Raw genomic sequence first — 50,429 nt, 5'->3', positions numbered from 1 at the left:
TCGATGTCGGTGGTGTTCTCCCGGCCGACGGTGATGTAGGGCATGGTGGTGTCCTTTCGGGTGTGGGGGCGGTGCGAGGGTCTCGCACCGCCGGCGACGCACCCACCGTCCCCCGGACACACACCTGCGCGTATCCGTCTAATGACTTACGCCGTGAACTTTTCGGTGTCCCGGGACGCCCTGCCTGCCGGCGAGGGCGGCGGTCCCGGTACGCATCGGGCAGGCGGTCGTCCGGGGCGCCGGCCCCGCGCCGGGTCGGCGGTGTGGCGTCGGCCCGCCTCAAGGCAGCAGTATCGCGCGAACGTCACGCCGATGAGACAGGCACCCGCGGAGCTCACGCGCTCGTCCAGGTGTGCCCCGCCCAGCACCTGGCGGTCTCTCGGACATGCGGCGTACGTATGCCCGGGCCACCCGTGCGGGGGGTGAGCCGGGGTCTCCCGTGATCCCGGCCGTCGGATTGCGGGAACTGGGGACGGCCGCGAGGAAGAGCCGCTGCCGGGTGCGCTTCGCGGGCGGCGCGGTGAACCGGCCGGCGGACGCCACGTCCCGCAGGGTGGAATCCGGCTCGCGTACGTGGACATGAGGGACGGCGCGGGAGTACGGTTGCTAGTGACCAGATGGTCATTAGTGAGTCGGGTGCCGGGCCGTGAGCGGGGCAGAACCCTTTCCCGGTCGCGCGCATCGCGGAGAGGGGAGCGTGCCCGATGAGCCAGACCTCTGAGGAACCGCTGCTGGAAGGCCGTACCGTACTGGTGGCCGGGGCCACCGGCGGAATTGGCGAAGGTGTGACCCGGGCCCTGCTCGGCCAGGGGGCGAGGGTGGTGGCCGCGGGCCGCGACGCCGAGCGGCTGGCCCGCCTCGCCGCATACGTCGGGGAAACCGGTCCCGGCACCCTGGTGACCGAGGTACTGGACGTCGGTGACGCCGACGGTTCAGGTGTGCGGGACCGGCTGGCCGCCCTCGGGGACCTGGACGGGGTCGTGATCACGATCGGCGACTGGGGGAGCCCGGAACGCACGGGCATCCTGGACACGTCGTCAGAGGAGTGGGAGCGGATGATCGCCGCCAACCTGACGAGTCACTTCCACGCGCTGCGGACCCTCACCCCGTTGTTGGGGAAGGACGGGGCCCTGGTGCACCTCAGCGGCTTCAGCGCCGAAATCCCCTATCCGTTCGCCGCGCTCGTCGGCGCCACCAACGCGGCGAAGAAGTCCCTGGTGCGTTCCCTCACCGCCGAGCTGGACGGCTCGGGCCCGAGGGTCTACGAACTCGTCATCGGTCCCATTCGCACCCGTCCGAGGGCGGCCATCGGGGCGGACGACCCCGGCTGGTTCAGTGCCGAGGACCTGGGTGGGCACGCGGCCCGTCTGATCGCCGGTGACGGCCCGTACGCCGAAGCACCGCTCCAGTACCTGATCACCCGCGCGCACGGAGTACGGACCTCGCCGCCCAAGTGACCTCGGCGACCGCCCTGGCGTGCGCGCCACGGCCCTTGCGCCGCCCCGCCCATGACACACCGGGCGTAAGGCCGGGGACGGTGCCGCGGTCGCACCGGCGGACTGCGTCAGGCCGAAGCATGGCCGCATGTGCCGCACACATGCCGGGGCGTGGCCTCCTCGGGCACGGCCAGCACGAAGTGGACGATGTCACTGCCGTCTTCCGTGCCGTCCCGCGTGCCGCCCAGGGCTTCCGCGGGCTCGACGTGTGCGCCGAGCGCAGTGCAGATGGCGGTCATACGGCGGTTGTCACGCGTCGTCACGACCACCGCCTCCCGGACGCCGAAGAACGGCGCCTGGGACAGCGTCCAACACGCCAGCGCCGTGCCGAGCCCCACGTCCTGCCAGCCGTCCTCCACGAGTAAGGCCAGCTCACCGCGGCCTTCGGCACCGTCGTGCACCAGGTGGGTGGTGGCGACGACCACGTCGGGACGGTTCACCGGGCTCGTCACCCAGCTCACACCCTGCCGGGTCAGACGGGCCCACTCGTGCTGCCGCAGGGCGGAACGCCCCGTCTGGTAACGGCTGAAGAGTGTCTGCGGGGAACAGCGGCCGTGCATGGCGTTCACCGCCGCGAGGTCCGCCGCCTCGGCTCGCCGGGTCACGGTCATCCGGCCCGAACGGGTGCGGATCCGGTGGCCCGCGGGTCCGGCCGTACCGGTGGAAGGGGCTGTCAGCGCATCAGGTGTCACGGTGAGGTCCTGTATCGGGCGCAGGGGCAGCGAAGCGTGAGGTCCCGCGTCCGCGCCGGGGTCGACATATGAGGACAGTCCAGCGCGGAAGGGAGCTGCCCGCTTCCGTCGAACGACTGCCGGCGGGCGAGGAATGACTGACACCTCGGACGGTGCAGTGAGGGATGTGTGCCCTATCGGGCACCGTTGGCGTCCGGCACCGCGCCCGGCACGCCGACGGCCGTAATGTCATGGTCAGTCGACCGGTCTTCTGCGACAGGGCCGGTGTGCCATTTCTCGCGTGCACTCTACGAACCGGGACTTCTCCATGTCGAACACCGCGATCTCCTCCACGCATGCCCCTGTGCGTGCCGAACAGCAGAGCCCTGGATACTGGAGGGTCACCTTCGACAATCCTCCCCTGAACCTCTACGAGCCCGAGGTGGAGTCCGCTCTCGGGAAGATCGTCGACCGGCTGGAGGCGGACGACGACGTCAAGGTGGTCGTCTTCGACAGCGCCGTTCCCGACTTCTTCATGGCACACCTGAACCTGGGCAGAGTCGCGGAGTTCGGGGAGGGCATGCCGGCCTGGTTCGACATCATCGGCCGCCTCGGCAACGCCCCCTTCATCACGGTGGGTTCCCTGCGGGGCCGTGCGCGTGGCATCGGCAACGAGTTCCTGACCACGCTCGACGTGCGGTTCGCCAGCCGGGAGAAGGCCGTGCTCGGCCAGCTGGAGATCGGTACGGGGATCATTCCCGGCTGCGGCGGCATCCAGCGCCTGGTGCAGCTCACCGGGCGGTCCCGGGCCCTGGAGATCATCACCTCCGGTGAGGACTACGACGCCGACACGGCCGCGCTGTACGGCTGGGTCAACCGTGCCGTCCCCGACGCCGAACTGGACGCGGTCGTCGACCGGTTCGCGCGGCGGATCGCCTCCTTCGACACCGACGCCCTCCGAGCGGTCAAGGAGATCGTCAACGAGGAGGCCCCGCTGCACAGCCCCGACGATCTGGCGGCCACCCACCAGCGCTTCGCCGGGCTGCTCGCCCGGGACTTCGTCCAGCAGCGCCTGCAACTGTCGGCGAAGGCGAGCCCCGAGGCCATCTACGACCTGGAACTGAACATGGGCGAGCGCCTCGGTCCCCGCGGCTAGCCCGGACAGCTTCGCCGCTATGCCGTAGGACCGCATGTCGGCGGGCCACATACCCGCGGGCCACGTACCCAAGGTGCGTACGCAGCGCCCTGCGAACCAACGGGCCCGCGCGGTCCCGCCCGACCTCCCCAGTCCGCCCACCCGTGCTGAAAGGCGCTCACCATGGCCACCGAATCCACCCACAGCCAGATCACGACGCCCAACCTCCATGTCGAGGCCGCCGACGGTGTCACCTACCGCTACCGCCGCTTCGGCCGCCCCAACGCGAGCGGTCTGCCGGTGGTCTGCCTGGTGCACTTCCGCGCCAACCTCGACAACTGGGATCCCGAACTCGTCGACGCTCTCGCCTCCGAGAGGGAGGTCATCCTGGTGGATCTCGCCGGGGTCGGCGGTTCCACCGGGACCACTCCGAACACCGTCGAGGAGATGGCGCACAACGCGATCGCCTTCCTGGACGCCATCGAACTGCGCCGCTTCGACCTGCTCGGCTTCTCCCTCGGCGGCTTCATCGCGCAGGAGATCACCCTCTTCCGCCCGTGGCAGGTACGCCGGCTGGTCCTGGCCGGTACGGCGCCCCGGGGCGGCCGGGACATCCACCAGTACACGGCGGGCGTCATTCGTGAGGCGGCCTTCGACGACGCCCCCTCCGCCGCGAACCTGCTCACCCTCTTCTTCGAGAAGAGCGCGTCCAGCCAGGCCAAGGGCGTGGAGTTCCTCAAGCGGCTGGGCCTGCGCACCGCCGAGCGGGACACCGCGACCGACCTGGCCGTCCGTGACGCGCAGTTGACCGCCATCTCCGCGTGGGGTGTGCGGGACGACTCGCGTTTGCAGCGTCTGGAGTCCATCCAGCAGCCGGTCCTGGTGGCCAACGGCGACAACGACGAGATGGTCCCCACCAAGAACACCTACCTGCTGGCCGAACACCTGCCCAACGCGAAGCTGAGCATCTACCCGGACGCCGGTCACGGGTTCCTCTTCCAGTACCCGGCCGAGTTCGCCGCAGAGGTGAACGCCTTCCTCGGCCGCTGACGGCCCTCGCCCAGCGGGCGATCCGGGCCTGTCACGCGGCCCACGCCCGCCTGGGCGACCCATCCGTACCGCACACGTCCAGAATCGGGAACACCCCCATGCGCAGCCAGCCCCACGTCCACCCCCGCGGCGGCGCCGCCGCCCGTCACGGCGAGCACACGACATCCTTCGAGGTCACCCCCGTGCCGTCGGCCGTATCGAGCCGGAGGGCCGGCTGACCATGGGCGCACACTACGACGTCGTCGTCCTGGGGGCCGGTCCGGGCGGATACACGGCCGCTGTCCGGTCGGCCCAACTGGGTCTGCGTACCGCGGTCGTCGAGGAGCGCTACTGGGGCGGGGTGTGCCTGAACGTGGGCTGCATCCCGGCCAAGGCGCTGCTGCGCAACGCCGAACTCGCGCACATCTTCACCCGCGAGGCCAAGACCTTCGGCATCGAGGTCGACGGCCGGGTGCGGTTCGACTACGGCGAGGCGTTCCGGCGCAGCCGGAAGGTCGCCGACGGCCGCGCCAAGGGCGTCAACTTCCTGATGCGGAAGAACAAGATCACGCAGTACGACGGGCGCGGTCACTTCACCGACGCGCACACCCTGAGGGTGACGAGCGCCGACGGCAGCGCGGAGACGGTCACCTTCGACCACTGCGTCATCGCCACCGGCGCCACCGCGAAGCTGCTGCCCGGCACCCGGCTGAGCGAGCGCGTGGTGACCTTCGAGGAGCAGATCCTCGCCGAGGAGCTGCCGGACAGCGTGATCATCGCGGGCGCCGGCGCGATCGGCGTCGAGTTCGCGTACGTGCTGCACAACTACGGCGTCCGCGTGACCATCGTGGAGTTCGCGGACCGCCCGGTCCCGCTGGAGGACGAGGAGATCTCCGCCGAGCTGGCACGGTGGTACCGGCGGCTCGGCATCGAGGTGCTCACCTCCACGCGGGTGGACGCCATCGCGGAGGAGGCCGGCAGGGTACGGGTCACCGTCACCCGCGGCGGGCAGCGGCAGGTCCTGGAAGCCGACAAGGTGCTCCAGGCCCTCGGTTTCCAGCCGAACGTGACCGGCTACGGCCTGGAGAACACGGGGGTACGGCTCACCGAACGGGGCGCCATCGACGTGGACGGCCGGCTGCGCACCAACGTCCCCCACATCTTCGCGATCGGTGACGTCACGGCCAGGCTGATGCTGGCGCACGCCGCCGAGTCGATGGGCATCGTGGCGGCGGAGACCATCGGCGGGGCGGAGACGATGGAACTCGACTACGTCATGATCCCGCGCGTCACGTTCTGCAAGCCCCAGATCGCGAGCTTCGGGTGGACGGAGGCGCAGGCGCGGGAGCGCGGCTTCGACGTGCGGGTGGCGAAGTTCCCGTTCACCGCCAACGGCAAGGCACAGGGCCTCGGAGACCCCGCGGGCTTCGTGAAGATCATCAGCGATGGCACGCACGGCGAGCTGCTGGGCGCGCACCTCATCGGCGGGGAAGTGGCCGAACTGCTGCCGGAGCTGACGCTGGCCCAGCAGTGGGACCTGACCGTCCACGAGGTCGCCCGCAACGTGCACGCGCACCCCACGCTCGGCGAGTCGGTCAAGGAGGCCGTCCACGGCCTGGCCGGCCACATGATCAACATGTGAGGCCGCGACCGGCCGGGGTGGACCCGCCCCGTCGCTCTCGCGAAGACCGCGGTGATCTACGATCTGCCTCTCGTGGTGACCAACGGCGCCGACACCGATCCCTCGGGGCCGCTGTTCGACCGGCTCAAGCAGGTGCTGGGCGACAGGGAAGTCGTCGTGAGGCGAGGCAACTTCGACGCCTTCGCCACCGAGCGCTTCGCCGACGCCGTGGCCGCGACCGGGCGCCGCAAGCTGCTGCTGTCGGGTCTGATGACGGAAGGGTGTGTGCTGCAGACCGCCATGTCGGGGCTGGATCGGGGGTACGACGTCCATGTCGTGGTCGACGCCGTCGCCGGTGAGACCCGGGAGATCCACGACGCGGCCGTCCAGCGTCTGGTGCAGGTCGGAGCAGTGCCGGTGACGTGGCTGTCCGTGGCGTCCGAGCTCCAGGGCACCTATGAGAACCTGGCGACCGTCGAAGGGTTCACGGGGCTCATGGCGGAACACTCGCCCACCCTCGGCATGTATCTCCAGCACTACAGCACCCTCCAGTCCGGCGGCGCCGTGGCCGCGTGAGGCAGCCGGCAACGTCGCCGGCCGCCGGCCAGGACGGTTCCTGGCCGGCGGCCGGCCGGCCGTCGGCGGTGCCGCGGTCACCATGCCGGCTACGTGCCGAGTGGTGGCATCCGTGCCGAGCGGTGGCGTCAGCGGCGGGAAGTCGGGGGCACGGGTGGGTCGAGGGTGCGCAGCAGGCTACGGGCGGGCGGCCCCGGTGGCAGCGGTTCGTCGTCCGTCATGGCGCAGGCGCGCAGGACGAACGCGACCAGCCGGCGGGACGCCTTCTCCGCGTTGGACCCGCTGCCCATGACGACGCCGGCGTTGGCGAGCAGCAGCAGCGGAAGATCGTGCGGGGAGAAGTCGGGGCGCAGGACCCCGGCCTCCTTGGCACGCCGGACCAGACGGGTGAATCCGCGCATCGCACGGCGCCGGTGGGCTTCGAGTTCCGCCGAGGTCGGGAACGTCGTGTTCAGTACGACGGCCAGTCCCTGGTCCTCGCACTGGAGAGCGGCGACGTGCTCGACGTACCCGCGGAAGCCCGCCCAGGGATCGGGCTCTTCCAGGGCCCGGTCCACGGCGTCGGCGTATGCGCGGACCCGGGGCGTGAAGACCGCGGCGACGAGTTCCTCGCGCCCGGCGAAGTTGCGTTGCAGGGTGGCGATGCCCACTCCGGCACGCCGCGCGATCTCGTTGAGCGAGACGTCCAGGCCGCGCGTCGTGTACAGCTCGGCCGCGGCTGCGAGGATCTTGGCACGGTTGGCCTGTGCGTCGGCGCGGCGCTGCCGGAGTGGTGAGGTGTTGTCGGTGGGTGGCACGGTCCGACAGCTTACGGTTGTCCGCCAGGTGGGGAACGGGTCCGGTCCGCCCGGTCCCCGTGCACGGCCGTCATCCTCGTGCCGCACCGGGCTGTGACCGGGCTGCCGGAACCGCGAGCCGGCGCAGTGCGGGCGCGACCGTGGTGGCCAGTTGCCCGACGGACGAGGCGACCGCGTCGCCGGGCAGGCCGCCCCAGTCCACGAGGGCCTGGAGACGGTCGAAACGGACCGCCTCATAGAGGGCGGTCGCCTTCTCGGTGATGCTTTCGGGTGTGCCGATCAGGAGGTGCCCGGCCGGGCCCACGCCCGCCCGGAACTGTTCCGGTGAGACGGTGAAGCCGCTTCCCCCGGGACGCTTGGGCCGCAGGAAGTCCCGGTAGTACGGGTAGGTGTCGAGGGCGGTGGCGGTGTCGTCGGCACTGAAGAAGTGCACCCCCACGCCGAGGCGCAGCCGGTGGCCGTGCCCTTCCGCCTCGCCCGCCGCCCGGTAGACGGCGGCGAGGTGGGCCAGGCGCTCCAGGGGGCCGCCGATGTACCCGAGCATCATGGGCAGCCCGAGTCGTCCGGCGCGCTCGGCGCTGGCGGGAGTTCCCCCGACTCCGATCCACACCGGCAGGGGGTCCTGCCGTGCCCGGGGCACGACGGCGGCCTCGGTCAGCGGGGACCGGAACCGTCCGTGCCAGGTCACCCGCGGTTCACCGCGGACGCGCAGCAGGAGTCCCAGCTTCTCCGCGAAGGCCTGGTCGTAATGGCTCAGGGGCACGCCGAACAGTTCGAACGGCTCCGGGTGCGCGCTGCGCCCCACGGTGATCTCCGCACGGCCCGAGCTGACGAGGTCGAGCGTGGCGAAGTCCTCGTACAGCCGCACGGGGTCGAGTGCGCTGAGGGTGCTCACCGAACTGGTGAGCCTGATGCGGGAGGTCCGGGCGGCGACGGCGGCCAGCACCACGGCCGGTGAGGAGACGGCGAAGTCCTCGCTGTGGTGCTCGCCGACGCCGAAGTGGTCGAGTCCGAGCCGGTCGGCGGTGACGCCGAGGTCGACCAGCCCGCCGTGCCGGTCGCCGGCGGTCACGGAACGGCCGTCGACCGTACGGGGCTGGAAGTCGGCCAGTGACGCGATGCCGACGTCCATCCCCGGGTCCTGCGCGCTCATGCCTCTCCTTCCGGGGCGGTGTCCACGGTTCAGGAGGCGGACGGGGTGAGCCTGGTCGCCGTCTCCTCGTCCACCGGTATCCAGCCCTGGCCGAGGTCGATCTCGCCGATGTGGTGATACGTGTCGGACCCCAGTCGGGTGAAGGTGTCGCGCAGCGGAACGGTCGCACCGTTCATCGTCATGGTGCCCTCGAACACCAGGATGTCGCCCTTCCAGCCCGAGGACCGCTGCCGGGCCCGGCCGCCGTTGCTGTCGAACCAGTCCGCGACGAACTCGTCGGAAGCGGCGTCGAACCCCCACACGTATGTGGCGCGCAGCGGGTTCGGGTTGTCCGCGGTCGGCTGCTCCTCGGTGCTGAGCCGCAGATAGTGCGGGGTGAGTTCGCCGGAACCGGTCACCTTCATCTCGATCGGTTTGCGCGGGCCGAAGGGGGTGGCGTGGAACTGCCCCGGCGCGTCCCAGACGCCCAGGAAGAAAGCGAGTTCGTCCATCCGCGAGCCACTCATGGCTGTCTGCCTCTCTCAGGGGCCCGGGCGGCCGTCCGCCGTCCCGGTGCCGGTCAGCATAACCATAAGTGGTGTGGGTGCACCACTTAGCGGGATGGTGCGAATGAGATACCCGCCGTGGACGGCCGCTGCCGGCAGGTGCGAGCGTGTGTGCCACGCAGGCGTCCGCGACCATGCGCGCCTTCAGTCAGGACACACTCGGTGATCTTGAGGTCCTCAAACCCGTGAACGTATCCCGCCCCGCTCCAGGTCTGGGGCGGATCCTTGTGCGCGTGCACGCCGCGCGTGGGAGCCCGGTCGCGTCGGCATGCTGCCGTCCCCGCACGGCCTGGGCTCCTGCGCCGAGTACGCGGTGGCCCCGGCCCATCGGTGGGGTTCCGGAGGAGACGGCCCGGGTGGCGCGGGCCGCGTTCCCGGGGGGCAGCCTGGCGATACGCATCCGTGACGAGCTGGGCGAGCTGTTCTCGGACGCGGACTTCGTCGGGCCCGAGTAGGGGAAAGCGAGGGCTCGACCACTCGGTTCTCAAGGCACGAGCCCGGGAAGACACCCAGGGCTGGAAAGAGCAGTACGCAGACCGGGCCGGTGTCGAAGGCGCGATCTCTCGGGGCGTCCGATGCTTCGGCCTGCGACGATGTCGCCATCACGGCCTGGCCGAAGGCCGGCTACAGCACCAGCTCACCGCGACAGCGTCGAACTCGCACCGCCTCAACGCCTGGTGGGCCGGCATCCCACGAGCCCGCACACGCCAATCTCACCTGGCAGCCCTCGGCCCTCCGAGCAGAACTCGGCGGATGAGCCGAAGCCCGATGGCTGTCACTGCCGAAGACCGTCCAGCCGCCTGGTAACTGTGTCGAGTGTCGGCCAAGGAGGACCCTCTCGCAGCAAGCGCAGGAGTTCCTCTCCGAATCGCCTCCCGTTCGGAAACTGGTCGCCAAGCTCCCAACGCCACGCGGCGACCATCGCGATAACGAGCTGGCGACACGCGTCCAGCAGCCCTTGGTCAACGCTTGGATAGCGCTCGCAGACCGCCTCGGGAACATGGGCGAGATCGAACTCGACGGGTCCACGGCAGCACGTCTCAAGGTCGATGAACAACGGGCCGTGCGTCGTGCTGAGCACATTGCCTGGATGCGGCTCGCCGTGGAGCAACTGCTCCACGGCGCCGCGGTCGTCGATCGCTCGCCGCAGGCTTGCGAGCCTGCCGCTGAGGAACCCGCGGTCCGCGTCGGCGAGCTCCGGCGAGCGATCCGGGTCGGCGACGACTGCTTCCGCCTGCGTGATCCGGTCCGTGAACCTCGGGCTCGGCACGTCGACCTTGCGCATGCCGGCGTGCAGCCGCTCCAGCGCCTTGGCGTAGTCGACTGGTGAGGTGTGAGGTGTCACGGGCTCGTAGTAGGTCCACAGCGTCACCGCGAAGCCATCGCGCGTGTACACACGCGGGTCCGTCCGAGGCTCCAAGGGACACACCGGGCATCCGGCTTCGGCGAGCCTCTGAGCGAGCTCGACTTCGAACTGTGCAACCTCTTGTCCCACAGGGGCGACACGGGCAAAGACGTCGCATGGCCTCAGCCGCAGTGCCAGCTTGTTCGAGTTGTGGAGAACGATTGCGTCGTTGGCTGGCAGGTCGAGCGATGCAGCGATCGAAGTCGCAGTCGCGATCGCACGCGTGACGTCGGTCATCTCCACCCTCGCATCTTGGCATAGATGGCGTGACGGCTATCGTGCCTCGGCTCAGCGGACCGGATTCGCCAACGGTGTCGCCGGTCCGGCGGGGGCGCGCGGCGGGCGTGGGAGAGGGGTCTCTCGGCAGGGGATCGGCGGCGGAGGGGCCGCCGCGGGGCCCTCTTGGTCAGGAGCCGAGGAGCCGCCGGAGTGCGCGGCGGGCGCGGGCGGGCGCGGCCTCGTCGTGCTGGAGCTGCAAGAAGTGGTTGAGGGCCAGCATGACGCCCATCAGCTCGTACACCAACTGGTCCGGATCGGTGTCCGAGGGCAGGTCCCCCGCGGTGACCGCGCGCCGGACGTGCACACGCAGATCGCGCTGCCACAGCGCGTTCAGCGCGGTGACGGCGTCGTGGACCGGTCCGCTGCGGCCGTCGAACTCCGCCGCCGCCGCCGTGAAGAAGCAGCCACCGGGCAGGGATCGCCGTTCCAGGTACGACACCCACGCCTCGCACACCGCGCGCAGGTACGGCAACCCCGGCCGCATGTCCCCTGCGCGGCGCGGCACCTCCTCGGTGAACGAGGTCGCGGCGGCGTCGACGACGGCGAGTTGGAGACTCACCTTGGTGCCGAAGTGCCCGAGGACGCCAGCCTTGCTCATGCCCAGTTCGCTCGCGAGCCGGCCGATGGTCAGCCCCTCCAGTCCCTCGACGGAAGCGATGGCCAGACTGCGCTCGACGATGCGCTGCCGGGTGTGCCGGGTCTCGGCGACGGACTTGCGGGGGCTCATGACCGCCCATCGTAGCCGTACCGCCATTTAGCTTCCGACCGATCGGTTGCTATATTCCACCCGGTCCGCCGGACCCACCGCGCAGCCCGTACGAGGGAGAGCCTCTTGCCCGCATCCCGTGTCGTCGCCCTGGGGCACCACCAGCCGTCCCGAGTGCTGACCAACACCGATATGGAACGCCTCGTCGACACGAGCGATGCCTGGATACGGCAGCGCACCGGGATCGTCACCCGCCGGATCGCGGCCGAGGACGAGTCCGTCACCGACATGGCGGCTGCGGCGGCGGGCAAGGCGCTCGTCGCCTCCGGGCTCGACGCCGCCGAGATCGGCATGGTCACGGTCGCGACCTGCTCGGCCATCGACCGCAGCCCGTCCATCGCCGCGCAGGTCGCCGCCCGCCTGGACATCCCGTCGCCCGTCTGCTTCGACCTCAACAACGCCTGCGCGGGCTTCTGCACGGCCCTCGCCTGCGCCGATCACGCGATCCGGGCCGGCGCCGCCCGGCACGCCCTCGTCATCGGCGCCGAGAAGATGTCGGACCTCATGGACTGGACCGACCGCAGCACCTGCATCCTGCTGGGTGACGGTGCCGGCGCCGCCGTGGTCAGCCGGACGGACCAGGCCGGCGGGGGCATCGGCCCGGTCGCCTGGGGGTCCGATCCGGCGCGAGGCGACGCGGTGCGGCTGGTGGACTCCTGGCAGCCCCGGTTCGCCCAGGAAGGCCAGACCGTCTTCCGCTGGGCCACCAGCGAGTTGCCCGCACTCGCCCGGGAAGCGTGCGAGCGAGCCGGGATCGCCACCACCGACCTCGCCGGCGTGGTCACCCACCAGGCCAACCTGCGGATCATCGAGTCGCTGGCCCGGCAGCTCGGCCTGCGCGACGACGTCGTGCTCGCCCGCGACGTCGTCGATTCCGGCAACACCTCCGCCGCGTCCGTCCCGCTCGCGTTGTCGAAGCTGGTCGAACGCGGCGAACTGCCGCCCGGCGCACCGGTTCTGCTCTTCGCCTTCGGGGGCGGTCTGTCCTGGGCGGGGCAGGTCGTCACCGCACCCTGAGCGCCGGCTAGGACCCGGACGTGAGCGCGTCGTTGCCCGCGGTGAGTTCTCCGAAGAGGCGCCGCTCCGTCGTGATCGCCTCGCCGAACGCAAGGCGCGAACCGGCCACGACGGAGTGCTTCGCCGCGTGCAGCGCGGGCCCCGGGTTCCCGGCGATGGACCCGGCCCAGCCCAACGCCTCCTGCGGGAAGTCGGTGCCCGTCAGGACGGTGTTCACCCACCCGACCCTCAGCGCCTCCTCGGCGAAGACCAGCCGTCCCGTGAGGATCGCCTCGGCCGCGCGGCCGGGGCCGATCAGCCGGGGCAGCCGGACACTTCCCCCACCACCCGGGATGATGCCGACGGCCACTTCCGGCTGCTGGAAGCGGGAGCGCGGGGAGGCGACCCGCAGGGTGCACGCCAGGGCGATCTCGTTGCCCCCGCCGGAGGCCAGACCGTCGACGGCCGCGATGGTGGGCTGGGGGATCTCCTCCAGCAGGCGCAGCGCACGCGACCACGAGCCAAGTTCCTCCTCGCTCGCCTGTCCCGCACCCGCCCGGGCCAGATCGGACAGCTCGGCGTGGTCGATGAACCTGTCGTCCAGCCCGCTCGTCAGCATGACGACCTTCACCTCGTCGGTACGCCGGCCCAAGTCCTCCAGCAGGGAGCCGAGTTGCACCATGGAAGCGAAGTCCATGAAGTTGCCGGGTTCCCTGGTGAACGTCAGGACGGCCACGGGGCCGAACCGGTCCGAGGTCCATGTGGACATAGCCCGCTCCAAATACGTGTGCGGACCGGCGAGGGTCTGAGCGCCCTGCTCGGTCCTGCCGTTGGTGTCCTGACCAACCCTGTCCGATCGTCCCGGCGCCGCCATCAGTCATGTGACCAGTCATCTCCCAAGGAGCCGACATGCCCGTACTCGACCGGCAGAACGACGTGTTCGTCCTCGACCTCGGTGGCGGCGAGAACCGCGTCGACCGTGACTGGGTCACCGCCGTGGACGCCGCCCTGGAGGAGGTGGAAGAGGCTGAGGGCCCGCGCGCCCTCGTCACCACCGGGACGGGCAGGTTCTACAGCAACGGCCTGGACCTGGACCGGCTGTCCGCCCACGAGGAGGAGCGCCACGAGTTCACCGCGCGCGTCCACGGCCTCTTCGCGCGCCTGCTCTGCCTGCCGGTGATCACCGTGGCCGCCGTACAGGGACACGCCTTCGGTGCCGGAGCGATCTTCTCCCTCGCGCACGACTTCCGCGTGATGCGCGCCGACCGCGGTTACTGGTGCCTGCCCGAAGCGGACATGGGCATGGCGTTCCCCCGTGGCATGGCCGCCCTGGTCCAGGCCCGTCTGTCCCCGCGGATCGCCCGAGAGGCCATGCTCACCAGCCGCCGGTACGGCGGTGCGGAGGCCGAAGCCGCTCACATCGCAGACCGCGCGGTCGCCGAGGACGCCGTGCGCGGCACAGCGCTGGAGATCGCCGCGGCGCACGCGGCCAAGGCCGGTGACGCCCTCGGTACCACCAAGGCTCGTATGTTCACCGGAGTCCTGGCCGCGCTCCGGGACGTGGGCACCGCGCAGGGCTGAGCCGGCCCACAGGCGCCCACGATGCCGGGCCGGGGCGTGCCTGACGCCTCAGCCCGTCCCGGTCAGGAGGCGTGGACGGGGGTGGGAGACGCCTTGACCAGTCCGGCCCGCTGCCAGTCGGTCACCTGCTTCCGGAGGAGCCGGCCGACCGCCGAGACATCGGCGTTCCAGGCGCTCCCGAGCACCGCGGCGGCGGCCCGGACGTTCCCACCGTGCTGCCGCAGGGCGATCCACATGGCGCTGGCCTCGGGCGCGTAGAAGTGGGGAGCGCCCTGGGGCGACAGCAACGTGAGCGCCCCGTCCTCTGCGATGCCCGCCGTCACCCCAGCTTCGATCACGATGTTCACGTCGTCACGAGTCCCTTTCCGGCGGCGCTTGCGGAAAGCACGCCCCATGTGTCCGAAGCCGCTTCGCTCACGTTCCCCCATATGACCTCATGACACCCGGGTCCGCCGTGGACGAGGCACCAACGTGCAACTCTCCTGCCCGAACCGTCAGCACCGGGGCCCGAGGCGCCCCGTCCTCCGGCTGTTTCAGAAGCCGGTGAGGGTGATCTTGCCGATGGCCGTGCCGGATTCCATGATGCCGTGGGCCTCCCGCAGGTTCGCCGCGTTGACGGGGCCCAGGTCTCTGGTCGCGGTGCTGACCATGACGCCGGCGTCCACCAGGCGCGCCACCTGGGTGAGGATCTTGCCCTGCCGGTCCATGTCCGCCGTCCGGAACAGGGAACGGGTGAACATGAACTCCCAGTGGAAGCCGATGCTCTTCGGCATCAGCAGGCCGATGGGCAGGTCCTCGACGTCGTCGATCGCGACGATCTGCCCGAACGGGTTGAGGGCCTCGGCGTAGGCGGCCAGGTTGCGGTGGGTCCCGGCGGTGCTGAAGACGTGGTCGATGCCGTTCGGGGCCACCTCGGCGAGCTGCGGCAGCAGTGCCTGGTGATGGTCCACGATGTGGTGGGCGCCCATGCGGCGGGCGAAGTCGACCGTCTCCGGGCGGGACGCCGTCCCGATCACCGTCAGGTCGGTGAGCGCGCGGGCCAGTTGGCTGACGACGGCTCCGACACCGCCGCCGGCCGCCGTCACCAGCAGTGAGCCCGTCTCGTCGATCAGGTCGTGGTGCAGCCCGATCCGCTCGAACAGGCCCTCCCAGGCGGTGAGCGAGGTCAGGGGCAGCGACGCCGCCTCGCTGAAGGTCAGCGTCGTCGGCTTCAGGGCGACGAGACGCTCGTCGACCGCGTGGTACTCGGAGTTGGCGCCCGGCCGGTCGAGCGCTCCGGCGTAGAAGACCTCGTCGCCGGGCCGGAAGTTCTCCACCTGGGAACCGGTCGCGACGACCGTGCCGGCGGCGTCCCAGCCCAGCACCCGCTCACGGCCCTTCGGGTCCTGGTTCTTGCGGACCTTGTGGTCGACCGGGTTGACGGCGACGGCCTCGACCTGGACGAGCAGGTCCCGGGGGCCGGGTTCGGGCACGGGCAGCTTGACGTCGAGGAGGCTCTCGTCGTCGGTCACCGGCAGGGACGCGCGGTAGGCGACGGCGCGCATGGTGGTGGTCATGTCGCAGGGTTCTCCTGGTCGGACGGGTCGTGATGAGGACGGGGCCGCTCGGGCGGCCGGACGGCTGTGCGGTCTCGGGGGCTGTGCCCTCGGTACCCGGTGAGGCCGCCGTGCACCGGTCCGCCGCGGTGGCGCCCGTCTCGGCCGGGGCCACCGCGGCGCGGGTGCGCCGTGCGGGTCAGGACACCGCGACGTTTTCGAGCCGGACCGAGACGACGAGCGGCTCGGGGATCTTGTGGCCCTCGTCGTCGCGGCTGTAGATCATCCGTGTGGTGGGGATGACCAGGCCGGAGACTTCCTGGTGGCCGGAGACGTAGTGCGCGGCGGGGGTGTTGCCGGCGATCTCCACGCTGTAGTCGCGCCGGCGGATCAGACCCTGCGCGTCGACGTACACGGTCTGCTCGGTGCTGAGGGTGGCGATGCTGTCGGGGAAGGTGATGTGCAGGCGCCGGAACTTCTCCCCGTCCTCCGTCCACGGACCGATCTCCTCCGTCCGCACGCCGGGGTAGGTGAGCGAGAGCGGCTCGGCGAGGTACGTCCACATGGCGCTGCCGGAGAAGTAGGCGAGCTGGAGCCTCGTCCACGGCGTCATCAGGTCGTGGCCCGCGAAGGAGGCGCGGGGATCGGTCAGTTCCTCGATCACGTTGCCGTCCGAGTCCTCCACCGCCACGCGGTCGGCGGAGAACGCCGTGTGGTGGTCGGGGTGGAAGAACGGCTTCTGGGTGACGTACTCGCGGCGCAGGTCGACGGTGACGTCGACGTCGTTGAGGGCGCCGGGGTGGCCCTTCATGCCCCACAGGGCGCCGCCGAAGAACTGGCGGGCGGTGATCCGGCTGGCCTCTTCCCAGCGGGAGCGCCCGCCGTAGGCGTCGAAGATGGTGCTGAGCAGGTCGGACATGGTGTTCTCCTGATGATGGGGCGGGGATCAGCCGAGGAAGGCGTTGACGTCCTTGGCGGCTTCGGCGGGGTACTGGAACAGCGAGGCGTGGGCGGCGTCGGGGTAGATCCGGATCTGCGCGTCCGGGATCAGACCGGCCATCAGGTAGCTGTTCTTCGTGGGGATCATCAGGTCGTCGTCGCCCTGGATGATGAGCGTGGGGCACTGGATGCCGGTGAGGCGCTGCAAGGCGGAGTGGTCCGGGATGCCCCACTCCAGTACGGCGTCGTACTGGGCATCACGCGAGGCGAGGCTGCTGGGCACGTCCCGGCCCTCGGTGCGGGCCGTGAACCGGCCGAGGAACTCCACGCCCTTGGCCTGGCTGGTCTCGGTGTGGGCGAAGAAGATGTAGAGCAGGTCCTCGCCGGTGGGCACCTCGGCGCGGGCGTGCGTCTCGATGTCCTTGCGCCAGCCGTGCATGCCCGGGGCACCCTTGGGGCCGGTCCCGGCGAGCACGAGACGGCGGACCAGGCGGGGCCTGACCAGCGCGATGTCCTGGGCGGCGAAGCCGCCGATGGAGAAGCCGAGCAGGTCGATCCGCTCCAGGCCGAGGGCGGCGGTGAAGGTGATGATCTGCTGCGCCATCTGCGCGATGGTCGTGGCGAAGGGGCCGGTGGAGGAGGCGACGCCGGGGTAGTCGACCAGGATGACCTCGCGTTCGGCGGCGAGTGCGTCGACGAGCGCGGGGTCCCAGTTGTCGAGGTTGCCGGTGAAGTGCTGGAGCATGACGAGGGGGACCTCGCCGCCGGAGCCGAGCCGGCGGTAGGCGTAGCGGACACCGTCGGCCTCGACGAACTGCGTAGGAGCCGTGTGGTGGGTAACAGCGGACATGTCTCTCCCTGCCGGAACGGGATAGGAATCTGGGGGTGTGCAGCCGGGGCGGCCTTCCGCGGGCTCGCCGTCCGTTTCGGATCGGGCCACGCGCTGACTCCGGAACAGCATGCGGAATGGGGAGTGGAAACTTTGTGGTGCGTGTCTTGACCGGACGGTGGGGTGCCTTGACCGGACGGTTGGTGTCCTCACCCGACCGTGCGGGGCGGCCGGGTGGGGTGCGGGCAGCGGACGCCGTACGGGGGAGGGGGCAGGCGGCAGCCGGCCCGGTGCTCACCCCACCGGGCGGGTGTGCCGAGGGCGGCCCTCTCCGCGGCGGGAGGGCGCCCGGCGGGCCGGTCCCGGCGCGGGGAACGGGTCAGACGGCGGGGGGCGCTTCCGGGCCGCTCCCCGCGCGCCGGACGAGGGGGCCGGTCGCCTCCGGGAGCCGCCAGACGTCCCCGTGCGCGGCGGCCAGGGACCGAGCGGCGTCGCGACAGGCCGCCACGAAGCCGGCCACGGCCCGGGAGTCGTCGTCGCGCCGCCAGACCACGCTCATCGTGCCGGACAGCCGCTCCAGCGGCACGAACGTCACACCCGGATACCCGGCGAACCGGAACGACCCCGGTACGGCGGAGACCCCCAGGCCGGCCGCCACCAGGTCGGCGACCGCCGAGGGCGCCGTGGGCACCGGGGTGATGCCCACCCCCTCGGCCGCTGCCGCGGCGTCCAGCTGGGCCCAGCAGTGGCTGCGCTCGCGCACCGGGAACAGCACGGCTTGCGCGCCCAGCGCCGCGAGCGACATCGGCTCAGTCGCAGCACCGGGATGCCCCTGGGCCAGGAGCGCGCTGGTGCGCTCCTCCACCAGTGCCTCGCAGGCCAGCCCGTCCGCCACCGGCGGATCCCAGGTGAGGACGGCGTCGACCCGCCCGTCGGAGAGAGCTGCCGCCTGCTGCCCGTCCCGCAGCTCCACGACCGACACCCGCGTACGGCCGGACCACAGACGGCGTACCGCTTCGGCGAGCAGCCCGCCCGGTGGGCTGGGCAGGGGGGCCGAGACCGTCAGGAGGGCGGGTCCGGCGTCGGCCGTGGACCGGGCGGCCCGTACGAGGCGCCGGTTGTACGCCAGGGCGCGTTCCGCCTCCGGTACGACCGTCCGGCCGGCCTCGGTGAGTTCGGCACCCCGAGGTGTGCGGACCAGCAGGTCGGTCCCCAGCAGACGTTCCAGCCGGCGCACCTGCCTGCTGAGTGCGGGCTGGGCGATGCCCAGGCCGGCGGCGGCATGCCCGAAGTGCCCCTCCCTGGCCACGGCGAGAAAGGCGCGCAGCAGCCTCGGGTCGATGTCCGGCTCGGTGACGCCCGGCAACGCGTCCACCTCATACGTGTTCACAGCGGGCTGCCCTTTCTGACAGGGGCCGTGGGCTCGGCAACCGACGTGCTTGTGCCGCCGCGGGGGTCCGGCGCACCGGGAAGGCATGCCGTACCGCATCGTCCGAGGACGAATCCGTCTTGGACGCGCCGGTCAGGCTCTGCATGCAACAGGGGTCGTGGCCGGCCGGGCGCCGTCAGGACGGGCTGCCACGGCCGGTGAGCCCGCGGAGCTTCCCCACGGCGAACGCCGCCTGGACGGTACCAGGTTGGCCCGTGGCGGCCCGCGCGGGCCCGTCGGTGAGACGGGCTCACGCCAGGCGCTCCCTCCCCCCGGGCGCCCCTGGCTCGTCGCCCGTGCCGGCGAGCCGGCGGGTGTGGGCCGTCTCCGGCCGCGCGCCGCGCCGTACGGCCGACGGGGCGGTACGGCGACCGACCCGTCCGCACACCCTCGCCGCACGAAGTGTGTTCAGAAGGCCCATTGCTCCAGGTGTACGTCGGCCCGGCCGGGCACCGGCCGCGCCACGGGCCGCGCGGACCGACGGGAGTGGACGTACGAGCGCCGCGGAGCGGCCGGACGGTCCGCTTCCGCGGCACGACCGAGCTCGGCCGCGTAGGCCAGCACCAGGTCGTGCGCGCCGTACCGGTCACGACCCCGGACGTCCAGCAGGCGGGCGCGCACCAGTTCCCCGACAGCCGTGGCCGCCGCGTCCCGCGAGATACCGGCCGCGCTCGCCAGGCCGGCCGTGCCGACGTCGCAGGCCCGGTGCCGGGGCAGCAGGCGGAAGACCCGCTTGGCCTCGGCACCGAGCGTCCGGTAGGACCAGGAGAAGACACCGCGCAGGGCGTTCGCGCTGTCCTCCTCGTCGAAGCCGCCGAGGCTGCCCTGCGCGGCGGCCAGTTCGGCGGCCAGCCGGGTCAGCGACTGCTCGGGGCGGCTCGCCGCGCGGGCGGCCACGAGGGCCAGGGCGAGCGGCAGCCGGCCGCAGCGCGCCACGATCTCCTCGACGACGGCTACGCCGACGTCGGTCCGCGCGGGGCCGACACGGCGGAGGAAGCACGCCGTCGCCTCGGCCACCGAGGGCAGGTCCAGGGAGAGCAGCCGTGCTCCGTGTGCGGCGGCCAGACCGATCAGCCGGCTCCGGCCGGTCACCACGACCATGCACTCGGAGGTTCCGGGCAGCAGCGGTCGTACCTGGTCCGCGTCGAGCGCGTTGTCGAGCACCACGAGCACGCGACGCCCGGACAGGACGCTGCGGTAGAGGGCCGACCTGGCCTCCAGGGAAGCGGGGATGCGGTGCCGTTCCACGCCCAGGGCCTCCAGGAACCCGTACAGCACCTCACCCGGATCCGCGGGGTCGCCGTGTGCCGCGAAGCCGCCCAGATCCGTGTAGAGCTGCCCGTCGGGGAAGTCCCCCGCCACGCGGTGGGCGAAGTGGACCGCCAGCGCCGTCTTGCCGACCCCGGGAATGCCGTCGACGGCCAGGACGCGCAGGCCGGCGCCGACCCGGTGCGCGGTGTCCAGCGCCTGGTTGAGGGCAAGCTCCCGTCCGGTGAAGAAGGGCAGGTCCGGCGGTAGCTGGGCCGGCTCGATCCACGGCGGCCGGGAGCGCGGGAGCGGTGCCGCGGGCGGTGCCGCGGACCCGGTGGACGCCGGCACCCGGGGCTCCGCCGGGCTGCCGCGCAGCACGCTCTGGTGGGCGGCCCGCAGCTCGGGCCCGGGGTCGACCCCCAGTTCCTCCGACAACCGGGCCCTGATGGTCTGGTACAGCATGATCGCTTCCGCCTGCTTGCCGTCCGCTGCCAGCACGAGCAGCAGGGACGCCTGGAGCGCCTCGTCGAGCGGGCAGCGGTCGGCGGCCTGCCGCACGGTCAGCAGGACGGAGCCGGCCCGGCCGCAGCGCAGGGCCGCGGTGGCCGCCTCGCACACGGCCGGAGCGTATTCGTGTTCCACCATGGCGAAGGCCGGATGCACCGCGGCGACGGCGCCCAGGTCCTCCGCGCAGTTGCCCTGCCACAGGTCCAGCGCCTCCAGATACAGGTCGACGGCCGCCGGGAGGTCGCCCGTGGCGGCCGTGGCGCGGGCCCGCCGGACGAGGTCGCGGAACCGGAGCAGGTCCAGGCCGTCCGCGTCGACACGCAGCAGGTAGCTCCCCGCCTGCCGGACGAGCCACCGGCCCGGCGACCTGATCGGCAGGCCCGGTTCGAGCAGCCGCCGCAGTGAGCCGACGTACCGGTGCACCGCGTTCACCGCGCTGACCGGTGGGTCACCGTCCCACAGCAGGCCGATGAGTTCCGTCAGCGGGACGGGCCGTCCCGCACCCGCCAGCAGCGCGGCGAGGAGCAGGCGTTGCTGGCGCGGGCCGAGCGGGAGTTCCTCCCCGGCCCGCCAGGCCCGCACCGGACCCAGCAGCGTGAAACGCACCGCCTGTGCCGGCCCCTGTTCTTCGCCGATGCGTCGACGCGGTGTCACGGGCATCGAGGCGTCCTCCTTTCACCGTCCGGACGGCGTTCCGGCAGCGGGTCCGCCGCCTGCGCGCCGCCGTACCCCTCCACCGAGGTGGTGCTCCGTCCGGCGGCCACGCCGAAACGCTAGGTCCGGGCCGCTCGACGGTCATCAGTCGGTTGACTCACCGTGGTGAACGGAACCCGGCCGCCCGCCGCCAAAGCCGCCGCACCGCCCGTGACGACCCCCGCGACCTGTGTCCGGGGACGGTCCTGCGGGCGTGTCGCCCCGCCCCCGGTGTCCGCCGTTCCGCGCCCCGTCACGGCCGGGCGGCGAGGATTTCCCGCATCGCGCCACGGTGTGGCTAGTCATTCGACTGATGCGTCCACCTGTCAGAGCGGCGAACCTGGACCCGGGCGGCCGGTGTGTGACGCGCCGGCCGCCCCGCCCACCACTTGTGCACGGCCGAGGAGGACGGAGAGGGAATGAACGCTGCGGAGGAACTCGTGGAAGACGTGGACCTGCTGGTGGTGGGTGGCGGCAAGGCCGGCAAGACGCTCGCCATGGACACCGCGCGGGCCGGCCGCAGGGTGGTCATGGTGGAACGGGGCATGATCGGCGGCACCTGTATCAACGTCGCCTGTATCCCCACCAAGACGCTGGTGACCAGCGCCCGGCTGGCCCGTAGGGCCGGCAGCGCCGAGTCGCTGGGGCTGCGGCTGGGCACGCCTCAGGTGGACCTGGAGCTGCTGCGCGCGCACAAGGACGGTGTCGTCTCCGACATGGTCGAGCTCAACCACCGGCAGTTCCTGGACAGCGGCATGGACTTCGTCCTGGGCACCGCGCGCTTCGTGGCGGAGCGCACGGTGGAGATCCACCTCAACGACGGAGGCCGCCGGGTCGTACGCGGCACCGACGCGGTGATCAACACGGGGACGACGCCGCACATCGCGGCCATCCCCGGACTCGCCGAGGCGGAACCGCTGACCAGCGAGAGCATCATGGACCTGCGCCGCGTCCCGGACCGGCTCCTGGTCCTCGGCGGCGGTTACGTGGGACTGGAGTTCGCCCACATGTTCGCCGCGTTCGGCAGCCGGGTGACGGTCCTGGAACGCGGCCCCCACCTGCTGCGCGGCGAGGACCGGGACATCGCCACGGCACTGGCGGACTACCTCCGGGAAGACGGCGTCGAACTGATCACCGACGTCGCGGTGAAGGAAGTGGCCCGGGAACGGGAGACGGTGCGGGTGCTGCTGGAGGACGGGCGGACCCTGACCGCCGACGACATCCTCGCGGCGACCGGCCGGGACCCCGTCACGCGCGACCTCGGGCTGGAGGCGGCGGGGGTGCGGACCGACGAGCGCGGGTTCGTACGGGTGGACGACAGGCTCGCGACCGACGCCCCGCACACCTGGGCGGTGGGCGACGTGGCCGGCAGCCCGCAGTTCACCCACGTGTCGCTGGACGACTACCGCATCGTCAAGGCCAACATCGACGGCGGTTCCCGCAGCACGGCCGGCCGGCTGGTGCCCTGGAACCTGTTCACCGACCCGGAACTCGCCCGCGTCGGTCTCACCGAGGAGCAGGCCCGCGCCACGGGCCGTTCCATCAGGGTCGCGAAGCTGCCGGTCAAGGCCATCCCGCGGGCGCGCACCCTGCGGGAGACGCGGGGCCTGTGGAAGGCGGTGGTCGACCGGGACACCGAGCAGATCCTCGGTGCCGCCCTGCTCGGCCCGGAATCGGCGGAGGTGCTGTCCGTGGTGCAGACGGCCATGTGGGCCGAGATGCCGTTCACCCGTCTGCGGGACGGTCTGATCGCGCACCCGACCATGGCGGAGGGACTCAACGCGCTGTTCGCCTCCTGGGTGGACTGAGCAGCCGCACCGCTCCCGGCCTCGCCTCGCCGACAGCGACCGGAACTCTTCGGTCGCTGTCGGCGTGCTCGGCGATCGTGCACGTCACAGGCGTCCGGACGGAGCGTCAGGGACTCAAGCGACCCAACTTCCGGATACACCGCGTGGCCCGCGCCGGCCTCGCGCGTCCCGCCGTGTGCCACGGCCCGGTCAGGACTGGTAGTTCTCCACCTGGGACTGCGGCCGCACCTGGGCCCCGTCGGGGTCCTCGCCGAACTCGGCCCTGGCCCGCCGCTGCCGCAGCAGGTCCCAGCACTGGTCCAACTCCCGTTCGAGCACGCCGAGTCGGTCGCGCTCCACGGCGCGGTCCGCGCCGGCCGTGGCGAGGGCGTCCCGGAGTCTGCGTTCCTCGTCCGCCATCTCGGTGATCCGGTGCAGGATGCGCTGGTCGGTTCCCATGGGTGTGGTCTCCTGGTTCATCGGGGGTGTGGCGGCCTGGCCGTAGCGCGCCGGACGCGGCCGGGTGACGACGGACGTCACCTGACGCGGGCCCGACGCGGCAACGGGACGCCTCGACCCCGATTCTTCCCTTCCCCCCGTCCTGGGTGATCCGTCGATCGACTTACCGGCTCGTCCGGAAGCCGTCGGTGAGGTGACCCGGGACCGTCCATGACGCATGGCCGTTGACCTGCGCCACCTCCGCCTGGGTCAGCTCCTTGTAGCCACGCGCGATCTTCTCGGCACTACCGCCGGCTCACCAGCCGTGACGGGGTCTCGTCGGGACCGGCGACGGGGCGCGCAGCCGGCCTGCTCACGGTGCCGGACGCGTGGTCCGGTGTCCCCTCCCGCGGGCTCTGGGCGCGGCTGAGCGCGTCGCGGAGCTGTGTCCGGCTGCTGACCCCCAGCTTGGGGAACACCTGGTACAGGTGGAAGCCCACGGTCCGGGCGGACAGCAGCAGCCGCTCGCCGATCTGCCGATTGGTGAGCCCCGCCGCCGCCAGCCGCGCGATCTGCAACTGCTGAGGGGTCAGGCGCTCCACCGCCCCCGGATGCCCCTCCGCGTCCCGCACGGGTACCCCGCAGGCGCGCAGCTCCCCGGCCGTCCGCTCCACCCACGGATGCGCTTTGAGCCGCTCGAACACGGTCAGCGCCCGCGCCAGTTCGGCCCGCGCCTCGCTCATCCGGCGCCTGCGGCGCAGCCACTCACCGAACTCCAGCGACACCACCGCCCGCTCGAACGGCCACTGCTCCCCGACCGGGTCCCCCAGGACCGTACGGAACAGCTCCTCCGCCTCCTCCCCCTCGCACAGCAACGCCCGCGCCCGTCCGACGATCAGCCGCAGCCGCGGCGACATCCCCTCGCCGACCCACCGCTCGACCGCGTCGACCGCGTCGACCGCTTCTTCCGGCCGCCCCACCCGGACGGCAGCGGCCGCCAGGTCCCCCACGCCGTAGAGGGAGCAGTGGTAGTGCACCGGCCGCGGATCGGGCCCCGCCGTGAACAGCCCCCGCAACAACTCGAACTCCAGCGCGTGGTCACCCTCGGCGGCGGCCACCGCCGCACGCACCATCGCCATGCGCACACCCAGCGCCCGGCTCTCCGACATGTCGAGCCCCCGCACGGCCCGCGCCATCAGCCCCCGGGCGTCCTCCCCGCGCTGGGCCAGCACCATCGCGCTGACGTACACGGCCACCCAGGCCGCCGCCTCCAGCCCGTTCTCCTCCGCCACCCGCCGCGCGTCCTCAGCGGACTCGCACGCCGCCTCCCAGGCACCGGCGTCGAACTGTGCCAGCGCCAGCGTCTGTCCCACCATGGAGCTGGAGCCCGCGGTCGTCACCGTCCGGAGACGTTCCATCACCGCACTCAGCAACCGCACCCCGAGCGCCGTCTCGTCCAGGATCCACGCCGCGCCGCCCAGCACGCTCAGCCGTCCGGGCACGCCGTCCGCCTCGGCCGCGGCGCGATGCAGCGCCGCCAGCGCACCGCGACGGTCGCCGAAGGGATCGCAGCAGGCGCGTGCCCACACCTGTTCGTACGCGCTGCCCACCTCGCCCGGGACACGTGCCAGCAACTCCTGCGCCTGGCGGCGGAAGACCTCGTCACCGCTGCAGTACAGCACCACCGCGCTGTGACTGACCGCGTCCAGCGCCGTCACCGGCGAGGCGTCCATCATGTCGGCGGCCAGCGGCAGCAGTTGGGAGAGCGCGGCCTTCTGCCGGCCGGTCGCCGCCAGCGCCCAGCCCCTCCGCAACGCCGCCTCGGTCAGCATCCCGGGGTCGTCCGTCGCCGCGGCCACCTCGCCCGTCAGCGCCTCGACCCACCACGGCTCGCCCGCGTGCACGGCGAGATCGGACGCGTCCAGCAGCCGCCGCGCCCGCGACCATCCCCGTTCGCTCAACTGCGCCGCGCGCTCCAACGCCGCGGCCGCCACGCGATAGCCGCCCCGCCGGCGTGCCCGGTCCGCCGTCTCCACCAGCGCGCCCGCGACGGACTCGTCCGGCGCCAGGGACGCCGCGGCCCGGTGCCAGGCCCGCCGGTCGGGATCTCCGTCCAGCCCGTCGGCCAGCCGCAGGTGCACCTCGCGACGCTCCGCGAACGACGCGGTCGCGTACACCGCGGAGCGCATGAGCGGCTGCCGGAACTCGACCCTCCCGCTCACCAGACGCACCAGCCCCGCGTCCTCCGCGGCCGCCCACGCCTCGGCCCCGCCACCCGGCACCGACGCCGCCGACGACAGCGCCGCCCTCATGTCCGGTCCGTCCGCGGCCGCTGCGAACAACAGCACCCGGCGTGTGGCCTCCGGCAATCCGTCCAACCGTTCCGCGAACGCCTTCTCCAGCCGGGCCGGCAGCGAGAATCCCGCCCCCACCGCCGTGTCCCACCCCGGGAATCCCCGCTCATCGGCGTCCCGCGCCAACTCCATAAGGGCCAGCGGATTCCCCGCCGCCAGCCGCAGCACCTGCCCGCGCACGCGGCCCCGGGGAACCACGGGCTGCGCGTCCAGCAGGCGTCCGGCCGCTTCCCCGGACAAGGGACCGAGCGGCACCGGCTCGAAGTCGGGCCACCCGGGTCCGGACACGCCGTCGCCGCGTACCGCCGCCAGCAGACCCACCGGTTCGCCGGCTGTGCGCCGCGCGACGAACAGCAGGGTCTCCAGGGAGGCGTCGTCCAGCCACTGGAGGTCGTCCACGACGATCGTGACCGGGCGGTGGCTCGCCGACGCCAGCAGCAGGTTCAGGGACGCGAGTCCGACGATCAGCCGCTCGTCACCGCCTTCCCCGTCGGCGGTACGGGCAGCCGCGTGCCGCATGCCGAGGGCGCGGGAGAGGGCGGCGCCCTGCGGAGCCGGCAGCTCGGGCAGGTGGTTCAGGACGGGTCTCAGCAGCTGGTGCAGTGCGCCGTACGCGAGCGTTCGCTCCGCCTGGCTGCCCGCGCAGCGGAGGACGGTCCCGCGTTGGCCCGCCTCCGCGGCCACGGCGTGCAGCAGTGTGGTCTTGCCCATGCCGGGCTCACCGACGAGGAGGAGGGCGCCCGCGTCCTCGGCCCGATTCGGGAAAAGGCCTCGCAGGACACGCGATATCTCCGGCTCGCGCCCGATGATCCCGTCCAGTGGGTCCTCTTCCACGCGTCCACGGATCATTTTTCCTCCCCGGCTCCTCACAATTGTTCGGAAGCTATCACGGAATACCCGAGGGTCCGGGTTCTTCCTTTTCATCGGGAAGTCAACAACGATCCAAAGGTCGCCCTTCCAGAGAAAATCAAGAATTTCCGCAGAAAAAGGGGATGCATTCCAGATTCATTCCACAACCCGTCCGCGCGGACCGCCGCCCTGCCGTGGACACGATCCGCGATGTCCCGCGTCGGCGCAAACCCGGGCTCCCGTCACCGTGGCCGGAACACTGCGGGTTGTCTCCAGATCCCGGGGTGCGCGGCGCTCAGCCCGGCGGCCGCGGACCGGCAGGACGCCACGAAGGCCTCGGCGACGGCGGAGCCGTCGCCGCCGTGCCGCACGACGCTCATCCGGTGGTGCAGACCGGGCAGCGGCACGAAGGCCACGTCCGTGTAGCCGGCGAAGCCGAAGGACGCCGGTACGACGGACACCCCCAGGCCCGCCGCCACCAGGTCCAAAACGGCGGAGGGGGCCGTGGGCACGGGAGTCAGCCGAACCTGTGCGGCGGCGGCCAGCTCGTTCAGCGAGTCCCAGCAGTGCCCGCGTTCTCGCACCGGGAAGAGGAACGGGTCCTCGGTCAGCACGGCCAGGGGCATCTCCGTCGCCCCGGCCCAGGCGTGGTGCCGGCTCACGAGTGCGCTGGCGCCCTCTTCGAGCAGTACCTGCCCGTGATCGGCGTACGGGTCCCCGCCCCAGGTGAGAGCCGCGTCGATGCGGCCGTCCCGCAGTGCGGCGGCGACATCTCCGTCGTCCAGTCCCACGACCGCGACCTGCACGTCCGGGTGCGTGGCACGGAAATGACGCACCGCCTCGGCCAGCAGGCCGCCGGGAGGACTGGGCAGGGGAGCGGAGATCGTCAACGTGCGCGCTCCGTACCGACCTGCCGCCGATCTCGCCATGCGGACGAGGCGGCGGTTCTGGGCGACGGCCCGTTCGGCGTGCGGCAGCACGAGCCGTCCCACACCGGTCAGCCGGGCGCCCCGGGACGTACGGGTGAACAGGGTCGCCCCCAGCAGGCGTTCGAGTTGCTGCACCTGCCTGCTCAAAGCCGACTGCGCGACCATGAGACGGTCCGCGGCACGACCGAAGTGACCTTCCCCGGCGACGGCCAGGAACGCCCGCAGCAGTCGTAGGTCGATGTCGGGCTCGGAACGCGTCACCTGGAGATCCGCCAGGGTGACGGGAGAGGAGTCTGTCACTTCCGACCTGCCTCGGTCTGTTGTGTACGGAACCACTTGGGACACGGATACGCGCACGGGCGGCCGTCGAACGGTCAGTGGCCGCGGCCTCGTTCAGGCTAGGAGCCCTCACCCCGCGATCCATCAGTCGACTGACTGTGCCTTCCGAGAGAGCGGCACGCCGACGTCCGGGTCACGGGACGCCCGCACGTCCCGCCTTCCGGGCACCGGTGCCGGCACCCGGCGCAACGCCAGGGCACCGCTGTGCGCCAAGCGGTCAGTCACACGACGGATGCCCGCCACGCGCCGGTCCGAAAGGCTGGTGGGAACACAGGCTCGTCGCGGAGGTGGCGATGGACGCGTTCGACGGGGCACGGTCGTGGCCCGCCCCCACGGCACTCCCGTCGTGGGGTCCGCCCGGCCCCGGGAGCCGGCGTGCCCTTCCGGCTCCGGACCGGTGGGCGCGGTCCGGGGGAACCTCTGCGGCCTGGCAGCGGTACGCGATGTGCCGGTTCGAGGACCCGGAGCTGTTCTTCCCGGTCGGCGAGGCAGGACCGGCGCTCGGGCAGATCGAGGAGGCCAAGGCCGTCTGCCGGCGATGCCCGGTCGTCCGCACGTGCCGGGCCTGGGCCCTCGACCACCACGAGGAGGCGGGCGTATGGGGCGGCCTCAGCGAGCAGGAACGGCGGGCCATCAGGACACGCGCGGCCCGCGCGGCACCTCGACGCGTGCCCCCGGAGCCGCCGCCGTCGAACAGGACCCGAGACCGACAGAGAGGACGCTGACCAGATGACCGAGCACGCGCACCCTTCCGATCGCGCCCACGGCAACCCCCTGGGCACCCTCGAACTCCTCACCACCCTCCAGTTCCGGCCGGTGCCCCCGGGACACGCCGGCATCGACTGCCGGTTCAGCTACAGCGTCGACGACCCGTTCGCGGTGCGCATGGACCTCCTCGTGACCGCGGAGACCCGCGTGACCTGGGTGGTCGGCCGGGACCTGCTGAGCGCCGGCACCGACCGGCCCAGCGGCGAGGGCGACTGCAAGGTGTGGCCCTCCACGGGGCCGGGCGGGCGGCCGTCGCTCCACCTGAGGCTGGAGAGCCCGCACGGGCACGCGACGTTCGCGGCCGACCTGACCGCGCTGCGCCGATGGCTGGAAGACACCTATGCCATGGTCCCCTCCGGCAGCGAGGGCGCGCTCCTGGACTGGGCCACCCTCACCGAGAGCCTGCTGCCGCCCGTCTGAACCCGGGATCTCGTTCCGGTCACGCCTTCCCGCATGGTCAAATGCCCGATGCCCCGGACCCGGCCCGTGGTCACACTCGACGGCATGCGTTGCTCCCATCCGAGCGGGAAGCAGGACCCCGGCGAAGGACCCGACATGTACATCGACGCACCGAACCACGTCGTCGACGCCGCCAACGGCGTCAGATACGCCTATCGGCGCTGCGGCCCCTCCGGCTCACAGCCGCCTTTGCTCATGCTCCACCACTTCCGCGGCACCCTGGACAGCTGGGACCCGGCACTGGTCAACGCCCTGGCGACGGAACGCGACGTGATCGCCTTCGACAACGCCGGGGTCGGCCTGAGCACCGGCCGCACTCCCCGCACCATCGCGGAGACGGCCGAGGACACCCTGGCCTTCATGACCGCCATCGGGGTACGGCAGGCGGACCTGCTGGGATTCTCGATGGGGGGTTACACGGCCCAGGAACTGGCCCTGCTGCGCCCCGCCGCCGTCCGCCGCCTGGTGCTGGCGGCCACCGCCCCGCGCGGCGGCCCGGGCGTCCTCGGCCGGCCGGACGACGTCTTCGCCCGCGCGGACGTCGACCAGCCGAGCCTGGAGGACTACCTGTATGCCTTCTTCAACCACACCGAGTCCAGTCAGCGCAGCGGGCTGGAGTTCCTGGGCAGGTACATCGAGCGGGAGCACGACCGGGACCTGCCGGCCGGCCGAGCGGCCAGGCAGGCGCAGTACCAGGCGATGACCGAGTGGGGCGTCCCGGAACACGGCGCTCTGCGAAGGCTCTCCGCGATCAGGCAACCCGCGCTCGTGGTGCACGGGGACAACGACCTCGTCATCCCGCCCGGCGCGTCCCGTCTGCTCGCGGGCCTGCTGCCCGACGCACGGGTGAGAACGTATCCCGACTCCGGCCACGGCTTCCTGTTCCAGCACCACGAGGAGGTCGCGCGGGACGTGCTGGCCTTCCTGGCCGAAGCGCCCTGAAACCCGGCCGATACCAGTCGACCGACAGATGCGTCCCCGGCCCGCCGGCAGCCACCATATGAGCGCCGACAGGGGCAACCGCCCTCCGGCGTGGGAGGAACGTTGTCGTTGGTGGGCCGTACGTCCGAGTTGCATGCCCTGGAAGCACTGCTGGTCGAGGCGGAGAGAGAAGGAGCGGCGCTGCTGTTGCAGGGCGACCCCGGGGTGGGGAAGACCGCGCTGCTGGACGCCGCGACCGCCCAGGCCCGGGCGGGCGGGCTGCGCGTGCTCCAGGTCGTCGGGGTCGAGAGCGAACAGGAACTCGCGTTCTCCGCGCTGCACCAGCTCCTCTATCCGCTGTTCGACCACATCGCGGGGCTCCCGGCCTTCCAGAGCGCCGTGCTGGAACAGGCGCTCTCCATCCGCGAGGGCTCGGCGCCGGGACGCTTCGCCATCTCGGCGGCGGCGCTGGCGCTCCTCCAGGCCGCGTCCAAGCTGCGGCCACTGTGCGTGGTGGTGGACGACGTGCACTGGATCGACCGCTCCAGCGCCGAGGTGCTGACGTTCATCACCCGCAGGCTCAGCAGTTGCCGCGCGGCCTTCGTCATGGCCGCGCGCAGCGGAGCGCACGGCTTCCTCGACCCCACGGGCCTGCGCGTACTCGACGTGGGTCCGCTGCCCGTCCCCGACGCGCTGGTGCTGCTCGACAGCAGTCACCCGGGGCTGGCCGAGACGACCAGGCGGCGCCTGCTGGACGAGTCCGAAGGCAACCCGCTCGCCCTGGTGGAGCTGCCGAGCCAGCTCACCGACGCCCAGCGGGACGGTGTCGAAGCCCTGCCGGCGAACCTGCCGCTGAACAGCCGGCTGGAGAGCGTGTTCGCCGACCGCGTCCGGCGGCTCGGCTCCGTGACACGGTTCGCCCTGCTGCTGACGGCCCTGGACGGAGAGCGCCCCGGCAATCTGGGGGACATCCGGGCGGCCTTCGGCGCAGGGAGCGAGGAGTGGGACGACGGCCTGCTGGAGACGGGCGAGCGCACCGGACTGGTCCGCGTCGACCACGTCGCGGAGCAGGTCACCTTCCGGCATCCCCTGGTCCGCTCCTGTGTGGTGCACATGTCCCCGGCCGGACGTCGCAGGGCCGCGCACCGGGCCCTCGCCGAGGTCCTGAAGACGGAGCCGGAGCGGCGCGCCCTGCACCTCGCCCACGCGGCGGACGACCCCGACGAGGCGGTCGCCGTCGAACTCACCCGCGCCGCGGAGCGGGCCATGGCCCGTGGCGGCGCCGCGGAGGCCGCCACGGCGTACCGCCGTGCCGCCGAACTCAGCCAGGACCCCACCGAACGCGTCCGCCGTCTGGAGCAGGCCGCGTTCGCCGCCGGTATCGCCGGCCTCCTGGGCACGGCTCACGAACTGGCCGGCCAGACCACGGAATCACTGCGGGGCGCGGCGGCCGCCGGCTACGTGCAGTTCCACCGGGAGGGAGACATCGACGCGGTCTACCGCATCCTGCCCTCTGCCATGGAGGCGGCGCGCGCAAGCACCGTCCCGACGGACGTGGACGCGTTCGACGACGCGTTCTACGTCCTGCTCAACGCGGCGGTGTGGGGAGGCCGTGCGGAACTGTGGCCACCCGTGTACCGCGCGCTCGACCAGATCTCCGAGCCCGCGCGCATGTGCTTCGACTGCGTCGCCGATCCGGCGCGGACCGCTCATGACGTGCGGGAGCGGCTGGACAGGGCGACGGCCGCGCTGTCTCCCGACACGCCCCTGTGGCGCGTCAACTGGCTGATCTACACGGCCATGTACCTCGACTGCTTCACGTACTACGACGGCGTGTGGCGGGAGGCCGTCGGGCACAGCGCGTACGACAGCCTGCGCTTCGGCGTGGTGGCCAGGACCCACGAGGCGTTCATGCGGGGTGAGTGGGACAAGGTCCAGGCGATCGCGTCACAGGGCTTCGCGGACGCCACCGAGCACGAGTACCACCTCATCCACATCATCTTCACGTACGGACTGGCCATGGTCGCGTCCGGCCGCGGGGACGAGGAAGCGTTGCGCCGGCACTGCGACACGATCACCGCGTGGGCCCAGCCGCGACGCATGCAGCTGCTGATGTCCACGGTGAACGAGACCTGGGCCCGCGCCGCGGTCGGCCGCAGGGACTTCGAGGAGGCCTACCTGCTGACCTCCACGCTGACCCCGCCGGGAGAACTGCCCTCACACTTCCCGCACTTCTCGCGCGTGTTCCTGGACCTGGTGGAGTCGGCGATGCGCACCGGCCGGACCGAGGCGGCCCGCGCACACGTCGAGGCGGGCCGGCAGGCGCGTCTGGACGCCATCTCGCCGCACCACGAGCTCATCCTCGCCGCGGCTGCCGCCGTCGCCGCGCCCGACGAGGAGGCGGGTGCGCTGTACGAGGCGGCCCTCGCGGTGCCGGACGCCTCCCTGTGGCCCTTCGAACACGCCCGGGTCCGGCTCTGGTACGGCGAGTGGCTCCGCCGGCGCCGGGAGTACACGGCCGCGCGCGTCCAGTTGAGCCTGGCACTGGACCTGTTCGAGCAGCAGTTGAAGGCCCCGCTCTGGGCTCAGCGCGCGCGGGACGAGCTCCGCGCGGCCGGCGTGGGCGTCGGGATCGCCGACGCCAGGACCGGCGTGAAGATGAGCGCGCAGGAGCGTCGTATCGCGGAACTCGCGGCGAGCGGCCTGTCCAACAAGGAGATCGGCCGGCAGCTCAACATCTCGCCCCGCACCGCCGGCGCCCACCTCTACCGGGTGTTCCCCAAGCTGGGCATCACCTCCCGCGCCGCCCTGCGCGACGCGCTCAAGGCCTTCGACGAGGCCGGCGGCACGTGACGGCCGTGCCGCCGGTGGTCCCGGACCAGGGCGGGGGCGCGTGACACCGTGCTCGCGACCACGGGCACGCCGGGGCAGGGCATCACCGCGAGACCGAGTACGCGCGGGTCCAGGGCCTCCACCCAGCCGTGCCGCACGCTCCAGCCGCACACCCGGGTACCGGCCGCCACGGTCCTGGCCACCAGAACGGCACAGCGGATCTCCCTGCCCGCCAACGCCGACACGAGCAGGGCCCGCACCTCCGCCAGCTCTCCGGCCGGCTCCGGACCGGCGGCACCGGGCCGGCCGGCGGAGCCTTCGTCCACGGCGCCCTCGGCACGGTCGAGGGTGCCGTCGCTCCACTCGACCACCAGGTCGAAGCGGTGCCGCCCGGGGCCGAGGGCCGTCGGCAGTGCCGCGCAGATCGCCCCCGCGTCCGCCGTCGCACGTGCGAGCAAGGCGGACCGGTAGGCCGACCGGACGAACCTCCGCAGGAACATGTCCATCCCCTCCGCACGACGGTCGTTGACATCGGTGGACTGCCCCCAGGGTGAGCGGCACTTGTGGATTTTGTGTGGGCCGGTTGCCCGATGGGGCAGCAACAGGTCACTGGACCGCTCGTTGAATACGTGTGCGCCGTGCGTCGACGGCTTGCGCCGTTATGGTCGAGTCGATCGCACCGCGCACCAGCCAGGAGGCGAAATGAGTACGTTCCCCGTGCGGCGTCTGGACATGGCCGTGCCGTCCGTGTCCGACTTCCGGCAGAGCTACGAGGTGGCCGTGCCGCCGGTGCCGGAGGAGGAGTTGGAGTCCCTGATCCGCCGGGAAGCCTCCTGGCCGGAGATCACCGGGCTCATCGACTCGGCGACCCCGCACGGCTTCATGATCTTCGAGAGGAACGCGGCGCACCCCCTCTTCCGCCGCGCCGGACACCAGGCGGTCTGCTTCTGGTACCTGATGGGCAACCACACCATCGCCGAGCGCATGTACCGCCACGACCCGCGGACCATGCTCTACGCGCCGCTGCGCACCGTGATCTGGCAGGACGAGGCCGGAGCGGCCTGGTTCAGCGTGGACCAGCCCAGCACCCACTTCGCCGGGCTCGGCATCCCGGAGGTGACCGAGGTCGGCGTCGAACTCGACCGGAAGCTCGCCGCCCTCCTCGACTTCCTCGGCACGGACGTACCGGACGAACTGCTGCGGAGCTGACCGGCCCGGCGCCTTCGGAACACAGGCCTCGGACTCCGTCCCGCACACGTCCAGGCACCCCGCCCCGGACACACGTATCTGTGCTGCGGCCGTCTTGGGCATGCTGTCCACCGTTCCCGGCCGTGTACATGCCCTTCTCTGTGAATCGCCGGCACACCGCGACGGCACGGTGCCGGGCCGCGGCCCCCGGCGCGTACCGGCCGGCCTCTTCTCCCGCGTGATCGCCACGACGCCTTCGGCGCTGTCGTCATCCGCGGCGATCCCACCCCTCGAAAGGAGCCCCCGTGGCCACTCTCACCGTCTGGAAGTTCCCCACCCCCGACGGCGCCGACCGGGTCGAGGAGACCCTGCTGTCCCTTCGGAAGCAGGGTCTCGTCCAGGTCCACGACGCGGCGGTCGTCACCTGGCCGGAGGGTCGCAAGCAGCCCAGGACCAAGCAGCTGTACAACCTCACCGCGGCGGGCGCGCTGTCGGGCACCTTCTGGGGCCTGCTGTTCGGCCTGATCTTCTTCGTGCCGTTGCTGGGTGCCGCCGTAGGCGCCCTCAGCGGTGCGCTGGGCGGCTCGCTGGCCGACGTCGGCATCGACGACGACTTCATCGAGAGCGTCCGGGGTGAGGTCAAGCAGGGCACGTCCGCCCTGTTCCTGCTCACCTCCGACGCGGTCGTGGACCGCGTGCACGAGGCGCTGCCCCACGGCACCGCCCGGTTGATCCACAGCAACCTGTCCGAGCAGGACGAGGCCAGGCTGCGCGAGGTGTTCGAGGCGTAGCGCGGCATCGGGAGGCCGGGGATCTCAAGCCCCGGCCTCCCGCCGCGTCGCGGCCGGGCGTCGGTTCATCCGCGACGCCGGCCTCTCGCACGACCGGCCTCCTGCACACCCCCGGGGCTTCCCCTCCCCCCTCACGCGACATCAGGAAGAGATGTGAGAAGGACTCTCGTTTCATCGGCGATCGGCGTGGTCATGGTGGGTGCCACCCTCACACCCGCTGCCGCGGCCGACCCCACCGCCCACCCGCCGTCGACCCTTCAGGCCGGCGAGCCGCAGCAGCGGCGGCTCGGGACGGCCCCGCCCGGCACGGAGACCGCGCGCCGTTGCCAGGACGCCTCCGTCCTCCCTACGACACCCGCGGACGGGAAGAGGGGGCGTGCCGCCCATGTCACCGGCACGCTGCCGTCGACCGTCCGCTTTGTCAGCCTGCCCGCCGGCGCGGAGGACGACGGGTCCCTGGCCAAGGCCACGGACACGGGCATCGGAACCGGGCGGTCCGGCATCCACGTGACGGGCACGGTCGGCGACGGGCCCCACGGCGGCAAGGGCGACGGGACGGGCGACTTCGACTTCTACCGTCTGCGGGCGCGTGCCGGACAGACGATCACGGCCAAGATCACCAAGGGCTCCGTGGACGCGGCGCTGACCCTGTACGACGCCTCCGGGCAGGTCCTCGCCGGGGCGGACGACTCCGCCGGCACCCTCGCCCCGACCCTCATCAGCAAGGCCGCCGGGACGGGCACGTACTACCTGATGGTCGCAGGCTCGGGCACACGGCCGCAGGACCCGTCCGACTCCGGCAGCGGAAACGGCGTCACGAGCGAGGGTGTGTACACGCTCAGCCTGAGCGCGGCCGTCCCGCACACTCGGTACCACGCCGTCCACCTGCGGGCCGGAGACGTCGTCGGCGCGGCGGTGGACGGCAGCCCGGACAAGGTCGCGATCTACGGGCCGGACGGGACCGAGGACGAGGGCTCCACCGGCGACGTGACCCACGATCACCCCGCGTCCAGCCCCCTGCCCTCGGGCAGGATCTCCCTCGACGACGTGGCGGCCGAGGACGGGTGGTACTGCGTCGCGGTGTCCGGCGACACCCGGGGTCCCTACCGGCTGAGGCTGCTCGCCACGCGCCCCCGTCTGGAAGGCACCGGTGACGAGCAGACGATCTTCCTGGACTTCGACGGCGCCCGCATCGATCCCTCCGTCTTCGCGTCCTCCGGGCTGCCGGTGACCCCCGGGCTGCGCACGACGAGCCCGCTGAGCGCCTTCCTCGACGCCTGGGGACTGCCGGCGAGTGCGGAGAAGCCCCTGGCCGACGCGATCACCGCCGACGTGCGCCGGCGACTCCAGACCGATCTGGCGGCCGGCGGCATCAACAAGCGGTTCGGTGTCCGCGTCCTCAGCAGTGAGCACGACGCCGACCCCGGCGCCGCGAAGAACGTCGACCGCGTCGTCATCGGCGGGACCATCGAGGAGACGGACCTGCCCACGCTGGGCGTGACCAGTTCCATCGACCCCGGCGACTTCGACACCTCGGACACGTCGATCGTGCTGCTGGACCTGCTCAGCGGACCGGCGGACGACACCATCTCGCTGAACCACTACATGAAGCCGACCAGCGACAGGATCACGTTCATCAGCACGGTGGTCTCCAACCTCGTCTCGCACGAGATCGGCCATGCCCTGGGCAACTGGCACACGGCCACCGACGGGACGTCCACGCTCATGGACAACGACAGCACGTTCCTCAGCACGGGTCCCGACGGCATCGGCGGCACGGCCGACGACGACGTTCCGCAGAGCTTCGGAACCGATGCCCTCACCGATGCGGACGGACTGACGGGAGTGGAGGACACCGCGGTCCGCACCGCCTACGCACTGTCCCGCTGAGAAGGAGGCGAACGCCCCGTCGCGTCACGTGTGGCGGGGTGCGGACCCGCTCGCCGGCCGCACCCCACCACCGACCGGCACCATGCCGCCGCGGCATCGCGTGATGGGGAAGCGGTCTTGGACGCCTGTGGTCGGAAGCCTGGTGAGATGGGACCGGACAGGCGCCCATGTCGCCGTCGGTCCGGCGGATGTGCCCCCCTTCCGGGGCCGGCCCCGGACGCCCGGCTTCCCCCCGATCCAGGAATGACGACCATGACGACACCCTGGCCGAGGACATCGTGCAGGAAGCCTTCGTCCGCGCTTGGCGTCATACCGACGCGCTGCGCGACGGACCGGGCTCAAGGTGACCCGCGACCTGATCACCGACCGTCCCGCAGCGCGCTCGTCCGCCATGAGAACGTCACCGGCGAGATGGGCGACGTTCCGCAGCGCGACCATGCCGGGCGCGTGCCGGCCGCCCTGGAGGCCCAGGCCCTGCTCGGAACCTGAGCGACGAGCACCGGGAGGTGCTCGTCCACACATGTATGTACGGCTTCACCGTGCACAAGACCGCGCGACTCGGCATACCCGCCGGAACGGTCAAGTCCCGGCGGCACTACGCGCTGCACGCACTGCGCTACCACGCCGGGGCGCAGCCGTCCCGCGTGGCGGTGCGGGTCAGGCGGACTTCCCGCTCGTGCGTCAGGACCGGTGTGCCGTACGCGAGCCCCAGGCGCTCCGCGTCGCCGATGTGGACGATGTCGCCGTCGCGCAGTCGCTTGGTGGTGAACGTTTTCCGTCTCAGATCGTCGCGAGGTACTGGTGGACCGAACGGACGGCGCTGGCGCCGTCACCGACGGCGGCGGCGACACGCTTCATCGAGGCCAGACGCACGTCACCGGCCGCGAACACGCCGGGCACGCTGGTCTCGTACGGCAGCGGCTCACGCCCCAGCTCCTTCCAGCGCGGTCCGAGGTCCCCCGCCGGCAACTGCCGGTCCGTCGGCACGAACCCGTCCGGGTCCAGGACCACTCCACTGAGCCATGTCGTGGCCGGCCGGGCCCCGATGAAGCAGAACAGACCCGTGCATGCGATACGGCGTGCCCCGGTGCCCTCGGCCCGGGTGGTCAGGGACACACCGTCCAGGTGGGGCCTGCCGTGCAGCGCCGTCACCTCGGTGCCGGTGAGCACCGTGATCCGCGGATCGTTCAGGATGCGTTCCACGAGGTACGCGGACATGCGAGCGCCGAGATCGGGTCCCCGTACCACCAGGGTGACCTCGGAGGCGTACCGGGCCAGGTGCAGGGCGGCCTGTCCCGCGGAGTTGGCGCCGCCGACCACCGCGACCGGCCGGCCGGCCACCGCCTGGGCCTCCAGGTCGGTGGCCGCGTAGTAGATGCCGCAGCCGGTCAGTTCCGCCCAGCCGTCGAGGGGGAGCGCCCGGTACTCCGCTCCGGTGGCGACGATCACCGCCCGCGTCTCGATGCGGGTTCCGTCCGTCAGGGTCACGACGTGGTCGGGGCCCTCGGTGCTCAGTCCGACGACACCGCACGGACTGGCGAGGTGCACACCGAATTTCAGCGCCTGCACGGCGGCACGCGCGGTCAGATCGGCTCCGCTGAGCCCGAAGGGGAAACCGAGGTAGTTCTCGATACGCGCGCTCGTGGCGGCCTGGCCGCCGACGGCCACCCCGTCCAGCAGCACCGTCTCCAGGCCCTCGGAGGCGCCGTACACCGCGGCCGCCAGCCCCGCCGGACCGGCCCCCACGACGGTGAGGTCGGCCGAGCCGCGTCCGGTGCGGCGGTAGGCGAGGTTGAGCTGCTGGCTCAGCACGCCTGGCGTCACACGGGGCGTCGCCTCGCGCGAGGTCAGCGCCGCGGGCAGGTCCTCCTCGGTGAGACCGGACGAGCGCAGCGCGTCCGCGCCCTGCGGGGAGTCGCTGTCCAGCCACCGGTGGGGCACGCCCTGACGGTCCAGGAAGGTACGCATGGCCAGGCCCGCCGCCGAGCCGGAGTCGCCGACGATCCGCAGCGTCTGCTCCGTCGCCTGGCGCAGCAGCCGGCGCCGGGCGAGGATCGCACGCAGGAGCAGGTCGGAGAGTTCGGTCTCCTGGGCCATCAGCCGGCGGAAGGCCGCCGGCCGCACCCGGTGGACCGTGCCGCCGGTCGCGACGCGTACGGTCAGCCCGCGCCGCTGCCCGGTGAGCAGGTTGAGTTCGCCGGCGAACTGGCCGGGGCCGTGTGTCATGAAGAGGTGCCCGTCACCGCCCTCCGAGGACGGAATGATCGCCTCCAGCGTCGCCGTCCCGCACAGGAAGAGGTCGACCGAATCGTCCTCCACCTGGTAGAGGACGTCCCCCGCCCGGACCTCCTCGCAGGTCGCGTACCGGGTGGCCCGGGCGAGCTGACCGTCGTCCAGCCGCACTTCGGCGGCGGTGGCGAGATCGTCGGGACGATCACCGATCTCGGGGAATGAGGTTGCCATGCCCGAAGAATGCCACCGGGCGGCTACGGATCGCCTCGCGTGTGGGACTCCGGCGGCGCACATGTGCACGGGAGGACAGTTCGGTTGCACGAACGGTTCCACATGTACGAGGAGTATGTTCGGTGGTGCCCGTCGCAGTGGCGTACGCAGATCCGAGGAGTGTGTTCCGTATGTCAGCCCGACCCTTGGTACGGGGCCTGCACCACATCAAGATTCCCGTGTCCGATCTGGAGCGGAGCATCGCCTGGTACGGCTCCGTCCTGGGCGCGCGGCGCCTTGAGGAGTTCGACCACGTCACCCAGGACGGGGAGTTGTTCGCCGTCATCCTCGACGTCCCCGGTGTGGACGTGCCCGTGGAACTGCGTCTCGACCCGGCGACCGCCGGACGGCTGGCCGGCTTCGACCCGCTGACCTTCACGGTGAAGGGCCGGGCGGAACTCGACGGCTGGATCCGTCACCTCGACACGCTCGGCGTGCCGCACTCACCGGTCATCGTCGCCCTGGTCGGCCACCTCCTGGTGGTCCCCGACCCCGACGGTGTCCGGCTGCGGTTCTACACCGACGAGCCCCACGGACTGGGCCACGAGGACGTGGACTTCGCGTCCCCCTGGCTGCGCCCCGACACCGTGCCGCCCACGGACGCCTGACCGGCGGCGGGGCCACCGGGGAGTGGGAAGCGCCTCGCGCACCGCGGTGGCGCCGTGACCGGTACGCCGTCCCGGAAGCCCGCCATCGCCCCGCCGTCGCCCGGGGGCGCTCCACGTGCGGCGAGTGCCCGGTGTCCGCCAGGACGGTGTGCCGGGCGTCCAGCCGGCGTGCCGTGTCGGCGAGCAGGGACGGCGCCCAGCTGTCGTCCCTGCTCGCCGTGCAGCACGTGCACCGCGAGCCCGCTCAGCCCGGCCGGCTCCGCGGTCCGGTCGGGTTCGTCCAGCAGGTTCCGTCCGGTGGCCGGTAGTGGGGTGCGGCTGGTGCGCAGCCAGCGCGCGCGTCGCTCCTCGGTGCCGGACGACGCGGCCTGCTCGGGACGCAGGTGTCGCATGACCTGCCCCACCTGCTCCATCGTCAGCGTGGTGAGCGCCCCGGTGAGCGGCTTCACCTGCGCCCCGCGCTCCTCGCCCACCTGCGCGGGCCCGAGGACAGCAGCGTCAGGGACGCGAACGCCGAGGGGCGGCGAGCGCGGCGCCCCGGGCGATCCGGCCGCCCGTGGAGTGGCCGGCCAGATGTGGTCGAGCGCCGAGCGCCCCGGCCAGTGCTACGACGTCCTCGCCGAGTTCCTCCCGCCGGTACGCCGTCGCGTCGGGGCCGCCGTCCGTCTCGTTCCGGCCCCGCAGGTCCATGAGGTGCAGCGTATGCCGGTATTTCCGGAGTCGCCTCCCAGTCGCGGGAGTTGGGACCAGTGCCATGCTCGGGGCCGCCGTCGCCGCCGCCGGTCAGGTGCGCATCAGCGCGTGCACGCGGTCGCTGTCCCGCTGGGCGGTCTCCCGTTCCCCGGGCGTCGGCCGCTCCAGTCGTACCGGCATGTCCTTGTGGTGCGGTGTGCCGGCGATCGGGTCGCGGTCGGCGGCGTCGGTGAGCAGGTTGATCCGCGGGCCATGGGTGACACGCCCACCGCGGCCGTCGGGGACCGACATCCCGAAACCGTGCGGCAGGGCCACCTGCCCGGCCCGCAGCGTCTCGTCGGCCTCGGCCCGCGCGACCAGGCGGCCGGTCCTCGACACCACGGCCACCCAGTCGCCCGGGGCGACACCGGCGGCGGACAGGTCCTCGGAGCGGGCGCGCAGGGCGCCGTCCGGGTCGGTCCTGCGCCACGCGGGCGGCCGCAGGATCTGGTTGGCGTTGTGGCTGCGGCGCTGACCGTTGACCAAGGACAGCGGGAAGTCGGGGTCACGGCGGTCGGCGGCCGGGTCCAGGGAGGTGAGCCAGGCGAGCAGTTCCGGCACGGCGAGCGTGACGCGCTCGCTGCGCATCAGGCTCCACACCTCGTCGTACCGGTGCTCGCTGAAGGCGAGACCACTCGGTGACCGCAAGACGCGGTCGAAGAGCTCCTCGCCGAGCGCGGTCCCGGACGCCTCGCTGCCCAGCGCCCGCTGGACGGCGGGCCCCAGCCGGCGCGCGGCCGTGTGGCAGCCGGGCCACAGGACCGCCGCGGAGGCAGCGCCCTCGGGCAGCGCGCGGCCGAGCGTGCGGTACAGCAGCGCGGGGGCGATGCCCGGAGCCTCGCGCAGGGTGGCGGCGGCGTGCCGCAGCAGGTTCGGGCGGTCTGTGCGGGCCAGCTCAGTGAGCCGGTCGAGCTCCGCCCGGTCCGGCAGGGCGCCGAGCTTCTCCAGGAGCCGGGTGTAGATCTCGGCCTCCACCAGGGTGCCCGGCAGCGGGGCGAACAGCGGCCGGCGGAGCTGGAAGTAGTTCGTCGGCCACTCGAAGTCGAAGAACGTCCACTCCCACTTCTCGTGCTGCGAGGCCGCGGGCAGCACGTAGTCGGCCAGCGCCGCCGTCTCCGTGTAGGCGATGTCGACGACCACCGACAGTTCGCATTCCGTGAGCGCGCGCTCGACGGACGCCGTGTCCGCCGCGGTGTTGGCCGGGTTGGACGAGTCCACCCAGACGGCACGGGCCCGGTGCGGATGGTCGGCGAGGACCTCTTCGGCCAGGGTGTTCATGGGCAGGTACCCGCCGATGTACTCGAACCCGGTGATCTGCGAGCGCTCCCCGCGGGACTCCTTCCACAACGGGATCAGCCAGGAGTGCAGGGCGTTGGTGCCCGGCCGGCCGAAGTGCCCGGTGACCAGGTACAGCAGCTTCTCCAGGTAGCTGTTGAGCGTGGAGTTGCGCCCCTGCTGGACACCCAGTTCGACGCGGACGGTCATCGCCCGCGCGGCCAGGATCAGCTCCACGGCCCGCTCCACCTCCGGCCGCTCCACCTCGGCGTGGGCGATCCACTCGTCCACGGGGATGCGCAGCAGGGCGTCGGCGACCTCTTCGTAGCCCTCGGTGTGTGCCCGCAGGAACGCCTCGTCCGCGCCCCCGCGCCGCACGACCAGGGCGAGGATCGCGCCCAGCAGGTAGGCGTCGGTTCCGGGCCGCAACGGCAGGTGGACGTCGGCCATGTCCGCCGTCTCGGTACGGCGCGGATCGATGACGATCATCTTCCGGCCGGGGTCGTTCTTGATGCCGTTCACCTCGGTGCGGGCACGGTTGAAACCGTGTGCCAGCCACGGGTTGCAGCCGATCGCCACCAGCAGGTCGCACTCCTCGACGCCCTCGGACGTGTGGCAGACCTGCCCGCCGAACAGTTTGCCGTTGACCCAGAAGTCCCCGGTCTTCTCCTGTGACAGGGCGCCGAAGAACCGCGTGGAGTTCATCCAGCTCATCAGCGCGTTCCCGTACGCGCCACCGGAGTGGTTGCCCTGGCCCCCGCCGCCCACGTAGGCGAGTGCGCCGGGACCCGACGGCTCGGTGGTGTCCCTGATGTCCCGCAGGCGTCCGGCGATCTCGGTCAGCGCGGTGTCCCAGTCCACGGGCTCGTGGCCGCCGTCGGGGCGGCGGCGCAGCGGCGTGGTGAGACGGTCCGGGTGGTCGCCGTACCACGTCAGCCGCTGCGCCTTCTGGCAGAGGTAGCCCCGGGTGCGCGGGTTCTCCTTGTCGCCGCGTACGCGGGTGATCGCCCGCCCGTCGATCGCGACATCGAGACCGCAGTTGACGTAACAGAGGCTGCACGCTGTCTTGTGCCAGTCGGTCATACGTGTTTCCCGCTTCCGCGCCGGCCCCGCACCGGGTCACGGCCCGCTCGGGGAGCGGCGACGCCCAGGTGCCTGGGGGTACACATTCCGGAACCCAAGGTTTCTTCATCGAACCTTGCCTGTCAAGGTGGCGATGTGACGTGCTCCCGCGCGCGTCAGTCACGGAGTGCCGCGGGCAGGTGCTTGCGCGAGCTCACACCCGTCTTGGCGAAGACATGTGACAGATGGCTCGCGACCGTGCGATGGCTCATTCCCAGCTGCCAGCCGATCCGCTGGTTCGACAGCCCCGCGGCCGCGAGGCGGGTCACCTCGGCCTCGCGGGGCGTCAGGTCGTACCTCTCGGCCCACGCGGGGCGGGACGTGTCCACCGCCTCGCCCGCGGCCAGCAGCTCGGAGGCCGCGCGCCGCTCCCACGCGGTCGCGCCGAGCGCGCCGAACAGCTCCCGGGCCCGCTGAAGACGGGGCCGCGCGTCCAGCACCCGGTGCCGGCGGCGCAGCCACTCACCGAAGGCGAGATGCGTGCGTGCCGACTCGTAGCGCAGGGCGTCGTCCTGCTCGGTGAGCGTGGCCGAGAAGTGCCGTTCCGCGCGGGGACCCTCGCCGAGGAGGGCTTCCGAGCGCCCGATCAGGTGTCGCAGGAGGGCCGAGCCGACAGCCCGGTTGGCCTCGCGCACCAGGTCCACCTGATGGCGGACCTCCTCCGTGTGCCCCGTGGCGATGCCGGCCGCGACCAGGTCGCCCAGGGCCCAGGCCGCGACGACCGGATGACGGGCGTCACCGTCCGCGGCCGACAGCATCCGCAGCTCCTCGTAGGCTTCCTCCGGCCGGCCGTGGGCGAGCGCCAGCAGCCCCCGAGCCCACCGGGCCCGCGCGGCCAGCATGTGCAGTCGGCGGGGGAGCGCGAAGGCCAGGATGCGGTCGGTCAGTTCACGGTGGCCCTCCTCGTCCCCGGTCCAGGCCCGCGTGTGCGCCACTCCGGCCTCGAACACCAGCTCCGCGTGGGCGTTGCCCGCGGAACGCGCCCAGCGCAGGCCGGTCCGCGCGTCCTCCAGGAGGCCCTCGCGGTCGCCGAGGTGGACGCGGGCCGTCTGCAGATGGGTCAGCACCATCAGGGCGAGCCCGAACTGCCCGCGCGCGGTCAGCGGCCCGAGGACGCGCGTGGCGTACTGCTCGGCGGCGACCGGCTCGTCCAGCGCGGACGCGGCGATGACGAGTGCGGCGTCCCGGGCGGGATCCCGGGGGAACGTTCCCTCCCGCACCGCCCGCGCTGCCTCCGCCAGCAGGGCACGGGCCGTCGCGGAGTGGTTGTCGCGGTCCGTCCAGCACAGCGCGGAGACGAGGAAGGGGCAGCCCGCGCGGGCCGGGTTCTTCCGCAGGAGCTCCGCCAGCAGCGGACCGACGGCTCCGCGCACGTCCGGCTCGCACAGCTCCGGAGCGAGGGCGCCGGTCAGCGGCAGGAACGGCGGCGGCCACCCGGCGCTCTCCGCCGTCGCCGAACGCAGCAGGAGCGACAGCGCGTGGGCCGGCACGGAATCGCTGTGGTAGGCGACACCGGCCTCCAACGCCGCCACGACTGCCGCGAGCGAGGCACCCACGGGAGCGTCGGTGACGAGAGTCACCAGCCTTTGCACGTCGCCCGGCCGGCCGCCGGTCTGCGCCGCCTGCGCGGCCCGGACCAGCCGCCGCGTCCTGCGGCGGGGATCGGGCGTCAGCTCGGCGGCGGCCTCCAGGACGGTGACGGCACGAGCGGGGTCCCTCTCGGCTCCCTTCTCCAGCGCCGCCGCGACGGCCTCGTCCGGCTGTGCGGTCACGGCCGCGACGTACAGCGCGTGCCGGTAGTCGTCGTCGGTGTGGACGGCGGCCAGGGCGAGGTTCATCCGCCGTCGCTCCGCGAGCGAGGCGCTCCAGTGCAGTGCGGAGCGCAGCAGGGGGCCGCTGAGGCACAGCCGGTCCCCGTCGACGGTCACCAGGCCCGCGTCTGCGGCCGCCTTGAGCCCCCGTGCCGGCACCCCCGCCACCTGCGCGGCGGCACGCAGGGTCGGCAGACGGCCGGTGTGCGCCTCGGCCGCCAGCAGCAGGAAGTCACGGGCGGCCGGGGAAAGCGCGTCCAACTGGGCGGTCACCTTCTCCTGCAACCGCTTCCCCAGCGGCAGGGCGGGAGCAAGCAGGGCCGCCGCCGTCACCTCGCGGACCTGGAGGTTCCAGGCGAGGCTCACGACGGCGGCCGGGTGTCCGCACGCCTCGCGCAGGATGCGTTCGTGCAGGGAGGGTGAGAGGCCGGGGCCGTGCCGGTGCAGCAGCCGCGCGCTCGACCGGTGGTCCAGCGGGCCCAGGGAAAGGCTCGGCAGTCCGGGCAGGACGGCTGCGCCGGCCGCCGGATCGACGGACAGCAGCACGCTCACCCGGCTCCCGGCCAGCCGGGGCAGCGCGTGGCCCAAGGCGTCCAGGGACTCGGCGTCGAAGAAGTGGGCGTCGTCGAGGACCAGGAGCACGGGTCTTCGCGCCGCGGCCCGGGCGGAGTTGAGGGCCTGGGCCAGGACCGCCCCCGCGTCGCGCGGCACGTCGGCTGCTCCATGCGCCGGGAGCCAGCCGCCGGCTCCGTCGTGCGGGGTGGGGCGGTCCGTGCCGGACCCGCACCGCAGCAGGACCCGGGTGACGGCGGCGGCCGGGAGGTCGGCCTCGGCCCGCAGGCCACGGACGTCGAGCAGCGCGAATCCGGTCCCCGCCAGTCGTGCGGTCTCCTCCAGCAGCGCGCTCTTGCCGATGCCGGAGGCACCGCGTACGACCAGCGCGGCGCCCGACGTCCGGGCGCCGGTGAGGAAACGTTTCAGCACGCGTGTCTCGGCCTCTCGGCCGAGCAGCGCGGGGCGAGCCGCCGGTGCCGGACGGAGCGTGTCCTGGTCCGTGCCCGTCCCGCCGGCGCCGCCGGGCGGGTTCGCCTCCCCGTCCGGACCGGGAGGGCCGGACCGGGGGCCTGGTGGGTCGTAGGAGAGTGCTTGCATGCGCCGCCTCCGCGGGTAGTGGAGTGCGCCAGTGGTCCGGCGCGATCCTGCCGTGGGGGAGTTGGCTTCGGGGTCCGTTGACCGGGGGCGTCGCCGAGTCCGCCGGACGGTCCGCCGACCCCGTGGTCCGCCGCACACCCGCACACCGCTGCCGGGCGGCTGCGCGAGGACATGACAGCCCGTCACCGGCGAGCAGTCGTCCCGGCCAGGTGTGCTGTCAGCGTACACAAGGCGGCATTGGCTTGTTATCGCCTTGCGCTCGGCGCCTACACGAAAATGTCTCGGCTTCGACGGGCCGCGCCGCGCTCGGCGGTGACGGCCATCGGTCCCCGGCACCGCTCTCACAGCGCGCCGTTGCGGATGGCGTAGGCCACCGCCTGCGTCCGGTTGCGCAGGCCCAGCCGGGTGATGACGTCGTGCAGCACGTTCTTGATCGTGCGTTCCGAGTAGTTGAGGCGTCCGGCCACCTCCGCGGTGCTCAACCCCTCGGCCAGCAGCCGCAGGACGTCCACCTCCCGCGCGGACAGGTCGGACGAGCCCGGCTGGTGCCCCGGCAGCGAGCGCAGCCGCTCGACCAGGGCGCGCACCAGGGTGGGCGGCAGCGGCGACTCGCCTTGCAGGGCCCTGCGGCTCGCCCGCACGATGTCGGCGTAACCGACCTCGCCGCGCAGCAGCACACCCACCACACCGCGGTCGACCGCGTACAGCAGGTGCCGTTCGCTGATCGAGTCCACCACCAGCAGCACCGGCACCCCCCGCCCCTGGGCCGCCCCCGCGACCTCCTCGACACGTGTGAGCGTCGCCAGGGAGACCTTGTGCGCCAGCACCAGGGCGACGTCGGCACCGTGCCGGTCCTCCCAGGGCACCACCCGCACACCCGACGCCCCCCGGAGGTAGGCCTGCGCGCCCTCCTCCGTGAGCACGTCGCTCGCCGTCAGGGTGAGCGTCACCGGCAGGACGTCCCGGTCCTCGCCCCCTCCCAGGGCCCTCATCGCCGGCGCGTCCGGCACGGACGTCAGACGGAACCGGCCGGCCGGACCCGGACGCTCCCGCAGCGGTGCCTTGACGGCACTTCGTGTCATGTGTGATCACCGAGTTCCTGCAATGCGCGGTCGAGTTCCCGGCGGGAGCTGATGCCCAGCCGCGGAAACACCTTGTACAGATGGGAAGCCACCGTCCGTGGCGAGATGGCCAGCTGGTCCGCGATCTCCTGGTTGGACAGCCCTCGGGCGGCCATCCGGACGATGCGCAGTTCGTGCGCGGTCAGGGCGGGCCGCCCGGGGTCCAGCTGCGCGATAGCGCCCGGACCGGGGAGACGCACGCCCACCGCCCGCAGTTCGGCACGCGCGGACTCCTGCCAGGGCGCGGCTCCCAGCCGGGTGAACAGGTCGTGGGCGAACCGCAGTTGACTGCGCGCCCCGGCCATCTCCCGCTGCCGCTTCAACCACATCCCGTGGTCCAGGGCGAGCCTGCCACGCGCGAAGGGCCGGGAGGCGGCCGTGGCCGCCTCGGCGGCGGCGCGGAACAGCTCCCCCGTGTCGTCCCGGCCGTCGTGGGCGGCCAGGAGCGCCCGGGCGTGACGGACCGCGAGCCGCATGTCCGCCGAGAACCCTTCGAGACCATGCAGCGACGCACGCGCGGCCTGGGCTCGGGCCAGTGCCGTCCGGCCGCGGGCCAGGGCGGCGCGTACGGTGTCCACGTAGGCATGGCGCGCCATCACGTCACTCACCGGACCGGGCGGCAGCGGCGCGTGGCTCCCGCCGCCGGCCGTGGCGGCGCCGGACTCGGCGAGCAGGTACGCGGCGTAGGACGCGATCTGGCCATGGTGGGGGGAGTCGTACGCGCGGGCCCACCGGCGGACGTCCGCCAGCAGTTCGCCCGCCTGCTCGGCGCGCCCCTGGAAGGCGCAGGCCAGGAGCAGTTGGGCCTTGAGCGAGACGCCGTACCGGGTCAGGCCCTCGCGCTCGGCCTCCCGCAGCAGCGCCGGCACCACGGCGCGCACCTCCGACCACCGCCCGGCCGCCACCATCAGCGCGACCCGGAGGGCGGAGGCATGGGAGAGATGGGTACGGTCCTCGGGCCTGCCGCGCCGCAGGGCGGTCGCCGTCAGGTGTTCGCTGAGCGCGAGGTCGTCGATGCGCCACGCCGCGTCCGCCAGCCAGGTCAGTTCCCGCGCGTTCGAGCGGGCGACCCCCGCGGCCAGGGGACCGGTGGCCTCGGCCAGACCCGACCTGATCTCATGGAGCCGGCCCACCGGGTCCAGGTGGGCGAGTACGGCCGTGCGCAGCGCCGCGCTGGGCACCGGCCGCGCGCCCAGCCAGTCCAGCGCCTGGCGTGCCGGTCCGGGCCGGTGGGTCAGCGAGCCGAGCAGGGCCAACTGGAAGGCGGCCCACTCACGCCCGTCGCACCCCAGCACCTGGCCGTGCGTCAGGGCCGCGGAGAGGGACGCCCGGTTCGTGTCGGCGGCGAAGGCCGTGTCGAACCCCGCGCTCGCCTGGACCATGCTGACGGTGCGGGCCAGCGCCGGCTCCCGGGTTCCTTGCGCCTGACGACTCAACGCCATCGCCAGCCCTGGGCGGCCACAGCGCAGGGCCATGGTCGCCGCCGCCGCGTACCCGCGGGAACGGCCCGCCGGGTCCGAGCCGGCGTCGGCGGCCCGCTGCCACGCGCGCAGGGCGGCGCTCCACTGGCCCCGGGCCGCCGCCGCCCGGGCGAACCGGTCGACCGACGCGTCCCCGTCGCTGCCCCGGGCGGCATGCGCTCCGTCGCCCGCCGACGCCCACCGTGCCAGGCCGAGGTTCGTCCACGCGGTGTGGGCCCGCCGTCGCGCGGCCGGTGACGCCGTGGAGTACGCCAGAGCCCGGAAGAAGCGGCGCGTGAAGCGCACGGTGCGGTCACCGCGGACGAGCCCCGCCTTCTCCGCCGGGTCGAGGGCGTCCAGCCCCGTGCCGAGCCGCTCCGCCGCGTGCGTGAGATCCACCGTGCTCATGCCCGCCTCGGTCAGGGCGAGGAGGGCCAGGAGATCGCGGGTGGGAAGCGGCAGCGACCGGAACAGTCCGCCCAGCCTGCCGTCCAGCAGCGGGCCCGCCGGCAGGGGGTCGGGAAGGGGCGTACCGCCGTCGCGCTGCGCCGGGGTCAGCGCGTCGGAAAGGCTGAGCAGCGCCAGCGGATTGCCTTGCGCGGCCGAGATCACCGCGGCGCGCACCACCGCGGCGAGGCCCTGGTGACGCGCCGTCAGCAGGCGCCCGGCCCGGTGCTGGTCCAGACCGGTCAGCGAGACCTCCGTGATCTCGCACCCGTCGAAGGGGTCGCGGACATCGTCCGCCGTGGCCGCCAGCACGGCGACGGCCGTGCCCGGCAGACGGTTGGTGACGAACGTGACGGCGCGGGCCGAGACGGTGTCGAGCAGATGGCAGTCGTCGACGACCAGCAGGACGGGACCGCGCTGTGCCGCGGACGCCAGCACCTGCCTCAGCGCCGCGTACGTGGACAGCGCGTCCGGGGCCGCGTCTCCCGCCAGCGCCCTCCGCAGAGCCGTGCGCAGCAGGTCCGGCAGTCCGACGGCCAGCGCGAGCAGTTCATCGGCCAGGGGTTCGAACGCGCCGAAGGCGCCCCTGGCGCGCGTGTCGCGGCCCGACACACGCAGGACCCGCCACCCGCTGCCGGCCGCCCGGTCCGCGACGCTCCCCAGAAGCGTGCTCTTGCCCATTCCGGCCTCGCCCCGCACCACCACCGCGACACCCCGGCCGTGCGCGGCCCTGCCGAGGGCGCGCCGGCAGGTGTCGAGGTCACCGCCCCTGCCGACCGGCTCGGCGGGCCGGGCGCTGCCCGACCCCGAGGAACGCGGAGCCGTGTCGGCCCACGCACCCCGGTACGGGGGAGAAGTGGTCGTCATCGGCTCGTTCCCGCCTTCGGCTCGGAGGCCCGCCGTCGACAGGGGACAGCCGGCACACGGGTCGGCGCGGGCCGCTCGCCGCCGGCCGGCGGGAACGTGCAGTCCTCTCCGTGGCGTGCCGCGCCGCCGTCGCGGAACGGGGGCGCGCTCACGGCGTCGCAGAGGTGGATGTCCGGCTTCATGCCGCATCTCCGGTTCGTTCGATGGCCTTCCCGCCCGGCACCGAGGCCGCGGGCCGCCCACGGGCCCGCACGACCGGGCGGATCGGGGGCCCGGGCAGCGAGACCGTTCCAACCTAGACACAAGTGGCGTCCTTGACATCTGTCATTCGACGTGGTCGACGACAGACCAGGCAGGTGTGCCCCCGTCCGTCCGCGCCGCCTCCGGACGACGTGGCGCTGGGCCCGGGTGGCCCGCACCGCCGGATCGCGGAGTGGACCACCGTGGCATCGGCGGTGACTACTTGGCGAGGAAGGTGAGGAGGGCGTTGTTGACTTCTTCGGCGTGGGTCCAGAGCAGGCCGTGGGGGGCGCCGTCGATTTCGATGTAGTCGG

40 protein-coding genes and 4 pseudogenes are annotated in these 50,429 nt (G+C 72.6%); 20 read left to right on the top strand and 24 right to left on the bottom strand.

The genetic code is table 11. From position 1 onward, the window contains the following. The first annotated feature begins 704 nt into the window (after positions 1-704). Positions 705-1,457 (top strand): SDR family oxidoreductase, encoded by a 753-nt coding sequence (locus AB0946_RS39725; protein WP_366765606.1) that lies wholly within the window; start codon positions 705-707, stop codon positions 1,455-1,457. 107 nt (positions 1,458-1,564) lie between these two features. On the opposite strand, the gene AB0946_RS39720 is transcribed toward AB0946_RS39725, so the two are convergent. Continuing rightward, entirely contained in the window at positions 1,565-2,188 is a 624-nt protein-coding gene (locus AB0946_RS39720; protein WP_366765605.1) for a GCN5 family acetyltransferase, read from the bottom strand. A 280-nt stretch (positions 2,189-2,468) separates the two neighbouring features. Between AB0946_RS39720 and AB0946_RS39715 the strand changes: the two genes are divergently transcribed. The 4 genes from AB0946_RS39715 to AB0946_RS39700 all read left to right on the top strand — a co-directional run bounded on the left by AB0946_RS39715 (position 2,469) and on the right by AB0946_RS39700 (position 6,528). Next, complete coding sequence (locus AB0946_RS39715) at positions 2,469-3,323, top strand: enoyl-CoA hydratase/isomerase family protein (protein ID WP_366765604.1); 855 nt, start codon at positions 2,469-2,471, stop codon at positions 3,321-3,323. Positions 3,324-3,485: 162 nt separating this feature from the next. Beyond that, a complete protein-coding gene (locus AB0946_RS39710; protein ID WP_366765602.1) occupies positions 3,486-4,352 on the top strand; it encodes an alpha/beta hydrolase in 867 nt (288 codons plus the stop codon). Between the two features lie 220 nt (positions 4,353-4,572). Beyond that, positions 4,573-5,973 carry a dihydrolipoyl dehydrogenase gene (lpdA, locus tag AB0946_RS39705; RefSeq protein WP_366765601.1) on the top strand — a complete coding sequence of 467 codons (1,401 nt, stop codon included), beginning with the start codon at positions 4,573-4,575 and terminating at the stop codon, positions 5,971-5,973. Positions 5,974-6,024: 51 nt separating this feature from the next. Next, positions 6,025-6,528: an isochorismatase family protein gene (locus AB0946_RS39700; RefSeq protein WP_366765600.1), complete on the top strand. Its 504-nt coding sequence runs from the start codon at positions 6,025-6,027 to the stop codon at positions 6,526-6,528. Between the two features lie 128 nt (positions 6,529-6,656). Here AB0946_RS39700 and AB0946_RS39695 read toward each other — a convergent pair whose 3' ends face one another. The 3 genes from AB0946_RS39695 to AB0946_RS39685 form a co-directional block, all read right to left on the bottom strand. Then, positions 6,657-7,325, bottom strand: coding sequence for a TetR/AcrR family transcriptional regulator (locus tag AB0946_RS39695; RefSeq protein WP_366765599.1), 669 nt, complete (start codon positions 7,323-7,325; stop codon positions 6,657-6,659). Positions 7,326-7,395: 70 nt separating this feature from the next. Further along, positions 7,396-8,478, bottom strand: coding sequence for an LLM class flavin-dependent oxidoreductase (locus AB0946_RS39690; RefSeq protein ID WP_366765597.1), 1,083 nt, complete (start codon positions 8,476-8,478; stop codon positions 7,396-7,398). A gap of 29 nt (positions 8,479-8,507) precedes the next feature. After that, on the bottom strand, positions 8,508-8,969 hold the full coding sequence (locus AB0946_RS39685; RefSeq protein ID WP_366765596.1) for a hypothetical protein: 462 nt from the start codon (positions 8,967-8,969) through the stop codon (positions 8,508-8,510). A gap of 525 nt (positions 8,970-9,494) precedes the next feature. On the opposite strand from AB0946_RS39685, the pseudogene AB0946_RS39680 reads away from it, so the two are divergent. Next, positions 9,495-9,830, top strand: a pseudogene (locus AB0946_RS39680) (transposase); the annotation flags it as partial. Here the strand turns inward: AB0946_RS39680 and AB0946_RS39675 are convergent. After that, positions 9,799-10,665 carry an aminoglycoside phosphotransferase family protein gene (locus AB0946_RS39675; protein ID WP_366765607.1) on the bottom strand — a complete coding sequence of 289 codons (867 nt, stop codon included), beginning with the start codon at positions 10,663-10,665 and terminating at the stop codon, positions 9,799-9,801. The pseudogene AB0946_RS39680 and the gene AB0946_RS39675 sit on opposite strands and share 32 nt — an antisense overlap. A gap of 169 nt (positions 10,666-10,834) precedes the next feature. Next, the gene (locus AB0946_RS39670; protein WP_366765595.1) at positions 10,835-11,434 is read right to left on the bottom strand and encodes a TetR/AcrR family transcriptional regulator; all 600 of its coding nucleotides are present in this window, start codon (positions 11,432-11,434) and stop codon (positions 10,835-10,837) included. A gap of 105 nt (positions 11,435-11,539) precedes the next feature. Between AB0946_RS39670 and AB0946_RS39665 the strand changes: the two genes are divergently transcribed. Beyond that, positions 11,540-12,490 carry a beta-ketoacyl-ACP synthase III gene (locus AB0946_RS39665; RefSeq protein WP_366765594.1) on the top strand — a complete coding sequence of 317 codons (951 nt, stop codon included), beginning with the start codon at positions 11,540-11,542 and terminating at the stop codon, positions 12,488-12,490. A gap of 7 nt (positions 12,491-12,497) precedes the next feature. On the opposite strand, the gene AB0946_RS39660 is transcribed toward AB0946_RS39665, so the two are convergent. Further along, on the bottom strand, positions 12,498-13,238 hold the full coding sequence (locus AB0946_RS39660) for an enoyl-CoA hydratase/isomerase family protein (protein ID WP_366765593.1): 741 nt from the start codon (positions 13,236-13,238) through the stop codon (positions 12,498-12,500). Between the two features lie 140 nt (positions 13,239-13,378). Between AB0946_RS39660 and AB0946_RS39655 the strand changes: the two genes are divergently transcribed. Next, complete coding sequence (locus AB0946_RS39655) at positions 13,379-14,050, top strand: enoyl-CoA hydratase/isomerase family protein (RefSeq protein WP_366765592.1); 672 nt, start codon at positions 13,379-13,381, stop codon at positions 14,048-14,050. A gap of 62 nt (positions 14,051-14,112) precedes the next feature. Here the strand turns inward: AB0946_RS39655 and AB0946_RS39650 are convergent, their stop codons facing one another. The 6 genes from AB0946_RS39650 to AB0946_RS39625 form a co-directional block, all read right to left on the bottom strand. Continuing rightward, positions 14,113-14,397 carry a hypothetical protein gene (locus AB0946_RS39650; RefSeq protein WP_014669416.1) on the bottom strand — a complete coding sequence of 95 codons (285 nt, stop codon included), beginning with the start codon at positions 14,395-14,397 and terminating at the stop codon, positions 14,113-14,115. A 186-nt stretch (positions 14,398-14,583) separates the two neighbouring features. Continuing rightward, a complete protein-coding gene (locus AB0946_RS39645; protein WP_366765591.1) occupies positions 14,584-15,606 on the bottom strand; it encodes a zinc-binding alcohol dehydrogenase family protein in 1,023 nt (340 codons plus the stop codon). 178 nt (positions 15,607-15,784) lie between these two features. Next, the gene (locus AB0946_RS39640) at positions 15,785-16,504 is read right to left on the bottom strand and encodes a hypothetical protein (RefSeq protein WP_366765590.1); all 720 of its coding nucleotides are present in this window, start codon (positions 16,502-16,504) and stop codon (positions 15,785-15,787) included. A gap of 27 nt (positions 16,505-16,531) precedes the next feature. Continuing rightward, complete coding sequence (locus AB0946_RS39635; protein WP_058084934.1) at positions 16,532-17,374, bottom strand: alpha/beta hydrolase; 843 nt, start codon at positions 17,372-17,374, stop codon at positions 16,532-16,534. 358 nt (positions 17,375-17,732) lie between these two features. Next, the gene (locus AB0946_RS39630; RefSeq protein ID WP_366765589.1) at positions 17,733-18,743 is read right to left on the bottom strand and encodes a LysR family transcriptional regulator; all 1,011 of its coding nucleotides are present in this window, start codon (positions 18,741-18,743) and stop codon (positions 17,733-17,735) included. A gap of 447 nt (positions 18,744-19,190) precedes the next feature. Beyond that, positions 19,191-21,200: an AfsR/SARP family transcriptional regulator gene (locus tag AB0946_RS39625; RefSeq protein WP_366765588.1), complete on the bottom strand. Its 2,010-nt coding sequence runs from the start codon at positions 21,198-21,200 to the stop codon at positions 19,191-19,193. A 452-nt stretch (positions 21,201-21,652) separates the two neighbouring features. Here AB0946_RS39625 and AB0946_RS39620 point away from each other — a divergent pair, with 452 nt between their 5' ends. Further along, the gene (locus tag AB0946_RS39620; RefSeq protein WP_366765587.1) at positions 21,653-23,041 is read left to right on the top strand and encodes an FAD-dependent oxidoreductase; all 1,389 of its coding nucleotides are present in this window, start codon (positions 21,653-21,655) and stop codon (positions 23,039-23,041) included. 189 nt (positions 23,042-23,230) lie between these two features. On the opposite strand, the gene AB0946_RS39615 is transcribed toward AB0946_RS39620, so the two are convergent. The 3 genes from AB0946_RS39615 to AB0946_RS39605 form a co-directional block, all read right to left on the bottom strand. Continuing rightward, a complete protein-coding gene (locus tag AB0946_RS39615) occupies positions 23,231-23,479 on the bottom strand; it encodes a DUF2630 family protein (RefSeq protein WP_366765586.1) in 249 nt (82 codons plus the stop codon). 284 nt (positions 23,480-23,763) lie between these two features. Further along, a complete protein-coding gene (locus tag AB0946_RS39610) occupies positions 23,764-26,661 on the bottom strand; it encodes an AAA family ATPase (RefSeq protein ID WP_366765585.1) in 2,898 nt (965 codons plus the stop codon). A 242-nt stretch (positions 26,662-26,903) separates the two neighbouring features. Further along, positions 26,904-27,890 carry a LysR family transcriptional regulator gene (locus AB0946_RS39605; RefSeq protein WP_366765584.1) on the bottom strand — a complete coding sequence of 329 codons (987 nt, stop codon included), beginning with the start codon at positions 27,888-27,890 and terminating at the stop codon, positions 26,904-26,906. Positions 27,891-28,357: 467 nt separating this feature from the next. On the opposite strand from AB0946_RS39605, the pseudogene AB0946_RS39600 reads away from it, so the two are divergent. The 4 genes and pseudogenes from AB0946_RS39600 to AB0946_RS39585 form a co-directional block, all read left to right on the top strand. Beyond that, a pseudogene (locus AB0946_RS39600) lies at positions 28,358-28,654 on the top strand (WhiB family transcriptional regulator); the annotation flags it as partial. Between the two features lie 4 nt (positions 28,655-28,658). Continuing rightward, positions 28,659-29,117: an SsgA family sporulation/cell division regulator gene (locus AB0946_RS39595; RefSeq protein ID WP_366765583.1), complete on the top strand. Its 459-nt coding sequence runs from the start codon at positions 28,659-28,661 to the stop codon at positions 29,115-29,117. A gap of 135 nt (positions 29,118-29,252) precedes the next feature. Further along, a complete protein-coding gene (locus tag AB0946_RS39590; RefSeq protein WP_366765582.1) occupies positions 29,253-30,098 on the top strand; it encodes an alpha/beta hydrolase in 846 nt (281 codons plus the stop codon). 111 nt (positions 30,099-30,209) lie between these two features. After that, positions 30,210-32,930 carry an AAA family ATPase gene (locus tag AB0946_RS39585; RefSeq protein WP_366765581.1) on the top strand — a complete coding sequence of 907 codons (2,721 nt, stop codon included), beginning with the start codon at positions 30,210-30,212 and terminating at the stop codon, positions 32,928-32,930. Here the strand turns inward: AB0946_RS39585 and AB0946_RS39580 are convergent. Next, the gene (locus AB0946_RS39580; protein WP_366765580.1) at positions 32,843-33,409 is read right to left on the bottom strand and encodes a hypothetical protein; all 567 of its coding nucleotides are present in this window, start codon (positions 33,407-33,409) and stop codon (positions 32,843-32,845) included. The genes AB0946_RS39585 and AB0946_RS39580 overlap by 88 nt on opposite strands. 202 nt (positions 33,410-33,611) lie before the next feature. Between AB0946_RS39580 and AB0946_RS39575 the strand changes: the two genes are divergently transcribed. The 5 genes and pseudogenes from AB0946_RS39575 to AB0946_RS39555 all read left to right on the top strand — a co-directional run. After that, a complete protein-coding gene (locus tag AB0946_RS39575) occupies positions 33,612-34,118 on the top strand; it encodes a DUF302 domain-containing protein (RefSeq protein WP_366765579.1) in 507 nt (168 codons plus the stop codon). Between the two features lie 284 nt (positions 34,119-34,402). Continuing rightward, positions 34,403-34,888, top strand: a complete 486-nt coding sequence (locus AB0946_RS39570) for a DUF1269 domain-containing protein (protein WP_058085420.1) — start codon at positions 34,403-34,405, stop codon at positions 34,886-34,888. A gap of 153 nt (positions 34,889-35,041) precedes the next feature. Continuing rightward, entirely contained in the window at positions 35,042-36,778 is a 1,737-nt protein-coding gene (locus tag AB0946_RS39565; RefSeq protein WP_366765578.1) for a PPC domain-containing protein, read from the top strand. 167 nt (positions 36,779-36,945) lie between these two features. Beyond that, positions 36,946-37,125, top strand: coding sequence for a sigma factor (locus tag AB0946_RS39560; protein ID WP_366765576.1), 180 nt, complete (start codon positions 36,946-36,948; stop codon positions 37,123-37,125). A 138-nt stretch (positions 37,126-37,263) separates the two neighbouring features. Then, positions 37,264-37,383 (top strand): annotated as a pseudogene (locus AB0946_RS39555) (hypothetical protein); the annotation flags it as partial. 175 nt (positions 37,384-37,558) lie between these two features. On the opposite strand, the gene AB0946_RS39550 reads toward AB0946_RS39555, so the two are convergent. Next, positions 37,559-39,241: an FAD-dependent oxidoreductase gene (locus AB0946_RS39550; protein ID WP_366765575.1), complete on the bottom strand. Its 1,683-nt coding sequence runs from the start codon at positions 39,239-39,241 to the stop codon at positions 37,559-37,561. Between the two features lie 170 nt (positions 39,242-39,411). On the opposite strand from AB0946_RS39550, the gene AB0946_RS39545 reads away from it, so the two are divergent. After that, positions 39,412-39,888: a VOC family protein gene (locus tag AB0946_RS39545; protein WP_366765574.1), complete on the top strand. Its 477-nt coding sequence runs from the start codon at positions 39,412-39,414 to the stop codon at positions 39,886-39,888. A gap of 131 nt (positions 39,889-40,019) precedes the next feature. Further along, a complete protein-coding gene (locus AB0946_RS39540; protein WP_366765573.1) occupies positions 40,020-40,196 on the top strand; it encodes a hypothetical protein in 177 nt (58 codons plus the stop codon). 190 nt (positions 40,197-40,386) lie between these two features. Here the strand turns inward: AB0946_RS39540 and AB0946_RS39535 are convergent, their stop codons facing one another. From AB0946_RS39535 to AB0946_RS39510, 6 genes and pseudogenes are all read right to left on the bottom strand, one after another. After that, complete coding sequence (locus AB0946_RS39535; protein WP_366765572.1) at positions 40,387-40,644, bottom strand: alpha/beta fold hydrolase; 258 nt, start codon at positions 40,642-40,644, stop codon at positions 40,387-40,389. Between the two features lie 27 nt (positions 40,645-40,671). Next, positions 40,672-42,978, bottom strand: coding sequence for a molybdopterin-dependent oxidoreductase (locus AB0946_RS39530; RefSeq protein WP_366765571.1), 2,307 nt, complete (start codon positions 42,976-42,978; stop codon positions 40,672-40,674). 155 nt (positions 42,979-43,133) lie between these two features. After that, positions 43,134-45,980 (bottom strand): AAA family ATPase, encoded by a 2,847-nt coding sequence (locus AB0946_RS39525; protein WP_366765570.1) that lies wholly within the window; start codon positions 45,978-45,980, stop codon positions 43,134-43,136. Positions 45,981-46,321: 341 nt separating this feature from the next. Continuing rightward, positions 46,322-47,062: a response regulator transcription factor gene (locus AB0946_RS39520; RefSeq protein ID WP_014669439.1), complete on the bottom strand. Its 741-nt coding sequence runs from the start codon at positions 47,060-47,062 to the stop codon at positions 46,322-46,324. After that, positions 47,059-49,875: an AAA family ATPase gene (locus AB0946_RS39515; protein ID WP_366765568.1), complete on the bottom strand. Its 2,817-nt coding sequence runs from the start codon at positions 49,873-49,875 to the stop codon at positions 47,059-47,061. Before AB0946_RS39515 ends, AB0946_RS39520 begins: the two co-directional genes overlap by 4 nt. Positions 49,876-50,334: 459 nt before the next feature. Next, positions 50,335-50,429: pseudogene (locus AB0946_RS39510) on the bottom strand (alpha/beta hydrolase); the annotation flags it as partial.

Source organism: Streptomyces sp. NPDC046870 (assembly GCF_040704595.1).
In the GTDB taxonomy this organism is placed as follows: Bacteria; Actinomycetota; Actinomycetes; order Streptomycetales; family Streptomycetaceae; genus Streptomyces; species Streptomyces argyrophylli.
This window is presented reverse-complemented; position numbering and strand designations above follow the sequence as displayed.

Coding starts and splice junctions, on each gene's coding strand:
- AB0946_RS39725 (WP_366765606.1), top strand. CDS start 705: ATGAGCCAGACCTCTGAGGAACCGCTGCTGGAAGGCCGTACCGTACTG.
- AB0946_RS39710 (WP_366765602.1), top strand. CDS start 3,486: ATGGCCACCGAATCCACCCACAGCCAGATCACGACGCCCAACCTCCAT.
- lpdA (WP_366765601.1), top strand. CDS start 4,573: ATGGGCGCACACTACGACGTCGTCGTCCTGGGGGCCGGTCCGGGCGGA.
- AB0946_RS39690 (WP_366765597.1), bottom strand. CDS start 8,478: ATGAGCGCGCAGGACCCGGGGATGGACGTCGGCATCGCGTCACTGGCC.
- AB0946_RS39685 (WP_366765596.1), bottom strand. CDS start 8,969: ATGGACGAACTCGCTTTCTTCCTGGGCGTCTGGGACGCGCCGGGGCAG.
- AB0946_RS39675 (WP_366765607.1), bottom strand. CDS start 10,665: ATGACCGACGTCACGCGTGCGATCGCGACTGCGACTTCGATCGCTGCA.
- AB0946_RS39670 (WP_366765595.1), bottom strand. CDS start 11,434: ATGAGCCCCCGCAAGTCCGTCGCCGAGACCCGGCACACCCGGCAGCGC.
- AB0946_RS39660 (WP_366765593.1), bottom strand. CDS start 13,238: ATGTCCACATGGACCTCGGACCGGTTCGGCCCCGTGGCCGTCCTGACG.
- AB0946_RS39655 (WP_366765592.1), top strand. CDS start 13,379: ATGCCCGTACTCGACCGGCAGAACGACGTGTTCGTCCTCGACCTCGGT.
- AB0946_RS39645 (WP_366765591.1), bottom strand. CDS start 15,606: ATGACCACCACCATGCGCGCCGTCGCCTACCGCGCGTCCCTGCCGGTG.
- AB0946_RS39640 (WP_366765590.1), bottom strand. CDS start 16,504: ATGTCCGACCTGCTCAGCACCATCTTCGACGCCTACGGCGGGCGCTCC.
- AB0946_RS39635 (WP_058084934.1), bottom strand. CDS start 17,374: ATGTCCGCTGTTACCCACCACACGGCTCCTACGCAGTTCGTCGAGGCC.
- AB0946_RS39625 (WP_366765588.1), bottom strand. CDS start 21,200: ATGCCCGTGACACCGCGTCGACGCATCGGCGAAGAACAGGGGCCGGCA.
- AB0946_RS39620 (WP_366765587.1), top strand. CDS start 21,653: ATGAACGCTGCGGAGGAACTCGTGGAAGACGTGGACCTGCTGGTGGTG.
- AB0946_RS39615 (WP_366765586.1), bottom strand. CDS start 23,479: ATGGGAACCGACCAGCGCATCCTGCACCGGATCACCGAGATGGCGGAC.
- AB0946_RS39610 (WP_366765585.1), bottom strand. CDS start 26,661: ATGATCCGTGGACGCGTGGAAGAGGACCCACTGGACGGGATCATCGGG.
- AB0946_RS39595 (WP_366765583.1), top strand. CDS start 28,659: ATGACCGAGCACGCGCACCCTTCCGATCGCGCCCACGGCAACCCCCTG.
- AB0946_RS39590 (WP_366765582.1), top strand. CDS start 29,253: ATGTACATCGACGCACCGAACCACGTCGTCGACGCCGCCAACGGCGTC.
- AB0946_RS39580 (WP_366765580.1), bottom strand. CDS start 33,409: ATGTTCCTGCGGAGGTTCGTCCGGTCGGCCTACCGGTCCGCCTTGCTC.
- AB0946_RS39575 (WP_366765579.1), top strand. CDS start 33,612: ATGAGTACGTTCCCCGTGCGGCGTCTGGACATGGCCGTGCCGTCCGTG.
- AB0946_RS39560 (WP_366765576.1), top strand. CDS start 36,946: ATGTCGCCGTCGGTCCGGCGGATGTGCCCCCCTTCCGGGGCCGGCCCC.
- AB0946_RS39550 (WP_366765575.1), bottom strand. CDS start 39,241: ATGGCAACCTCATTCCCCGAGATCGGTGATCGTCCCGACGATCTCGCC.
- AB0946_RS39545 (WP_366765574.1), top strand. CDS start 39,412: ATGTCAGCCCGACCCTTGGTACGGGGCCTGCACCACATCAAGATTCCC.
- AB0946_RS39535 (WP_366765572.1), bottom strand. CDS start 40,644: ATGGCACTGGTCCCAACTCCCGCGACTGGGAGGCGACTCCGGAAATAC.
- AB0946_RS39530 (WP_366765571.1), bottom strand. CDS start 42,978: ATGACCGACTGGCACAAGACAGCGTGCAGCCTCTGTTACGTCAACTGC.
- AB0946_RS39525 (WP_366765570.1), bottom strand. CDS start 45,980: ATGCAAGCACTCTCCTACGACCCACCAGGCCCCCGGTCCGGCCCTCCC.
- AB0946_RS39520 (WP_014669439.1), bottom strand. CDS start 47,062: ATGACACGAAGTGCCGTCAAGGCACCGCTGCGGGAGCGTCCGGGTCCG.
- AB0946_RS39515 (WP_366765568.1), bottom strand. CDS start 49,875: ATGACGACCACTTCTCCCCCGTACCGGGGTGCGTGGGCCGACACGGCT.